The sequence below is a fragment of the Legionella impletisoli genome (assembly GCF_900639875.1).
Lineage (GTDB): Bacteria > Pseudomonadota > Gammaproteobacteria > Legionellales > Legionellaceae > Legionella_A > Legionella_A impletisoli.
The window spans coordinates 1-57,671 of sequence record NZ_CAAAIA010000009.1; the positions used below are offsets into that span (position 1 = coordinate 1).

A 57,671-nucleotide genomic window follows, 5' to 3' on the forward strand; every position below is an offset into this window, starting at 1 on the left:
CTCAGCAAGCCCATATTTTTCTAGGGAAGCCAATCAGTTTTTAATAAAATAAGCACGAAAACAGCTACAAACATGCAAATAGCATAAAAGATTTTTTTATTTCTTCTTTTTCTTTTTTCATGATCATTTAAACATTGTTGGCAAATTGGCTTAATTTCAAAAATTTCACCATCAGCATTATAACCTATACTAACTTCCTCTGAGCATACAGCATCAACATTGAAATGTTTGAAACATTTAGTCATTGATTAATGTCCTTCAAGCAGAAACTTTTTTGCTTTCTTTTTTATGATTTCGCCATTCTTTATCTTTAGAGAAGACAAGCGTTGCTGCTTCTTCAATAAAAAAACTTAAATCATTAATTCCTGCCCATTCCATATAGTTTTTAATTTCTTGACTGATTTCAGAATTAATCTCTATTTTAAAACGCTCTTTATTACTCTTTGATTGGCTATTTATTATCGGCATGATTAATTCCTTATTTTAAATAAATAATTATATAACAGATCCATACAATTTCATGTAAAAACCAACAACTTGATCTTTATGATTCTCGTCAGCAGCATTTATTCTTTCTGACGCTTCTTTATACGCTGAACTATAAATAAAAATTCCTGCAATAATATATAAAGAATAAATTATCAAAAACATATTAAAAAATCGGAACATTTATTTCCTTTAAAACGTAAAAAACATCAGAATAATATTTTACTAAAATTGAAAAACATATCAATCACAAACGCGCAATTGTCTGCGCTTCAAAACATTGTAAAAAATTAATATGAACACGATCCTTATAAATATTCTTGGTAAAAATAGAAGGTAATAGCACAGTTAGAGTTCTACACACACCACGCAACATTGATTGCATGGTGAAAAGCCTTATACATCAAGGCATATAGCTGATTTCTTCATTTATAAAAATGAGTTAAATTTTCCTGGTATTCAATATAGTTTACTAGAGTAAACATATATGACTTTTAAATAAAGGGATGCAGACATATGTATACTCTAGTTTACACAAGAAAACTAGAGTATACTAATTTAAGAAATGATAAAAGGAGAATAAATGTCTAATTTAGAAACAATATCAATCAAGGTTGGCGATAGAGAAAAAGAATTTCTTCATGATATCGCAGAACATTTTAAACTCTACAAAAGAAGCTCCACGGAGTTATCATACACAAAATCACTACAATTTTTAATCGAATTTTGTCTGCAACATGATATAAACCCAACAAAAAAAGAAGATAATAACATACAGGAAATTAGAAAAATGATAGAGCAAATTCATGCCTCAATCCCTCATGTTTTGTATCAAAATTCACTGCAAAGCACTATTCTTTTTAGTAATTGTAATGATGATACTGGCGAGGCTGCAAAACATAAATCAATTGATTATATAAACAATACTATTGCTGGTTTTCAGAATAATCATTACAAATATGTTAAAGCAAAATTAAATAAATTTGGTGCTAAAACCATACCTCTTGAAGAAGGAGAAAGCTTGTGGAGCTAACCGTTGATATTGGACAAGATGTTTATGACGATCTTGAAACCGCTGCCAAATTAGAAGGTAAAAATATAAAATCTATGGCATCAGCAATGCTTTCCTTGGGTGTTAAAGTTTTTTTAAACTCAAAAGAAGATAAGATCGATCCAACTACAAGTATTTTACTTAAAAACAGTGTTCGGTCGAATGAGATATTGATCGAATTACTGCATATCGTTTTTGATAAAGATAAAAGTAATCTTGGTGTTTATGATGCGGATACCGCTTTGGCATTGATAGAAAGGGTCGCTAACAAATTTATGGAAGGAGCTGAATAATTACAGCTCTCTTTCCATTTCCCTGTCTTTTTGTATCGTATTTTTCAAAGTTTTTTGAATCATTGATTCTGAATTGGAATGAATTTTTTGTGATTCTATCTTTAATTCTTTTATTAATTGGCTATGCGATATATCGTAATTATTTATATTTTTATTGGTATTAATATTCTTAAAGTTCGGTAATTTTTTTAGATTATAATCGGGAGATTCCAGTTTAGTTATTTGATTTTTTCTGTCGCATATTTCCTTGAACTCTTTTAGAGTTATTAGAGATTTTATTTCTTTTTTTAATCCATTTTTCCCATTTGAAATTAAAATATCATTTAAGTCTTGACCATTTTTTTTGGGTAATGAAATTAATACATCAAGCCCACTTTTATTAAGGCGTTCAACGGATTCAATGATATTATGTTTCCCGTCTTTTTTGTATTTATATGTCGCCTTTCCATCGTTATCAACACATAAAATAACTTTCTTGGTCGGTATTTTATCCAGTTTAATATTGCCAAAATTTTCTTTACCCAATACAGTAAAAACACGGGCTTTAGGATTTACCTCAAGAAGTGACAAGCCTGTTTCCACACCTTCCGTATAATAGGTTACATCCCCCTCGCCCCTATGATTTAAATTAACTGCAAAACCATTATTTGCACTATAAGTTTGCTTCACAACCTTGCACTTTTTTGTTTTGTTTGCTGTTTCTTGATCGAGCCTTGTGACTTGGACATGGTTTATTTGTCCTTCTTCATTTCTTGCAAAAGCAAGTAGTCCTGGAAGATATTCCACACCTTTATTTGTCTTCGTATAAATACCAGGGCAATAACGGATATCAGCTGAATCAAATTGGCTTATTCCCCTATGGATTAAAAGATATTTCTCTATAAGACTCCCTTTGATTGGCCTGGATTGTCGATAAAATTTAGCGGCTAAATTCTGCATTTTATCATTATGTTTAACTTCTGATTCTTTAATGGGTTTATTGATAACAGGTGCTAATCCAGGCGTGTAATTTGTAAAATTAACTGCAAAATCCAATACTTCTTTAAAATTTGAAAGTCCTTTTTCTAACTCAATTAAATGGAATAAATTTCCTTTATCTCCTGTTTCAAAGTTATACCATACCCCTTTAGTGAGGTTAACAGAGAGACTTCCTTTTGTACCATACCGATAGTTATTTGGTTTAGATAGACTATGATTAGGTTCTCCTAAAAGATGGGTGACCAGCTCACGAGAGCGTGAAATAAGAGTCGATAACACTGCTTCTTTATCTATTTTACCTTCTTTAAAATGAATCTTAGGTTTTGAATCTTGTGAAATATGAGATATCTTTTCAGGGTTATTATTTTGTTTTGTTACACTTAAATTCTGCGCAATATATTTCTGTCTTTCTGTTCTTTGTTCATATCTATCAATTTCCATGACAGCCGACTTTTTATCCGCATCTCGTTGTTTAACAGGATCTTCCATGCGCTCAAGCAACCCTTCCCTGTCATCAGTATAGATGGTTAAGTGATGCGATGGTCGAGTATTAATTATTTCATGAGATCGATGGGTGGTAACGACAACATTTCCTTTTAGCTCTAATCCTATACCGTATTTTGCGGTTGCTCCTTGTAAGGCATAAGCTGTATTTGTATAAGCATAATCCCAGTGTTGGCTTGATTTATCATTTAACAGTAATTTAAGTGCGTGTTCGCCATTTTCAATCAATACAAATTCAGGATTAATGGATTTAACTTGATATTCTTTATTTGCAACCAACCCTCTATTTTCATCACTGATCTTAAGACGAATACGATCGCCGCTCGCTAATTGTCCTTTGAATTCAGTATAAATACTTGCTTGTGCTTTAACTAAAACAGAAGGATTAATTGTATATTGTCCTTTATTTTCACCACTTAAATGAAGTTTGTTTTTATTTTTGTCAACTGCCTCGACTTTAAAGTATTCGCCCTTCTTGCCAATATGATAACTGCGGCCAAAGCGAATAATGTCACCCTTACTAAAAGTGTTCATGTCTATTAAATCAACTTTATCCTGTGACTTGGCAATAAGACGAGTAAATTCGTGCTCAATGTGTGATATTTCGGATTCTTTTTTTAGTCCTTCACGGATTAACACATCAATCTGCAACCGGTCTTTGTGTGCCGGAACCACTACCACGGTATTTTCCCGGCAACCTTTGGTTCGACTTAAGTAATCGTTAGCAATTGCCTCATAAATTGGATTTACTTTATCTATTGCCTCGTGACTATTATGTTGTATTTCAACTACAGACTGCCTATATTGACCAACAATCCCTTGTTTTCTTTCTATCCATTCACTTGGATTGATTTTATCCAGCTCGCCAAATGCTTTTCTAAGCTCACGATTAGAAGAATACTCCGCTGCTTTTTTTAAAGTGGGATTGGGGTTTTGCCTGACAATTTCATCCATATGAGCTGCATTTTGTGATTTTGTTTTTATAGTTAGCTCATGTGGGATACCGCTTGATAAAGACTGTAATTGAGTTATGTCTCCGGCAAAAAAAAGTCTGCTGTCTGATTCTTTTATGATTTTTTGCAGCTGATGATAGGAAAGATTATCAATCATCGATGCTTCGTCTGCGATGATAATCGTTTTTGAATCTATTGGTGTACTATTTGTTAGAAAGCTCTCTATCGTTTCTGACCCAATACCATTACTGATAAGCTCATCTTTTGCCTGATGTGTCGGCGCAACCCCTAATATTTTATAACCGTTTTGTGTGGCAATATTTAAAACTTCCTTCATCATGGTTGTTTTACCGACCCCAGCCAGCCCCTGGATGGAATTAAACCTATCGGTTGATGTGCAAATGAGTGTTACCGCATCTTTTTGCCCCTTGGTAAGATTTTTTGGTAATTCCAAAAGTTTATTTTTATCTTTTTCTATTGGTTCAATAACATTTTGTTCAGAAAAATTTAACTTTATGATTTCTTTTTCTAATTCAAGGGATTCTTTTGTAGTCCAGTAGGTATCCATATGGACAAGGCTTCCATCACGAAGACGTTCTTTTAATACAGGTGCAATATCATCAAAATCGATAGTGCCTAATGCATATTTCAAGGCGTGAGTCATTAGATCGCTATGTTTGAAAGCCGCATGTCTTTCGGCACATTTAGCAACCGCAAAGGATACGGCCAAGCGTGAAACTTCCTCTTTGTTTAAAGAGCTTTTGTTAAAATCCATGGCACTTATCAGGTTTACAAGGTCTTTTTCTATAATCTTATTGGCATAGGCTGCATTTCGATAAACCAGATCTGGTTTCTTCTCCGCAACTTCATGCGCACTCCATTTAATCTGTTCCTTGTCAAAAAAATTACGTGCTTTTATTTCATTAGCAGTAAAAAGTGTTATACGTTTTGCAGTTTCGCTCATCTCACCAATAATGTTTCTGTTTAATTGATAGGGTTTACTGCTTAGGATGATATTTTGATCATCCTTTTGGAGTTGATTGATTTTTTTTACATAAGCATGAGATAGATAACATTTTGAGAGCGTTTCATTATTCAGGATCAATGTGCGGTTTAAATTGTCTTTAAGCTCAATACCCTCTTTGGTGAGATCACTTACTTGAAAGACACTATCCTTGTCATATTTTTGCCTATTGATAAATAATGCCCTATCATTTCTAATTAAATCCCCTATAGCAAAAGATAATTTTTCTGCTTTAGATACCTGGAATTCGTCAACTTTATTCAGTTTAAAAGAACTTGTCTTGCCCTGTTCATTTTTTAATATTAACGATTCGCCTGCACGGTTTATTACTTCGTAGTGCTTTTGGTTAGCTGTAAATGCTTTAAAGGTAATCCTATCCCTTGGCGAATAATATTTAACATGCTTTTTCTGTGCATCTGTTAGACTATGGGTGCTCAAAACATTTGCTTCTTTTTCCTGTATCGATAAAAAACCTTTATTTTTGAGTTCCTCTCTAAGTTCTTTAGTCAATTCTTTTTTTTGCGAATTGTTTAAAGCAACAAGAGTAGTATTTTTCCCAGATACAATATTTCTTGCTTGTTCTGAAACAGCACTGGTATTAGCTGTTTTTGACACTGCAATTTCGACTTCAATATATTTTCTGGCACTTAAAACAGATGTTGATGAAACCCCATTCTCTTTGAGGGTTTTAAGAGGATTTCCTACAGAAAATCCATAAGTCGAATCTGTGTTGTTTAACAGTATTAATTTTCCACGATTTGAATCGGTAATTCCTTTTAATTGCTCAATATCGCTCAAAGACAGCTTTTGTGCATCGTGGACTATAATGACACTTTGTTTATTATTGGCATTAACCGTTTTACCATGATGATATTTAAAACCTGCTACTGTATGCACAATATCGTCTTTAAAAAGGTTTTTAAGCCATACAAAAAACCGTCCATGACTTTCTCTTTTAAGCTCATCGCTTAGCATTTGTGCATTATTTTTGCTTTGATGTAAAACATAAGCATTGATTTTATTATTCTCAGAAGTTTCTATAAATTCTTTGATTAAATCTTTTTGATTGCTAAGGCCATTAACCTCAAGAATTTCAATGGCGGTATTTTTTTTTAATAGTGTTGTTGAAAACCCTTTGCTTTCATCATTGATATCAAGTCTTGCGCTCTTTGTTTTAAGCACTGACTCAATAAATTCCCTTTCTCTTTGTATCATGCTCTCAGTTGTATAATATTCGAATGCTTTTCCTTGTAATCCCCCTTCTTTTAAACGATGAGATATTTCCTGCTCTATTTCTTCATGACTAATGGTTCCGATTGCAAAAGCAAAGGCTTGACGAACCAGGCTTGCATGCTTTACCTGAGTATTAAACTCCGTCAAATGTTCCAGTGCATCCGATACAGCCTCTTTAGCGCCTTGGCTAATGGCGATGCTTGCATAATCAATACTTGTTTTGCCAAAAGAATGACTTTTTGAAAGATTTCTCAGCGTTTCTAAATCAATTCCAAAAGCTGAAATATCGTCCTTCCATAACTGAATCAATGTTTGTGTATCAATATCTTCCTTCTTTTGCCTGGTTGCACCGTTAGATACTTCAGCAGCTTTTGCACTGGAATTTCCTTTCGATTCCATATCTTTAACGATTGCATCGCGTCTTTTTGATAGATGATCAATTAACTCTTGTGGAACGCCCTCTATTTCAAAATTTCCGTACATATCCTTAATGCGGATATCAAAGCCTAAATTTTTAATCTCCTTGGCCAAGGTTGACATATAAACCAAGCCTAGATAATGCTGATTTTGATATATAATTTCTCTAAACCCATGATCGAGGTTTTCCTTGTCTGTTTTGTCTCTGGAAGATAAAGCACGCCACATACCATCTAAGCGCTCGGTCATATTTAAAATGACCAGGTGAGTATGCAAATCAGGATCAAGTGCGCGTGAGGAAGTATGTAAAAAACTTGCTGCGGTTAAATTACCCGTTTTTTGAAAAGCTGTTTCGCGATTTATGGTAATTCTGGCTTCTGCTGCCATTTTCTCAATACGATCAAATACTTTTTGAACTGCTTTTTCATGTGCGCCAATTACTTTTTCATCCCCTAAGACCAGCCCTATTATTGATACAGACTTAGGGGCAGAAAGCGTAACGTCCGTACCCGAACGATGCTTCCTCTCACCATTCTTGCTAATTCCTAAAACCTCACCATTAGGTAACTCACCATTTAAAAGCTTTAAAAAAGGTGCCTGCTCAACCATGCCTTTTAAATCGAGTTTATCAGCCCCTTTCCCCATCCATCTGGAGCTTTCTTTTAAAGATTCTTTGTCTTTTAAATAGTAATTATCTTTAGCCGAATAATAATGAAGTGCATCTTGGGCATTACCCAATGGCTTAATTGTTAACATAGGCGTTCTCCTTAACAAGGCTGTCTTTTTTATTCAAAGTCTTTTATATGTACGGTAGGTGATTCATGTAATTCAATTTGATGTGCGGCATCTTCAATCTTGCGTTTTTGCTGCGATTCTTTTTCTAAAACCGTATTGGCTTGTTCTTCAAATTTTTGAATATTTTTAACTTCATCAACGATATTCGGATCGTTTTGAATTTGAAGAGCTGCTCGATTGATTTTTTCCAGCGCATCAAAATCAATAGGACGTTCTTTCAAGCTTTCACAAATTAAATTACGTTCAATATATTTGTTTTTTATCCGTGTAATAGGATGGTCGCCAACCATCCGCACATAACACTCTAAATCATCCAAAGTCATGATATGAGCAGCTTCAACAGTTTTCCGAATGGTTCTGTTAGTTCCGACAGTATTTCCATCCCGAACAGAATCAGGACCATAAGAACGCGATTCCTTTACCTCATTGATAATTTGTTCACCTAAATCTTCTGACACCCATTTGGCAACCTTAGCTTTAGGGCTTCTAAAATAAACTGAAGTATTTAATAAGTCGGCAATGGCTTCTGCTTCATGGTTGCCATATAAAAATTGCAGTTGTGAAATCGATTGAATGCCAATAGCTACACACCCACCAAATTTCCTGATATCAGCCATGGTATCAGAGAGCATTTCAAGGCGATGAAGACTTGCCAGCTCATCCATGACAATCCAGATTCTACGATTACTATCTTGCGTTAAGGATTGAACGCCCTGCATGACAAGCCCTAACCACAATGAGATTAATGGTTTGATTTCCTTATGGTATTTAGAACGTGAAGTGATGAATAACCATCCCTTGTTGTAACCTGGATGACAGGTGCCCTCAATCCACTGTTTAATGGAGAATTTTTCTTTATTCTTTTGATCAAGCCCTTCAAGAAACCTTAGTGCCTTGGTATAGGTTGCCAGTACAGATTTAATTGAAATTGCTGTTTTTTCAATTTCCTTGCTTACCAGGTTCTCAGATTCCGTACCTTTTAGAAGCCCTCGCATTTCATCAAGAGTTGTAGTGAGTAGTAGCTGCAATAACACAATAATGCTTTTATCCTCGCGCGGTTTTATCTTCCAGGCCATCGAGGTCAAAATGGTTCTGGCTGCATCTACCCAGAATGGATCACTGCCTTGCACAGATTTTGGAATAAGATAGGTCGCAACTGAACCAAGCTCCATAGGATTATCGCATTCTTCCCACAAATCCCAATTGGCACAAAGTTCAGATATGGGGTTTAATTCAACATCGATGTCTTTATTAAAAAAATAAGGCTTAATCGTACATTCTTTATCGTAGACGATAACCGGATCGCCAGATGCACGAAGTTGATCTAACAGCTGCATAATGGCTTGCGATTTACCTGCCCCAATAGAACCATGAAAGAAAACACCTTGTCTTTCAGAGCGCTTGGGCATAGGTAACTTACCTAATAACTTAATATCGGAAAGTCCTCTTTTTGATTTTTTTAATGAGCGAATAGTCTGCCTGGTATTTTTTGCAAGCCTTGTTCCAGAAATGTATTTGTCCTGACTTAAACGTTCACCCTTTTTCTTAAATAGAAAATAAAACAACCAAACGATAAAAAAATAAATTAAACCGCCAATAAGAACCACGCTTTTTAATCGAATCCAAACCATCAATTTAGCAAGGTCTACTGCCTTCATAATACTTTTTGAATGAATTAACATATCTGCGGTTAAGGCGTAGTCTTTTGAGTGCCATACAACCTTACTTCCTTTGCCAATCATTGCGAGCAAATGGCTTAAAGCATGAATGCTAATTAAATGGATTTCTTTAGCTGATGTGATATACAAAAGACTAAATACTAAAAAGGCAAAGCCAATGACAGCCCAGATAAAAATCTGCCCCATGACCTGAACCATCATGCGCATATTAAAATCAAATACTTTGCTTCCTCGTATAAAATGTAATCCCGATGCTTTCATCCCGTTAACTCCTGTCATTGTCATCTTGAGGCGGCAGAAATGAATCCTGTTTTCTCTTGTCATTGAGTTGGCTTATCAATTTTGTAATAACAGGCAGACCGACTCGCTGAGACTCAAGCGTGACAACTAAAACCATTAAAAGTGCTGTTATGACAAAGGTGGTGATCGAGGCTCCCATGATAGTGCCATTGATATCCCCCTCACTTTGCAGACACAGGGTATAAACTACGACATAAAGCCCGAAAAAGATTAACTCAAAGGTATTGATAACGCCCTGGATATAATCAAGCGACTTTATCTTTCCATGAGCTAAGGATTTAAACGCATAAAACTGACTCAATACCATAACGGCAACCAGTGCAAATAACGTATTTGGGATAAGGATATCGCGTGTTAAATGGGAAATATCTCGAAGGTATATAGCGCCGTTTAATGCGAGACCATAGACTACCACCAGGTTAATAAGACTTAATATAAAAAAATATTTACAAAAAACACCGATAAGCGGTTTATAAAAATCACTGACTCCTGAAGTATCTAGTTTTATGCTCTTTATATTAAGCAAATCCTCTTTAAGCTGTATTTGTAATTGTTGCGTTCTGTTTTTTCCGTTCATGGCTTCTCCCTAAAATAATTAGTCTTTATGTTCGCTTTGTTTCTTTTGGGTTGAATGTATTTCTGACAACCGGTCTTTCTGATGTGATACTGCATCTTTAGTCACCTGCTCCATATGTTTATAATCATCAAATGCTGAATGATGCTGATAACCATCGCGTAGCTCCTCAGCGTCAAACTGGGTTTTTACGTTTGGCTTTGCCAGTCCTTTAGCATGAACCTTTTGGTTAACAGAGGACACATTCTGCTGATGATTTCCTCCAATTTCGGTTTTTACATCGCTTGCAATCCTTTCTGCCTGAGCATGGTAGCTTCCAGAAATATGGCTTTTGGTTGACTGAATTTGAGACGTTACCTCTTGATTAACCAGGCTTTGGGCGGCGCTCGAATTCATAAATTCATCTGCATAAGTTTTTTGTGCAGCAATCGAGGCACTATCCGTACTAAGCATAGTTTCAATCCCTTGCGAACCATAATGTTCAGCCACATAATTATGAAATGCCTGGTTAAAGTTCGCATCAATACTGGACGCTTGCTCCTTGGCGTGATTACTTGCTGCCTGATAATTTAATCCCTGCGAATATTCACTACTTGCTTGAGACATTAAAGATGCCCCTTTAGAAATATTGGCGGCAATCTGTTCAGAACCACTTAAGCTATTGCTGTCAGATACATCGAGGTGCTGATTGTGCGCCGTTGTTCTCATATGGTTAAAAGCGCTTGAGAAAGAATTACCCTCACTGGAATTAAAGAAATCCTGCAAATTATTGCTAGAATGAGTGCCGTGACGCGCACTGCCACTGATTTCAACAGAAGCCCCTGTTGCAAGCTTTCCAGCCTTACCCCAAAGGGAACCGGAGGTATCTACTTTACCTGTAACCGCCTGATCAAATGAAACGTGCTTAGATGCATCATGATGGCTGTTATATTGCTGAACAGCGTCTTTCATATTGCGGATATCTTCATTATAGGAACTACTTGTTGTTTGACTAACCCCAGCACCCTGCCTGGTATCAAGTGAGGTCGAATCATTAAATTGGGATAATCCGGATAATGCCTGCTGTAAATGATGATCAGCTGCTGTTCGGTGAGATTGTGCGCTATGGAACGATTGCTGGGCACTCTGATTTAAACTATCAACCACCCTATCTGCCGCGTGTATTCCAACAGCAGCATTACTCATAGCCCCTTGAACATTACCAACGGTTGAACCATCGGACATCCTTGAAATCATGGCACCGTTTTCATGTTGAGCTGAAATCTTACCCTCGGCATAAGAACGGTTCGTATCAAATTTATGGGCACTGGTATTGTCATAATTCATGTTCCAACCGCTATAGCTCGCCATTGAAACATTACCCTGGGCAATACTTTGCGCCTCTCCGGTTGAAAGTGATTGGGCAATGCCACCAAAATGCTGCGCGGCATTACTTAAAACAGAGGCGATGCCTTTTGTAATGTAATAAGCTAAGACGGGAACGCTCGCAGCAAGTGCTCCAGCAGTATAGGCAAAAAAGCTATGGATATTAGCCAGTGAATCAATATTGGAAAAACTCACGCCACCGCTTTGCTGATTAAAAATATTCGTAGATTTACTTGATGCCATTGAAACGAAAAAATGAATGATGATAAAAAGCGGAGGCCACGACCACAAATAAGCCTGTGACTGAAGATAAACCTTATACACATTCTGAGTGGCTGGAAATAAGGATATTAAAAAGACCAACGGAAAAATCGATACCGTCAACATCCAAAAAACCGTCATGTAATAAGGCAAACGGTAACTGGCCAACCAAAAGCTATTAGCCTCTGCAATATGCATTTTATGCTGGCTTGCTGTATTGGTGTAATTCATTAAATCTGCATCAGCGCCATTAAAAGCAAAGGCATCACGAGCTGCATCTCTCGTTGCATTGATTAACATATTCTGAGTCATGATGTCGGCAGCTTTTTTAGATACACCCATATAATATTGATGTGCTGCACTCAAGGTATCTTCATATTTTTGCTTATTACCATTTGTCATTAATCGACTTAAACTTGCCAACTCATTATCTACAGAAGAGCTAATGCGCCCTCTTAGTTCGTTTGCAGCTTCACTACAACTTTTGTTTTCACCATCATGAAAAACGACTCTAAAAATAGGCGACTGTTTTGAGTTGTTTAAATACAAATCCTGTAGATTTTTAGAGTGGATTAATTCCTGAGCTGATATTTGATGGCTTCCCAATAGTTTTGCGGCAAATACACACTGACGGATAAACGCAGAAACATCACGGGATAATTCCGGCGCCCCGTTAAAATTAGCGCTTGTTGAGCTTAGCCAGGTACGTGAACCAAAAATCATTCCCGACTTATTATAATCCAAATCATCAGGCATTCTAAAAACATCTCCAAAGGTTAAGGTAATCGCTCGTCCAAACTGGCTTATAATTGAAGCAGGAAGCGCAATACCAATAGGAACATTATCAACTGTAAGCCCTTTCATTTCCTGTTGCATATCTACAATAGCTACAGATACATGAAGCCCTATCAGACAATAGAGCGCAAAAAACGTTGTTAAGAAATAACGAAGCAAGGCTTGCATTTTATTGCCAGTAATAAATTGAAATCCGGCCATACTTGCTGCCAATATCAAAATACAATCAATGGCACTGCTAAATGTATCGGTTCCCATAAGAGATACCATCGCATCCAATACTTCCTTGAAGTATTCCCCATTTTGTGGCGTATAAACTGTCAACAATGCGCTCATGATTGAATTCCTTCCTTGTAAGCTGATTGCAACATAGGGCTTAAGGCACTAAATGCCTGTTTTACATTTTGCTGAATCAATACGTTAGTTTGCATGCTCTGATTAAACCGCTCTCTCGACTCCCTGGAAAATTCATCTACAAATTGTTGCGCTTCACGAAGGTTTGCCAGCAACCGTTCTTCATTGCCAGCACCTGCATCCTTTCCTGCCAGTGAAGAACGAATAATAGAAAGTGAATTAGATAAATATTGCGATAACAAATCCGCTGCGACACTTTGTGCCAATACATAACTACCCTGAATGCCAATTCCTTGCTGTGCATTAGCAGCAATCAGCTTAAAAACATTATCATGGGTCATGTTAATCAAGCCTTTTTGCTCTTCACTTAAGGCAGTACCTGAACGAATATTGTCATAAATTCCCTGCATTAAATATTCAACTTTATTAACTATGCTGTCTTGGCTTTTAATGTCTTGATAAGTACTTGCTGAATAGGCCACATTCACACAGTCTTTTGTTTTTCCAGAATCCTGACACTGGTAGCTGGGAAGCTTGCCGCCGTAAAGCATGGATTTAATAAAATCGCGGTTGTTAACAAGTGATGGGTAAGTCGTTAATGCGCCTTTGTTATCAAATACCACTGTGCCAGAAATTGACATGTATGCTTCGGCCAGTTCCTTATTATTTCTTAAGAAAGCATTCTCCTGTAGCGCATCCCAGACTACATTTTTATTGTATAAGGCTCTATCTTTGTATTCAGGATCAGATTTTGCCTTTTCCAGTTGCGACTCGATTGCCCCACCCGTTGAGCATTCATGACGCGCTTTCGCCCAATCAGCAAATGCGCCTGATTTCATACCTAAGTCCTCACAAATTCTCTGGCTATTGGCTCGATTTTTTGGAAATAATGCACCGCCCATAGTCTCCCCTATCTCGCAGGAATTCATATTTGAACTGTTAATATCGTTTGCCAACTTCTGAATAAATTGCATGGAGTGGGCAATTTCAGGAAGCTCAGTCTCAAGCGCGAGATTCAAAGCATAGCCTGCACCGCTGGATAAGATCGATTGCATAAATTGAGTAATTTGATCCGTGCTAATGAAAGAAAAGCCACCGGCAATAATATCGATACTGCCACATCCTGAACGAAACCCAGGCACATCCACATGCGCGATTTGTATGTTTCTCACCTGATTTCTCATATATAAGCTTCCAGAGGAAACGTACCCTGCCGCCTGTGTTTGATAAACATGACTTCCTGTTACGTTAGAAGAAAAACCAAGATTATTAAAAAAATGATTTAACTCATTGCTTGTACTTGCAAAGCCACATTGCACGAACATAAGCAGCGTTATAGCTATACTTTTAAACCTCATCATTGAATTGCTCCTTAATATGCCCCATAAGCGTCTCAATCCGGCTTGCCAGCTGATAAGGTTCGGCTTCACCAAACAACACCGGATAGGCTTGATTTGTTTCTTGATTCAGTAAAAAAAGTGCTGGAACCATGGGTTTGAATCCACCAGAGAGGAAAAAAGTTCTAAAAAGTTCGGGGCTTAAGGGTTCACCTTTAAAAGGAGATAGGCTTCCTCCATCAACGCTATAAGCTTTGATTTTAATTTTGAAATGACGAGAGAAGTCATCCAGTATTGGGGCAAAATTATGACAATGCGGACAATCAGAGCGATAAATAAAAACAAGTGCATAGTGGCTTTGTAAATCGGCAAGCGCACTGCTGCCTTTTGTTGTCTTTAAGTTTGTTTGATAAGGGTTATCTAATATCGTATTAAGCTCGTCTAATGCTGGATTAGCATTTATCCCCTGCATGACCAATAACAACATTAAAACTGAAAATAATTTCATCCTGCTTCTCCTAATCCTTCATAACTAAATCGCTTAAAATCAGTTGCTACATCTAAAAATCGCGCTTTTAAATCCGTTAGAGCAACAAAGCCATAGGATAAAGGTGACATTTCTTGCGTTTTTAAATTAACCAGCATAACGGCTGGCAAAAAGCGTGCTTTAACAGGAATTTTTCGGCTTAATTGTTCAATTGAAACGTGTTTTGAATTAGGTAACTCCTGTAATACTTCGTCTGTTACTGAAACAGGAATCATCGAAAACTGGTATTCTTTTACAAAAGGTAAGAATACATTGGCAAAACGCCGAGACAATGAACTGTTTCCATGATAAATAAAAATTAAACCGAACTGTTTTTTGCTTGCTTGAAGTATTTCCTCGGTCAATAATTTTTGTTCATCATTTTTATTTGCAATCGCATTATTATCCGTTGGGAAATGCAAGCGATGATCTAATTCTGGATGGGTTAATAAAACACGCTGCCAATTTCTTACAAATGCCTGATGACGTTTGGCCATTTCTGTTTGTGCCTCAATATAGGATTGAGTGGATTCAACAGACGGGCGCAAAAGCGATTCAGCGAGTTTATTTAAGGTTTGCCGTCTTAGGCTCAACAACTCATCGTAAGGCTCCATGGTTGGCATTTGTTTTTGAACAGGCTTTTGAAGAACTGGCTCTTTTTCTTCAATCGAGGGGCTATACCAATGAAACCCTTTTGCGGTAACTGTATCCTGATGTGCAAGCGTTATGGCTGGCACCAATAATCCTAAAACCACTAAAAATCTCATGAGTTTGCCTCCATGCGCTCTTTGATACGCTGACTTGTCTTATTAACTAAATCACCGTCTTTTGGATTATTAACCGCCATATCATCTGCAATACCTGCTTTTTTATCCCTTATACCTGATTGGAAAGGGTATACAGGGGCGATGAAATCGATTTTTCCCATATCGATGCGTTGGAGTTCTTCTGGTGTTAATCCACCGCAATTAGGATATTTTGCCGTACCTAATGCCCCTTGGTTGATTTGCCTCAACCGTCCTTCTTCATGAATAATGCGTGCAAGTTTGCTGTTAAAAACACAATAAGTTCTTTTGTGCTCAATACAAATGCCAAGCTCTTTTTTACTGCAATACTTACCTAAGTAATGCACTTTATAGTCCAGCTTGGCACGCCCTAAAGCCTTATCCTCATCTCGACAATGGGCAAGATTTATCTTTTTCCCCCAGCCCTTATCAGAGCAACAATCGATCACATCCAAAGGCCAGATTTTGCACCTGGCAACAGAGCCAGCAAACAACGTTGGGTTTCCTTGTCTGTATTGGTTAGAAGCCTCGCCTACGGCTGCTATTGCTGAAACATCTTCGCCAAAATTTTTATTTTCTGTTGGCGTAGCTTTAGAACAATCACCATCTACACAATACAAATTCTTGGTGCAGGCTATAGGCAGACGGCAACTTTCTGTCTCGCAACTATAGGTTTGCTCATACAAATCGCAGGAATTATCGCCTATTCGGGCGCATTTCGAGCTAATTTGCATACACCCTTTTTGTTTGGGTATTTGACACTCATCAGCATGTGCTGAAACACATGAATAAGTGAGTGTTTTTTCCCAACATGGTCTTGTTACTTTCAAACCATCAATTACACGCGTTTTAATTGTATCAGTGCATTGTTCTTTCTTTATATGACAAAGACTGCCTTGCGCTTTGATATCCAAACAGCTATCTTCCCATTCATCTTTTGAAACGAACGGTTTGGATATTGCATCCACAGTGAGAGAAACCTGAACAGGATAATATCGTTTGAATTTCTTTGAGACATATAAATAAATGATGCCGCCATTAGAGCAACTGGGAAGCTGTGTGATCCCGACCCAATAGGCTGGTGCGCCGTTATTTAACACCGAGTGGACAGTAGTGCTCATCTGATCGCAAGGATGAGACAATTGAAGCGTTGAACTCACCTGCCCTCCTGCCCCACCAGAAATAGCGCCGGTCTTAAGATTAACCGCTATAGCACCCGTCCATTTCTTAGGGATAGTGACATAAAAATTAATCGTTTTATGTGTTTTCTCCTTGCTCACTGTGATTTTTCGTATCATTTTGCAGCTTTGATCTGGAAGCATTCTTGAGGTATAACAAGTCTCCTGTATTGTTTTTATTTCACATTGCTTTTTAGCTTCATCACAATTAATGCGTTCATTTGACTGCCCATGGACAATTGAGCTGCTTTCTTCCTCAATCAATTGTGCCTGTTTAATAGCTTCATTATTTTTATTGATTTCAAATTGATGTTTTCTAAAATTATCAATGATGGTCTGCCCAGCCTTATCATTTTTCAAAGCACTTTTAGCAGAAAGGGTTAAATCATTTTTTTCATTTTCTACACCCTGGTAGTATTTTTGGGTTTGGGGATTTGTTGTGTAATCTTCAAAGACTTTTTCTGGTTTAAAAGAACGTACATGATCCATTGGTTGATTGCCTAAAGATTTAGAAAAATCCTTAAAGCGCTTAAAGTCCTGTTCTGTTTGTCCTGCAAAAGCACTACTCAGCATAAAAACAAATAAAATAAATCCCTTATACATGGCCTTTCTCCAAAATATGAAACGCGACCTCCGATACTTGTTCACCACGTTCTGCTATAACAGCAAGGCTTTTTTTGATGGGTATGTTGCCTGATACTGCATCATACGGCTGATTCTCGCAGGCTTTTTGATATTTACACCAGGAAGGTCTTTTGGTAACAACAAGTGTAGGTACCGCAGTAATTTTAAACTGATCAAACCACACAGGATCAATTGAAATACCTGGAAATCTAATCCTGCGTTGTTTTGCTTCTTGAGTAATAGAAGCTATCTTTTCAAGAGTCTTTCTAAAATCCCCTTGAACTAACCCTTTAATCACAACAGGGATATTGAATCTATCTGCTTCCTGCGATAAAGCAAAAATGGTATCGGTTGGCATGGAAAACGAAACAAATAAAATAGCTCCATCAGCTGGTTTCCCACCTTTCCTCTCAGTATCCAGTTGATTTTGTTTTTTAACCAGCAATCCGTTGATCAGCGCTTGATATTTGGCAATGTCCGCAGCAGAACTATTTTTAATCTCAGTTTGACTTGCTTCAGATAATGATTTCTTGTTGATTTCCGATTGATTACCAATTGATTTCAATTGATCATTCATATTCGCATGAGCCAAAACTGTTGTAAGGAACAAAATTAAAGAAATTGTTGTTTTTATATTCATATCTATTCCCTTATAAAAAGCAGCAATTGCGCTTTCGCCAGATTAAAAAACCAAAGTTATCGCCATCATTGGGTAGGGTATGACCTGCTTCCCAAGTTGTGACAGACTTCCCAAAAGGATGGCACTGTTTCCCATCGGGGATGGTATTCACCATTTGATAGCGATAGCGCGTTTTTGGCAGAATGCTTGAGGTGTATGTTCGACATAAAGCAGGCGAGTCACGGCTTACAGAATCCCTGATTGCACCTAAACGGTGGAGCTTAAAGTCCACTCGCTCTGCCAATAGAAGGCTCGCTGAAATCGGACTGGTTTGATTGGCAATAAACCCTGTTAATGGATAGGTAGAACCCTGAGAACCCTGGCACCAAAACAAAGAATCGATAGCAGTGCTCTTTAAGGCTTTTGTCGCATCGGCCGCACAGGACGCTCTTGAAACAGTATTGGTAAATAGCGTTGCTTCTGGGTTTAAAATAAATGCAAGCTCTGAATCATTCCAGGTGGGATCAAGTTCACTTGGGTATAAAATATCAAAGCCATCATTTTGCATACATCCAAGCGATGCGATAACATTTAACCAATACATCAAAGGATATTTATACCAATGCACATAATAAAAAGCGCCGTAACCTTCTTCTATAGGTGATTGTGAACCGCCTAACCCTTTATGCCCCATATTCAGCGTGATACCACCTAGATTTACCATACAATAAGGCTTACGAGTTACATCAACTAGGGCAAAAGGCTCCCAAAAACCTATGGAAAGCCCGAAGCGAACACCAACATCACTATCACACGCGCAAACATATTTGGTGATTTTGGAATTATCCGTATCTGGGTAGCTTCCCTTAACTACTTTTGAGTGACCAATTGTTAATGGAAACAAGCAATCCCAACATACATCTGTAATAGGATTAACAAAATGCCCTTTACAAATAGAAGCCATACTTTGCATGGGAAGTATCAACAATATGGTTAAAAGCCACTTTTTCATGCAACTCTCCCTTCCATGATCTGCCATTGCAATCCCTTTTGCTCAACCACTGAAGGAACATGCTTGATATGAAGTTTTCGAGTCAAGGCACCCTGCCAGTCAAAATATACCCGTCCAAATAATTTAGAAGCCTCAAGGACACTGCCGCCCGTCAAAATAAACTTCACATGAGGATAGTTAGAATAATGTTCCTTAACCCAAACCACTTGTTTTTCATCGTCTGCATCAAAAAACATCAAGGCTTTTTTGAAACGAATTTTCTCAAAAGGATTAATGGCTGTACCTTTTTGCGCAATCAATACACCATCGGCATTATAAATATCGTGATTAACAGTAACCGTTGGTGATACATAATACGTTTTAGGATTTAATGTCGTGGATAAACCAAGCGGCTCAGGTCTTTCAATTTGTTCTTTGACATGATTGGATGCACGCTCTTGATAATTCATAAGCTCGCCGGACTTATCCATATCATTTAAGCGTTTAAAAATAACCTCTCTGATATCAATTTCTTCAACTGGATAAATGCCACCATATGAAGCAATGGTTCTGGCATTCACTAAACTTGAAGTGAATATGAAAATTAAGAAGATAAGGGATTTTCTAGGCATCTTCTCTCACCTTCTTTAGCGTAATGGCTACGATCTGATCGGTAATATCTTGTCCACCGTTGTTTGTCAGCAACTGACCGCTTACGATGGTGAGATTATTTGTTTTGCCATAGTCATGAATTACCGATGAAAGTCTGCTTGCGTATTGCTTCAATATCTTTTGTTGAGTCTTTTTTTCTAAAGATGTTTTAGAAAGCATGGAAGCAGGTCTAGATAACGCTCGTTGCAAGTCAATAAAAGCCACATTTGTTTTATGCGGTATCAAAACAAGCCAACCAATAACGATTATCATAACTGCAATGGACAAAGCTAAAATTTTATTAAGCATGACCGTCTCCATTGCTTTTTTCGGCCACTTTTTCTACCGCATCAATAAAAGACATTCCGCAAGAAACATAATGTTCAACGGAAGCATAATCATCACCATCCGAAGACAACATGACGCGTGTAAAAGGATCAACAAATAAACGATGAAAAGATGAAACTCCACCTGATTTAACTAGCACTTGAGAAAACCCTGCATCCTTAGCCTTTGGAAACGCTTTTAGCAATTTCATTTCATATTCACTAAACGTTTCATGGTGCTTGTTGTGTTCCGTGAGAGCTGCATTATCTTGTAAAAAAATAAACTTCAAGCTTGAGTTATCCCAAGCAGCCCGTGCTTCCTCAAATTTGTAATAGTCCTCGATGCCCTGGGTTATGGTAACAAAGGATGCTTTGTGTCTCCTTCCTGTACGAAATCCTTTGGTAATGAATTGTGTAGCAATGCTATCGCCAGTAAAAAACTTCCATGCCTCATCAATAATGCACATTTTTTGACGGGATCTATCAGAATTAAACATTCGGCGTTGAATCTGAGAAATAACCGAAAGTAAAACCGGAGAGCGAATAGCGGTATTGTCTTCAATCGATTTCAAATCAATCACAATAATGCGTGCATCAGGCGACAATCTTGACGGTTGATTAAATACCCTGCCATGCTCAGCACCCGTGCAATATCGTTTTAAGTTTTTAGCAAGAAGTCTACCTGTTGGGTAAGTATCTTTTTCGCTTGAAAAAAGGGCTAAAAGGCACTCTACCACATCATCAATGACAGCATTATTTCCCGATTTCTCAAATGCTTTGATAATTGCTTCCCGTAACGTTCCTCTGTCATCATCACTGGCTTGCGTTCTGGAGCAGGCTAAAAGCTCAAATAAATCTACTATGTCATCAATATCATCAAAAATATTTTTGACATGGGTAAACGGGTTCATCGCAAGATTTTCATATTCCAAATAGGTGCCACCTAATGCGTGGCATAATTTTTTGTAGGAACCTCCGATATCAATGACAAAAACATCCCCTCCATTAAACAAAACATTTAACAAAAGCATCTGTACAGCAAAGCTCTTACCGCCACCAGAAGTGCCGGTAATTGCCATGTTAAAATTTGTACCTAATGCATCATCGAAGGGGTTTAAGAGATTAAATTGATCGCGCATGGTTGGCATTAAAATCCCTTTGTTTAATCCCTGCCAATCGGATAACAATGGCATGTATTGAACAGCGTTCCAGCTTGATATCGGCCACATCATGCGTGGTAGTGAAAAATCTCTTTCAAGATGATTTGTAAACATAAAAGGCATAGAGGCCATAAAATATGGCAATACCATATTTTTCACCTTTGCAAGCTGAAGGTCGTTATATCGAAAAACAGAAATTGCCGATTCAACATCATGCTCTACCTCAGGAGGACGTGAAAACAGGAGCACGTTATATAGCATCTTTACGGCCTTGGTTTTGTGATCATCGAGTTCTTCACGAAATCTGCGCCAAGTTTTGGCTTGCTTTTCTGTACCGGCCACATTCACTGCATATGCGCTATTTGCCTTCTTATCCAAATCCCGTGTTTTTCGATTTGCTCGTGATAGTGCTTGTGCCTGATCATCAACTTTATAAGTCACAGAAATAATATGATTACACTGGATACTTTGGCCTTGTTCATACACATTGTTGGAATTATTAATGTTTTCCCATAAACGAAAACTGGCAGGAAGTTTTGACAGCGTTAAAACAGAAACATGAGAAGAAAAGGGCTTTCCCAAAGCATCTTGAGCGCTTATTTCTAAGCGGTCTTTTTTTTGCTCGCAATCAAAGCTCAAATCATTGGTTTGATAATGCAGCGGTTCACTCTGAATATATTCGCCCTGGTGGGGATAAATGCAATCAGGATTATTCGATAGGTAAAATTGAATTAATCTTAGAAAATCGCTAGCATTCCTTTGGAAAAATCCAATTTTGGCAGCCGTAAGTGATGCTTCAAACGCAACTTTAAACTGTGAAAATTTAGCTTTTAACGCTTCTTCTTTATCCTTGTTCGGACAATCTATAACAACAAAACACTCTGTATGTTTAAGACCTGCACGGCTTCTGGCGTGCGTTGAAAAACCATTGGTAGCAGCGCTATGATAAAATTTTTTGAGTTTGGAGCCTATGCGGTTTAAATGACCAAAGTCAGGATTATTAAATTGGTTTGCAAAATCATCAATTAAAAAGCCCACCTGATTATGCTTCACCCAAATAGCCTGTAGATTAAATTCATCTGTGACCTTGTTTCTTAAAATATCATCAAGCAATTCCGCTATGGTTTCATTTGCGCCGGTTAAGGGTACAATTTGATAGACAAGGCCGCAGCTGTTCTTATTAAAAAACAATCCAGATTCCTCATCATAATAACGATAAGTTAATAGCTCTGAGAACGATGGATAACAGGCTTCTTTTAAATTGTACTTTGTTTCTTGACGGCTGGTTAAAGGGGTTTGTACATCTTCAGCGCTCCATATTGTATTCCAAATATCAGCCACCCCGTTTTGCGCCTTTTTAATCCATTGCATATTCATAACGTCCTCCCTTTACTTATAAACTTCGGCTTGATTTGTTTGCTGGGATGAGTGGCGCGACCCTTTCGGTTTACACCTTAAGCATGCCTGCTGTACAAATAGCCCATCAGGAGTAAAACGGCGCTCGTCTACCATTTTATTAACCATCTCCATGCTTTGGCATCCGCCTCGGTCTATAAAAGGGCATCGTGCTTCATTATCTAAAATCGATTTTGTACATCCCTGCATTAATAAGACCATGACGCATGTCATTATCATTTTTTTGATCATTGCCGACCTCCTGGACTTGCTTCAGTAAACAGTGGTTGCAACCCTTTTTCTGCAAGAAATGCCTGCTCTGATTTTTGAGTTGAAACACCTTGCTGTTTTGCAATTTCATTTTGTACTTTTTGTCTTATGACATCATTGACAGGATTTGTATTGAAATCAGGCGCTGGTTGTACGCTTGTAATGGTTGTTCTTGTTGCTGAATCATCGTTTTGAGCCGCTTGATTATCAATTGCTTTGCCAGATTCAAATTTTTGATGAGCCTTATCAATCCAAAACCCTTTGATAAACATGACAGACACCCTTCTGCCAGCTCTTGCCACAACCAAGGGATGATAAATATCTGCTATCTTCATGATATAATCGGATACTTTATTGGCAGGATTGCTCACCGCCCCTCCTCCAGCAGACTGCAAAAGTGTCGATGCCTGGCCGTAAGTGGTAATGGTACCGGCTCCTGGGTTAATGGTTTGTGCGGTATTGAGATTTCTAAGCCCATCACCAATTCCCGCTAAAATTCCCGCAGCAGCACTGTATTCCAAAAGGGGTTTTGTTTTTAAAACAGGAGTTCCGCGTACATCCTGCATGGCATCTTGATCATAAACAGAACCATAGACCTTTAGCTCAAAATTCAAATCACTTCTGGCGCAAGAAAGTGTCTCAAGATGAATTACGACCGAATCACCAGAAAGATCACCAAAACTTGAACCTAAGACAAAACAATCTTTTAATCGAGAGCGTTTACCATTGGGCATCGTGCCATTTTCATCTAATCGAATAAGTACCGTTCCAGTATTTTTTGTTCCGTTAATGCCTGCATCACCCATAACACCTGTTAGCATAATTCCAGAGACAAATGTTCCTGCCCAAACATAATTAACAGGTGATCTCACATCTGTATGACGATTTGTTCTTTGAAACCGGACAGTTTCTAAGCCCGCATTGCGGTAGTATTCTCGTGCCCTTTGTGCTTTTGTCCTTAGCTTTGCTGCCTGTTCCTCACGTGTTGGCGGCCTAATGTTAAGGGATGCCTGCTCTGTTTTAAGCATTGCCACCTGTAATTTTTCATTGGTCTTCTTATTTTCTTCTTCCAAAGCGTTTAGTTTTTCGTTTAAAGCCTGGATAAGCCTTTTTGTATTCTCATCAGCTACAGGCTTTATATTCCCTTTATCTTTTTCACGCTTTGTTTCAGCATCGCGAAGGCGTTGGTTCAATGCGTCAATCTCTTTTTGCTGCTTTAATAAAACAGCCTCATCACTATTTTCACTGAAATGTGAATCAAAAACGCCGTCAAAAGCCAATTCTTCTGGCACGACTTTTTTTATTGTGTGCCGTTTGGTGGAAAACAGGTAAAACCCATAGGAGGCCAAACAAACACTTGCAATAACCAAGGCTACAATCATTTGATCTCGTTTGGCCTTTAAATTGGGGTTGTTCGACTTTTGTTTTATAAGTCCTTTGATTTTTTCGATCATCCCCTACTCCTTGACATGTCGTTATAAACCGCATAGAGATAAGCTTTTTCAGATGGGTTAAGTTCATTTTTTGAGAGGTGTATAGCTTTAGTATTTTTATTTTTACTAAACCATGCCTTGTCTAATTTAACTTTCGCTTTAGAAGTATTTTCTATTTCATAAACATAACTTTTAAGGCTATTTCCTTGATAAACTCTGATAGGTTTTGTTTTGATAATCTTTTGAAGAAAGAAAGATTGTCCATTAAATTTAACCTGCTCGAACCCTCTTGGTGTCTGCAAATTCTCCATATCCTGAAATATTTGATCAACCTCGCTCAAAACCTGTGGCTTTTCTTTTCTTATGAAGTCATTAGATTTATCTGCAACTCTTTTTACGTTCTTTATCAGAGATGCCGGAACCATTTCAAAGGTTTTACCTAAAGACTCATCGCTATTTGCCTGTATTGAGAAGTGGTGATGCTTATTCGTGGTGATAAATAAAGTTAATTTATCGTCAAAAGTCGGCTTCAAATAGATGGATTCAAGTCCCGAATCTATTTCATCTTTATTTGGTTTTTCAACAGTAAATGTTCCTTCAAGAAATCGAATTTCAGTAATTTTTTCTCCTTTAACATAAAGTCTGTTAAAGTTGATTTTTGAAAGGGTTAGCTGAATACTTTCTCCCTCTTTAAACACGATATCCTGGGGCATAGATGCTTGTGCATTCATCGATAAAATCCCCATAATTAAGGCGGTTTTAAGCTTTTTCATGTTTCACCTCAGTAATTGATAAAGGACTCAATTCGCCACCTTTAAATACAAACTTCAACTCATAAGTTTTGTATACAGGCTTTAATGCTAATCCGTGTGATGTCCGATGAAGGAAGCCGGAAATAAGCGCCATATGATGTTTGGTATCAACCGATACTTTGTCAGAATAAAAAACAGAACTGATGTTTTTCTTTTTTACTGCTTCTATTTCAAGAGACAGGCGTTTATTAACTTTCTCCTGATAAGAAGCTTGCGTTAAATGGATTAAGGTTGAGTAGCGCGCATCAATGGTTTCAGGATTATATGTCAGCCTTAAGTCTGCCACTTTTTTTGCCATCTCACGCAAATAAGCTGGTGAATATTCCGTTTCTCCGACCCAAAAATCACTTGTGGAGCATACGGGCAACCAATGCGTTTTCTGGTGCTTAAAGCCATAAAAATTGATAAGTGACAGAATTAATAATGACACCGTGCTTACAAGCGCCCAGATAAAAGTGATGCGCAAACTCAGTCGATATTTTGATATGGCATCATCTCTAAACTTAATATCCATAATCCGCTACCTTATATATAAACGATGTGCTGAATCAGGGGATTTATGGAACAACAAAACCGTTAAATACCTTGGTAAAGTCCAATATAAAATCCCCCAAAACTGTCGAATGGGAAGCCCGCCAAACTTATAGTGCATAAACAGACTAATACCCGAACCTAAGATAAAAAGCGGCAATGAATGACCAAATAGCAGCCCTATTACAGTAAGTAGAAGCACTGGTAAGCCTGTAGTGATAGGGATGCCAAGAATCTTTGGTTCATCTGACAAAACGAAAGTCTGGTAATCTTTCATAATCAGCTCAGCGCAAAATGAGTAAAAATCATCAATACTGGAACACCGGCTAAAACCATTAGATTTTTGGTTTTGATATAAGCCATCGCCCCGACAACGCCTTCCGCGAGAAGCAGAAAATAAGGAACATCTGAATTAGCCCCAAAAGTATCGGCAATATCTGATTTAAGTCCTGATAAATGATTTGTCGCATGGCTATCAGATGCATAAAACATCATGAAACCTAATAACACCATCATCATTAATAAGTTCCAATAAACACTCATGTTATTGGTTACACTGCTTTGTTTTTTCATCATTTCCTCTCCTGAAATTGACTAAAAATAATTAACTTACCTTTTTTTAGGGTACAAAAATCCCTTAAGCACAAAATGTGCTTTAAAAACATACAAACATCAGATGAAGTATATAAAGCGATTAAGCTTTATTTTTGGCTTGCTTTTCCATAAGAACTCTCTCTAAAAGTTGATTATTACGGCGGATTTCACCTATCAAAACATCCATCTTCTTTTCTAGCTGTGATGATTGGTTGAGATAAACAAGTAGATTTAAAACATCAAAGTAATCTTGGGTATTTCTACGAAGATTAACCAGGTAATTCATACTCTGAATTTTCCCAGAAATAGTACGGATAAAATCATCTCCGGCACTACCCATTGCTCGGTTATCTACATTGAGTCCTGTTGCTGAAAAAGATACCGATGATATTGTTATCAAGCTAATGGTTAAGATTGATTTTTTTATTCCAAACATAGTTATATCCCTTTATTTTTTATTTTAATAAACGGTGTTTTTCTCAATAAATATAGAATTATCTTTATCTCCATTCTTATTTGTTACTGTTTCCCCTTTTTCAGAGATAGATCGGAATCTCATTAAGTGATCCTCCAGTCTCAGGGTGGCCTCTTGTAATTTTTTTCTATGCGCCCTTTTACATGACTCGGTTAAAAGCTTATTCCCCTCAGCAGAGAGCTTAATTGTTACAAAAATATCCTTGTAATTTTTCTTATTATCAAATTCCAATTTTTACTCCTTAGTAAGCCCTTATAGTTTTTTTTATAAATAGATTTATCAAGAGCAATAAATTTATTTAAAATCATTTAAATAGACTATGATCTTGCTTGTATAGTAAATTTATATTTAACTATAATAATTACTATTTATTAAAATATACCCTTTATCGGGTACCCTGTAAAGGGTATAATTAAAATTTTTATATGAATATAATTTCTGAAGATCATTTAAAACGCACATTCTCATCTAATATGCGTCATCGTATGGCACAAAAGTCTATAAGTGAGAATGAGCTAAGAAAAATAACTGATATCAGCCAATCAGCTATTAATAGAATTAAAAATGGGCAAGTCTGCCCATCTTTATATCAGGCTATGATTATTGCTGAGGCTTTAGGGTGTTCTATTAAGGATTTAACTAGCGATTCATTTAATGATATCTTAGTTAAAGAGCATGATTACCTGCCAGTTATTCAAGCCAATTCTTTATTAGATAGAGATGAAACAAAAGTTTTAGGTTTTGTTGAAAATGATAATGACTGGCAGAGCAATACCGTCGGATTTAAAGTAGACCAGACTTTTAACTGCAAAATATTAAATAATGATAGTATTGTTATGTCATCTATTGATGATGAGCATATTAATGATGGCGATACAATTCTCTTTTGCTTTCATAAAAAATATATGATTGGAACAATGCAAAATAAATTTCTTAAACCGATTGATAACTTATCAATGACAATTGATATGAATAAAGCAAATATTATTGGAAAAGTTGTAAGTATTGAAACTAAATATATCAAAGACAAAACAACCGTTAATTCTATTTTGAGCAAGCTGAACATTAATACTTCTGAACTTATTGGTAAAATTAAGAGTTCACTAACTCCTCATTTAGCTTAGAAGAATAAACATTATTAGATTCATCGTAATCAATCTCCCATTTTATTGGGGAAAAGTCTGTATTCCAGTCAATAATATCACTTTTTTCTTCTTTCTTAATAAACTGTATTAATGGCTTTGTGATTATTGCATACACAAATATTTCATAGGATATTTTAGTAAAATATGAAACCAATATAAATTGCATCATATGTTTTAAAGGCCATATTGCATAAAAAGCCAGCAAACAAAATAATGCTGTATCTGATATTTCAGATATTAAAAGCGACTGGAAAACCCTTTTAAATAATGATCGTCCTTTATTCTTTATTTTTAATTTTTGAAAGATAAATGATGACAAAAAAAATGAGACTGTAAATGCTATAGTAGATGCAATATAGGTTCGCAACATACCTGAAAAAACCGCTTCAAATTCCTTTTGATGAGTCCAAAAAGGTGATGGTGGCAAAATAATTATCATATAGATACAAATATCAAACAAAACCAAAGAGCCGATACATGATAATAATATTCTCCTGGCATTTTGATAGCCATATATATCAGTAATAATATAATCAAATATATAACTAAATGGATAAACAAGCATTGCACCTGTTACAGTAAACCCATTAATACTAATCAATTTTGTTGATAACACATTGCTTAAGAGCATTGTTGTTACAAATAAAATTGATATTAAAACCAAATACTTATATCTTGATTGCGAGTTCGTTAATTTAAGTTTGTTTAGATTTTTAGAAGCAAAAATCGTTCCTATAAGATACCCATCCTTCCCTGAAAAATTATTCATGAAATCAGGATTTTCAGTAATTTCATCATACTCTAGTTTAGATGTTTTTTTGTGTCCTCCGTCCAGTGGAGTATAGAGGATATTATTATTAATAAAATCTATATTGAGCTTATATTTACTTCTATCCATTTTTTTTCAAAGCAATGTAATAATAAGGTGGGTGATTGGTTTCATCTTTATAATCTATAGGATCTTGTTCGGTTCCTAGTGGCATATGAGTGTCCACGTGAATAAAACCAATAGACTGTGCAACTTTTATAATAAAGTCGGCGCTCCAGTAATAATCTTCAACTTCACAGTCTATATTTAATAATTTTATTTTTGTAAGATCGCCATCTTTATCTGGCGGTGTACCTTGACCTTGCACACTTGTGTAATTTTTTGTATACAAGTTTTTGTTGCCATTAATAATAAATAAACAACCACCTTCTTCTAAAGAATTAAAACATTTGAGTAGCTCTGATTTTATTTCTTTTTCTGAAGATAAATGAAAAAACATTAGAATCGAAAAAATTGATTTATATATACCAAACTGATAATGAGTTTCATTATTGTTCAAAAAAAACCGAGAACTTGAGTTGTTTTTTCTTGCATTTTCTAAAGCATTTTCGTCTATATCACAACCATTTACTTCACCACAAAAATTTTTTAGAAAGTTTGTAGACCTTCCCGATCCACATCCAAGATCTAATACGTTGCTTAAGTCTGCTTTGTTTTTCCTGGCAAAAAATTCTATATCTCTAAAAGCCAAATAGCCTGTTCCAGTTATTGTGCTTTTCTTATATTTTTCTGTTTGCTCATTATTAAATTTTAACATTTTATTACTACACTATTCCGTTTCAATTAGGTATTCGCTTTTTAATTCCGGCCAAATATTTTCTTTAAAATACAATTTAAGTCTGGCTTCTTGCGGTGGTGTGAAAGTAGCATTAGTTTTTTTTGGTGCTACTTTTTCAATATCTTCTTTGCTTAAATTCTGTATCCATTCAGACTGAGCTAAGCTATATGATTCTTCTTCTAATTTCTTTTTTCTTTCAATTTCTAATTTTTTGTTTTCAAACAATTTCTGTTGAGCTATTTCCTGTGGAGAACGATAATTTTTTTCAAACCAAGGCTTTCCTTTTCTTAATCTTCCGATAAGTACATTTAATACATCATCATATTGTTTGTATTTTGATGGTTCATATTCAAGTCCATATGAAAAATGTAAAATTGATTCTTGAACCATTTGTGGATCTGCTAATCCAGTTTCATATATATCTAATAAATGATTTCTATTAAAACCATTATCCTCTAACGGCAAAATATTTATTGCTTCCCATTCATCAGGTAAATAAAGTTTATTTTGACTATCATTTGATTTCTTATTGATTTCCTTATGAGTACCAAAAGATTCCCCATTGATTTCTATATGATTATCAAGTGAAACCATCCTTTTGTATTCGATAGCGGCATTTCTAACCACCTCTATTATCCTAAAAGAATAAAAACCTCCCCTACCTGTTTTCCCTTTTTCCCTTATTATTAAATCCTTTCCTACCAATCTTTGAATTGAGGTTTTAACCATTTTTATAGTCGTATTAGTTATATCAACAAGGGTTTCTCCTTTTATCACACTTGTTGTTAACATTCCCCTGGACATGCATCGCTCAACAATAAAAAGAAATATTTTTTTTTGATGACCAGTCAAACGAAAAATTGTATCCAAAGCTGTTTCAGCGTCATAAAGGGTCTCGCTAGAGCCTTTTACTTTCGTTTCTTTTGTTTGTGTTGTTTCTAAAATAGCACCATTTGAATAGTTATCTCGTGATTCCCTTTTGATTTCCAATTGATTATCAGTTGATTTTTCTTTGGTACCTTTTTGATTGCCATTTGATTCCTTTTCAAATTCATCCATGTAATTCCATGGCCTATAATCGGATTTCTTGAATTTTCTTTTACTACTTTTATTACTTAATTCATCTATAGTTGGCATCCATATACCCTCTTAATCAAATTATGCACTTACAGCGCCAATATTTTTGGAATCAGCATTTAAAAGTGAACTTTCCTTGTTTTCTTTACATAGATTATTTGTACCCAAAAGTTCTCTAGTTAATAAATCAATATCTTCTCTAGCTGGACTTTTATTTAATGAGTCATAAATAGAATCACCTTTCGTTAAAACATTCTCAAATTCTTGGCTTTTTCTTACTACTGACTTGATTAAGCTATTTTCATAATTAGTCATAAGAAAATTCATTGTTTCATGTGATAACGATGTTCTTACATCAAACTCATTTAAAAGAGGGCTAAGTTTTATAGATGTATGAAAGTTCTTTTCAATATTTCTAATTTCTTGTTTAGTTATTTCCAATCCTTCTAAACTAAACTCAGAAGGAGTAACCGGAGCAATAACTTGATCGGAAGCTAAAGCAGCAGCTGTGACAGAACTACCTAGAGCTGGCGGGCAATCAATTAATATTAAATCGTATTGCTTCTTGAGTGGTGAAATCATATCTCGATAAATACGATCAAGAGGTAATCTTTTAAGCATCAGATTGCTATCAAGAAGAGCATTTTCTATTCTGCTAGGTAGAATATCCAGTCCTTCATAGACAGTTACAATTCCATCTTCAATGGGCATTTCTTGGTTTATTAGCTCAATCATTACTGGAATATCATGAGCATCGACTCTACATGCTTTAGTTAAATTTCCTTGCTGATCCAGATCGATTAAGAGGGTTTTTGCTCCATACAACGAAGCTCTAACGCCTGTTGCCAAGCATATTGAGGTTTTTCCTGTTCCCCCTTTTACAATTTGGAAAGTAATAATTTGGGGAGAAAACTTTAAGCCAAGAAGCTGTTTTGCTGTTTCATGGGAAAAGTAAACTCTATTCCTACTTTTACCATGAAACAAATTTTTCCTTTTAATTTGATTATGGAGAGCTTGTGCTGTGATACCTAATGCTTCAGATGCTTCACTGACTAACATTTTTGGTTCCATTATAAACTCTCCTTTTGTTTAAGTTCGTTGTTGTTATTAACATTTAATTTAAACCGAGCATTATTCCATGTCAACAAGTATTTTGATTTATTTTCTTTTTACTTAATTATGAAAATAAGTAGTATTTTTATTAATTACTATTACTTATATGTATACTTCAATGATTTCTGATTAGATTTCTTTATGATTTCTAATGTCTGAATCTTAAAATGCTCATGGTATCTATATGATTTCTAATGTGCGCTTTTATATGGGGTTATACTTTTCGGAATAACTATAAAATGAACTTAATGATTGGTTTATTTTCTGAGAGTCATTATTAGTTAATACGTCCTCTGATTTCCACTATGATTCCTATATGCTTGTTGATCGATTTTTATTTGATGTTCTTTTGATTTCGTTATGATATGGAATTGATGTTTATATGATTGCTATATGGTTTTTGTTTGATTGCTTATGTGATTTCTAATTGGTTGCTATATCTGGGTTGTTTTCTGTTTAAGATAGCAGGTGAGAAGAAGGTGTTTTTTTGTGAGCAAATCGATTACATATTATTAGACTGTAAATTCTGATCTTTTGTCGTGGTTGCTTAAATGATGTCTTTATGATTTTTATTTGATTTCTAATGTTATTGTTAGTTTTTTGTGTAATGTCCTATAGAAAGCGTGGTTTATAACGAAGCCCCAGGAACTACCAATGTTTTTTTGATTTCTAAATGATTGCTATATGAATTCCAATTTGATCTGTCTTTGTGTCGATTTTTTAAATAATTTATATTGGCGGAAACAATTGTTATTAATTACAAATGAATGAGACAATTCGGTTTTATCCACAAAATCTGTGGGCAAGTCTGTTAATATCGAGTAGAAATGTAGAGTTAACGAGGCTATTGTTCTTTGCTTAATGGCGTGCCAATTAGAGTAATGGACTGGACATTTGTTCAGTGGAATTTGAAAAAAGAGATAAAACTGAAAATGCGCGATCAGGAAGTTGCTTTCAAATGCTTTAAAACCGATGAGTATGGTAATATCAAAATTGGTGTTGATGCTCCCCGAAATATATCTATTGATAGGGAAGAAATATTTGTAATGAAGAAAAATAGTGGTTAGTTCTTCATTTTGTAATAGATCGAAAGAAGCATAGTGATAGTTGCTTTTTTCTATCAAATTAAAATGTAGATGAGGTAACAGGCCATTACAGCCCAAAATAAAATGATGAAAATAGCCATATACCAATTTTTAGGAAGTGGTTCAGTACGAGACCTGGCTTTTTGTTGCGCTTTATTCCATATGTTTTTAGGGATTAGTTTATAAGCGATGAAAATTAATATTGGCAAGATAATTAAGTCATCCAGATATCCTAAAATTGGAATAAAATCAGGAATAATATCAATAGGACTTAGGGCATAAGCGAGTGCCGCTATAACAATGATTTTGGCCAATAGGGGTGTGTCAGGGTTTTTACCTATCTCATAAAGGATTTCAATTTGTTCTTTTGCTCTTTTTGCTAATTGATGCAAGGTTTCTTTAAATTGCATGGGCATTACTCATACCAAACTAATAATCCTGTTAGTGATCTATGCTCCACTGTATCACAGCAATAATTTAAAATAAGGCTAAATTTGAGATGCGTTTTAATCTGTCAGGATTGGAGTCCACATAGCCAGCTGTTGTTGTAATGTTAGCATGGCCTGCCAGATGCGATACGGCTTTGATATCCGCACCTTGTTCAATCAGGCGAGTAATAAATGTTCTGCGTCCTGAATGGGAGCTGGCACTTTTGATCCCAGCCTTATCATAGAGTTTGCGAAACCATTTTTGTAACACATCTGGACTGAACCTTTGCTTGCGTTGGGTTTTAAACAACCAATCCTTATCATTGAAGATAGTGTCACTTTCTTTTCGCCAGGTGATATATTCTTTTAGTGCCGTGATGATTTTTTTGTTATTAATGTAAATGTGGCGCTGTTTTTCTCCTTTGGTCATGGATCGGGTTAAGTTCACCTCTTCTAAGATTTTTAATTGTTCATCGAAGATATCCGAAATTTTTAGAGATGCGATTTCCTTAGCTCGAAGTCCAAGGCCAAACGAGCAATAAATCATGGCCACATTTCGTTCAGGCATTTGTGCATCTTTGGCAATCACCAGCAGTCGTTTAAATTCGTCCTCGGTCAAAACCCTGGCCTTTCCTTCTTTCGGCATTTTTATCCTTAAGAGTTCTTAAAAAGTTATTTATATTCATATAATAAGACTTGTTTTTAAATGAGGCAAGAGAGGAGGGGGGTTTAACCCTTGAAAATACAGGGGAGGTCTAACTTTGTAGATAATAATATTTTACATTAAATCTTAACCATATCTTTGATTATGGCAGTAATTACAATTTAAACATTGAAATAGATTTAGGTCAGATTTTTAATATGTATGATATTTTTTTAATTTTAACTCAAAAAACCATCGAGAATGAATTAATGAATAGAAAAATTGGTTGAATAATCATCAATGACAGTTCAACGTCAATATGATAAGTTGATTAATTACGGATTATAATCAAGCAGATAAGGATATAAAAAGAATGGTTGTTGGTGTGGTGCGCTTTATGATTATTTTGGCGATTGGCCTAGCAGCCAATCTTGTACAGGCTGAGGGTGTCTTGCCTTTTCAAGAAGCACTAAGACTAACATACCAGAATAATCCCGAATTACAAGCTCAGATACAAGACGCAGAGCAAGCTCGAGGACAGGCTATCCAAGATGGGCTTTTGCTTAATCCTTCACTGAACCTGCAGGTAGAAAATTTGGGTGGAAATGGTGATGCTCAAGGTTTTGAAACCGCTGAAACAACGATGTCTGTCACTCAACCCCTTCCACTCGGTGGAAAAAGAGACTGGCTACAAAAAGCAAGTGTTGCTCGTTTTGAACAAATGCGAATGGCTATTCTTCGCAAAAAAGCTGAATTATATATAATCGTAGGTGAATCTTATGTGAATACTTACTATGCCACTCAGTGGCATAAGGTGACTAAAAAACTTGTTCGCTTAAATGAAGACATTGTAAACGACATTAAACGACGTCAAAAAGCAGGTGCCAGCGCTGAACTTGATTTGCGCCTGGCCGAAATATCTTTAGGAGAGGCACGTATCCAACAAAGCAAGGCTTATCGAGAAGTCAAAAAGCGAATTGCCAGGCTATCGCAGTTGCTTGGTAAAGATCTGTTACCCCCTCAAAAATTATTGGATAAAGGGTTGCCTCATCATGACATCAATTGGGAAGTCATCAAAACAACACGGGATAAGAGTATTTTTATTGGAGAAAAAACAGCCGAACTTTCAGCCAAACGTGTTGCCATCATATCTGTGAAGAAAGATGTTTGGCCTACGGCTCAACTTCAGCTGGGCGTGCGGCATTTTTCCCTTAACAATGATAATGCGCTTGTTGGTTCCATTAACTCTGTAATGCCAGTATTTGACCGCAACCAGGGTAAGATTTTATCTGCAGAGGCAGAGTACACCCAAGCCATGCAAAATTTAAGGGCAGCCCGACTTTCTCTGGATCAGAAGCTTACCGTTGCTTTCCTAGATCTACGCCAAAACAGCGAGGAAGCAAGACGAGTACAAAACAGCTTGCTACCTAGCGCCCAAAAAGCATCAAAGCTTGCAATACAAGGGTACCAAAAAGGCCTATACAGCTATGTCGAGCTATTAAATACCATGCGCATTTTATTTGAAGAAGAACGCCATTACCAGGAAGCGCATGCAAAACGGGATATTGCGATGATTAAAATTATAGGATTATTAAGTAAAGGGAGCGCCTAATGGTGATACGAAAAACTATACTGGCCATGATGTGTATTGGAATATCAATTGGGGTTTTTGCTGAAAGTAGCCATGAGAGTGAAGGGCATCACGACAAAGAAGTTGTGCGTTTATCTCAAGAAGTTATTAAGCGTTATAAGATTGAATTAGCCAAAGCAGGGCCACACTCGCTTGAAATAAGCCGTGAAGTTCTAGGAAAAATTGGGTCAAACGCCAATAAAACCGTCTACATCTATCCCAGATATGGTGGAATTATAAAAAAAATGACCAAGTTTTTAGGCGATAAGGTTCGTGACGGAGAGCTGCTCGCAAGCGTTGAAAGCAACCAGACTCTACAAATCTACGACATCAAGGCCCCTTTTTCAGGGTATATCGTAAAAAAAGAGGCCAATCCTGGGGAATTTATTAAAACCGGTAATCCCATTTATCAGTTGGCTGACTTATCTACAGTCTGGGTGCATTTGTTTATCTATCGTGAAAATAGCGAGTTGATAAAACAAGGGCAAAAGGTACTGGTTTACGATAAAAACAAACCAGGAAAGGTGGCTCAATCTCAAATTGATTATGTATCTCCTTTAGGCGTTGAACACAATCAAACAATGAGAGCGAGGACCGTATTAAATAATAATGAAAAAGGATTAACCTGGCTACCAGGATTATACGTTAATGCCAAGGTGATTATTGATGAGAAACAAGTGAGCATTGCCGTTAAAAATGAAGCCATTCAATCGATTGAAGGAAAAAAAGTGATTTTTGTTAAAACAAAAGAGGGTTTTGAACCGAAAGTCTGCCAGTTTGGTATCGAAGGTGACGATTATACGCAGGTTATAAAGGGGCTTAAAGCGGGAGACACCTATGTGGCTGAGAATAGCTTTATATTAAAGGCTGAGCTTGAAAAAGACAGTGCTTCACACAGCCATTAGGAGAAACTATGCTAAAAAGGATTTTGCAGTTTTCTATCAAACAGCGGTGGCTGATATTGGTTGCGGTTTTTATTGTGATTTGCCTGGGCATTTACAATTACACCCGTCTTCCTATTGATGCAGTACCCGATATTACCAACGTGCAGGTACAAATTAATACCGAAGCATCCGGCTATACTCCTTTAGAAGTTGAGCAACGCATTACTTATCCGATAGAAATCATTATGAGCGGCCTGCCAAAACTGGACTATACTCGCTCAATTTCCCGATATGGGCTCTCACAAGTCACTGTCATTTTTAAAGAAGGCACAGATATTTACTTTGCCAGACAACTTATCTCTCAGCGCTTACAGGCGGTTAAAAACACACTACCAGAAGGGATTAACCCAATGATGGGGCCTATTTCTACCGGTCTTGGGGAAATTTATATGTATAAGCTGACTACTTCTATGTCGGAGAAGTACACACCAACCAAACTTAGAACCATTCAGGATTGGATAATCCGACCGCAGCTGCGCAACGTGCCAGGGGTTGCGGAAGTGAATGCCATTGGCGGTTATACCAAACAATATCAGGTATCACCCGATTTAAAAAAACTGATTCAATTTAGCTTGACCTTAGAAGATATTGAAAAGGCCTTAAAGAAAAACAATGATAACGTTGGTGCAGGCTATATTGAAAAAAAAGGCCAGCAGTTTTTAATGCGCGCGCCTGGGCAGTTAAAGGCAACCGAAGATATCGAACAGGTTGTTGTTAAAACCATTGATGGAGTAGCCATTCATATATCAGATGTCGCAGATGTCCTCATTGGCCATGAGCTTCGCCAAGGAGCCGGCCTTGCCGATGGAAAAGAAACGGTTGTGGGTACGGTTTCTATGATTATTGGTGAAAACAGTCGCGTTGTATCAGAAAATATTCATAAAGCTTTACAAAAAGTAAATCAAACACTACCCGATGGGGTTAAAGCCGTTCCTGTATACAATCGCACAAATTTGGTGAATGCGACAATTAAAACAGTCACTAAAAATCTTACAGAAGGTGCTCTGCTTGTTATTGTGGTGCTGTTTTTGTTTTTAGGAAATTTCCGTGCAGCCCTTATTACAGCACTTGTAATCCCGATTACAATGTTGATGACCATGACCGGTATGGTGCAATATGAAATCAGTGCCAATCTGATGAGCCTTGGCGCACTTGATTTTGGACTCATTGTTGATGGTGCGGTCATTATTGTAGAGAACTGCATCAGAAAACTGGCATGGCAACAGCATAGCTTACAACGACCCCTAACTCTTAAAGAACGTCTCGATACAGTATTAGACAGTGCCAATGAAGTGATTCGCCCGAGTCTTTTTGGTGTGACAATTATTACTATCGTCTACTTCCCAATACTTACCTTAACAGGCGTTGAAGGTAAGATGTTTCGCCCCATGGCACAAACCGTCATCCTAGCCCTTATCTCATCGATAATCCTTTCAATGACTTTTGTGCCTGCCGCCATCTCGATAGGGCTTTCAGGGCGAATCAGTGAAAAAACCAATCGGATTGTTTTGTTTTTCAGAAATCTTTACAGACCTGGGTTATTATTTTGTTTTAAAAATCATCTTTGGGTTATTTGGGCATCAAGCCTACTTGTCATAGCCAGTCTTCTCTTGACAATACAAATGGGAGGTGAGTTTATTCCCAGTTTAGATGAAGGCGATATTGCTTTACACGCTTTACGAACGCCTTCAACAAGTCTGTCCCAATCAATCGAGATGCAAAAACATATTGAAAAAATTGTTGAAAAATTTCCTGAGGTGAAGCAGGTTTATTCTAAAATTGGAACTGCGGATGTGGCAACAGATCCCATGCCGCCAAACGTTGCAGATACGTTTGTTATTTTAAAGCCCAAAGACCAATGGTCAAACCCTAATAAGCCCAAAAATACGCTAATACAAGAAATACAAAAAGCCCTGGCCAATGAACCTGGAAATAAATATGAATTTACCCAACCGATACAAATGCGGTTTAACGAACTTATTTCGGGTATTCGTGCCGATGTGGCCATTAAAATTTATGGGGATGATTTGGATAAATTAAACTCACTTGCTACAGAGGTGTTTCAAGCTGTTAATCCAGTGAATGGAGCGGCTGATACAAGAATTGAGCAAACCAGTGGACTTCCAACGGTTACAATTCAAATTGACCGGAAAAAACTCGCACTATACGGTCTTAACATGCTCGATGTACAGGATGCGGTTGAAACTTCGTTAAGTGGCCGCGTTACAGGATTGGTGTATAAAGGTGATCAACGTTTTGATTTGGTTATTCGTTTAAAAGATACCGTTCGCAAAGACAAAAATATTTTATCCAAAATTTATATAAAGCTTCCTCCCAAAGCAGACGGCATTGAGCACTTTCTCCCTTTAAGTGAAGTGGCCTCTTTGGATGAGCGATTGGGTCCCAGCCAAATAAGCCGCGAAAATAGCAAACGACGGATTTTTGTATCAACCAATGTCCGAGACAGAGATTTACGCTCCTTCGTTGATGAAATTAAAACAAAAATTGCAAAAAAAGTAGACTTACCCACAGGGTATTGGATTGATTATGGTGGTGAGTTTGAGCAGATGACCTCGGCTGTTAACCGGTTAATGGTTGTGGTACCCATGACGTTATTATTGATTTTTGTGTTGTTATTTATGGCACTACAAAGCAAGCACGATACTCTTGTGGTTTTTAGTGGTATTCCACTTGCCTTGACCGGCGGTGTTTTTTCTTTATGGATACGAGGTATTCCGCTATCCATTTCTGCGGGCGTGGGTTTTATTGCTTTATCAGGTATTGCTGTATTAAATGGCCTTGTGATGATTACGTTCATTACTAATTTAAGAAAGCAGGGTAATTCTTTGGTTTATTCTATTATCCGAGGTGCGATGGCTCGATTAAGGCCCGTATTGATGACGGCCCTTGTGGCTTCCCTTGGTTTTGTCCCTATGGCTTTATCTACAGGCACAGGGGCGGAAGTACAAAGGCCGCTGGCCACCGTGGTGATAGGCGGCATACTCTCATCTACCTTCCTGACTTTACTTGTTCTGCCAGGACTTTATTGCTGGGTCCATAAGCCTCTTGAAAGAAAGCAAGGGAAAATCGAGGTTATGGAATAAATTAGAGAGCCGCCACATGAATCAAGCTGACAATCAGACAAGCGTTACAGCCTCAAAGCAGAAAAGATTATATTTTTCTGTTTTCGTCAATATGATGTTAACCCTTGCTCAGGTTGTAGGTGGCCTTGTCTCCGGAAGTTTGTCACTGATATCGGATGCGTTGCATAATTTCAGTGACGCCGCATCGCTCTTGATAGCACTTTTAGCTGTCAAAATTGGTCAGAAAAAGCCTGATTTGTCAAAAACATTTGGTTATCAAAGGGCAGAGACCATCGCAGCACTTATTAATTTTACGACTTTGATTCTTATTGGGTTGTATTTGGTTTATGAGGCAATCGTTCGATTTATTTCTCCACAACCCATTTCTGGCTGGGTGGTGGTAGTCATCGCCATCGTTGCTCTGGTAGTAGATACAATAACGGCCATACTCACCTATAAATTTTATAAAAAAAGCATGAATTTTACAGCGGCATTTTTACACAATCTAACGGACGCCTTAGCTTCTGTTGGTGTGATCGTTGCCGGTATATTTATCCTTTTGTATGATTGGTTATGGGTCGATACTGCGGTAACCATTACCATTGCTGCTTATGTGTTATGGCAGGGGCTTCGTGAAATCCCCAAAGCTATTCATTTATTAATGGAAGGAGCTCCTTATCATATCGATATTTCCGATATTATAACCGGCGTAGAGCAGTTAGAAGGTGTAAAAGAAATACACCATGTGCATGTTTGGCAAGTCAATGAACAGTTAAATGCACTTGAAGCACATGTTGTTGTTGAAAAAAATATTGATACCGAGTCATTAAAAAAAGAGATAAAAAATTTGCTCACTGATAGCTTTCAAATTAAGCATTCTACCTTGGAATTTGAAAAATCCACTAAATAGCCAGGAGCGCAACCCTGAATTGATTTTAGCTTGGTATATATCGACTAGATAAAAGCAATAATAGAATAATTCCAACGAAAATGGTTTGATTTTATATGGATGATTTTTATAAAAACCAACTTTGTCAACGCTCACTTGTTGAGCAATCATTAAACAATCATATATTCTGACTTATTGGCCTGGTGTTATTGTTGATGAAAATTATTTAATAAAAACCTAGTGTGGCATGAGAAAGTTTCATGCGATACAAAATGATGATTATTTTAGCATCACTTTCGGCAGGCTTCAGCGCATTCGCGACAAGCTTTAGCGCAAGCTTTGCATAACTCTTCATCGTGTTTTTCACACTCAACAGCACATGCATCGCAAATTTTAGCGCAAAGCTCGCAAATTTCTTTACAAAATGGCATATCTCCGCGCATACAAATTCTAGCGCATAGATTGCAGATATCAGCACAAGTGGTGCAAAGCTTAAAACATTCAAGGTGAGAATCGTTTCCAATACAGCATTGGTAAGCACAGGCCTCGCAGGCTTTTAGGCAGTCAAGACATGACTGTATACATTCTTTATGGTGCATTTTGACACTCCTTTGTTTTAAATTGAATGAACTTCATAAACCATAGTCTAGAAAAAATGGTTTATCAATAACAAGTTAAATATGGGAGAAATGGAATAGATTTATTCATCATCCAACTTAATTAGGCCAAGTACAGATATGGTATATAAATCTTGTTTAGGAAAAGCTGTTAATGAAGATTTAGCGGGTTCAAGATATCCATGGTTCACGCAATCATCAATTAATTGATGATTTGATGCGCATTCTTGTGTAGTTTTTGGATGTAATATCTCACAAACATCATTTATAGATAGATGAAAATTTTTGCGCAAGGTATTTTGTTTTAACATTTGCTCTTTAAATAATTGCAAAATGATTTTTTCATTCATATTCATATATAAAATATAGCCAAAAATCGTTTTTAATGGTCATATTAGATAGAAATAGTATACAAGCTAGATAATTTTATATAAATATCCCAACTACTAGCCAGGCAATAGCAACCATTGCAAAGAAAAACAATATTTTTTCAATTACCGAGCTGTTAGCCTTTTTTGTTTTAGTATTTGACATATACCAAACAGCAAAAACGATGCTTAATAAAATGAAAATGCAGTTAAGATAGAAACCATAGTTGATATCAAAATAACTTCTTTGGGATAAGCTTTGAACTTGACCTGGATTGGGTAACAAAGAAAACAAAGCAAAGCCGTAATGCAAGATTATCGATGTCAGTACTAAAATAGTGATAAAAACCGCCATGATATATAAAGCCATTTTCCAACCGTAGTATTTTGCCTGAATTCTCAATACGGGAAATACGATTAAATCACTGAATATGAATGCCATAATCCCAGCATAACTAACCCCATTACTGTATAAAACGGCAGCTAATGGAATATTACCCATCGAGCCAATGAAGGTAAAAAAAGCAGCAATTGGTCCAATGAGACTTTGAGTAAACACTTGCCAAAACGCAGGATTGGATACGGAAGAACCAACAAACAACGTTTCAAAAAAAGCCTTTGGAACAAAAACGGCAATAATACCTGCAACGCTAAAGCCTATGGTGAGGTCTTTCCAAACCATTTTCCATTCCATGGCATATTGGTTTGCTACCTGAGACCACCCTTGTTTACTTAAGATTAGCGCCTTCCAGTCATTGGATTCATTCTTTGTTTCGCTTTGATCAAGCTTTTGGGCATGTTTTCGAGCATTTTCCTCCATTTTTTTATTAAGGCTAATACGAACTAATCCCCACATCAAAAGAATGAGTAATAAGCCTCCAACATATTCGCCTACAACAAACTGCCAACTTAAAAAAACAGCTATCACAATTCCTAACTCAATCACTAAATTAGTAGAAGCTAATAAAAATGCTAATGAGGGGATTAATCCTGCCCCTTTGCTAAATAAAGAGCGGGTTGTTGCAAGGGCTGCAAAAGAGCATGAACTAGAGATGAAGCCAAAAAACGTACCTAACCCAATACTTTTAAACCCCGTATCACCCATAGTGTTTTGCATGCGCTCTTTGGTAACAAACACCTGAATCATGCTGCTGATAAGATACCCCAAGCCGAATGCCCAAAATGCCATCCAGAATAATCCTAGAGTTGTTATAGCTGATTGATGCCAAAGTTCTAATACCTGGTTCATTGCATATCTCTAATATTTAATTTGCTTTTGTTTCCATAATAAAAATATTGCAGGGATGACCACTAAAGTCAGGATGGTCGCACTTACCATGCCGCCAATCATAGGGGCAGCAATACGCCTCATCACTTCAGAACCCGTGCCTGCTGTTATCATGATGGGTAATAATCCACCTATGATAGCAGATACCGTCATGATGATTGGACGAACCCTTAATAATGCTCCTTTAACAACAGCATCTTTGATGTCTTTATCGCTAATTTTTTTGTTTAACTGTTTGCAGTTGTCGGTGGCTTGTTGCAACGCTTGATTTAAATACACCAGCATGACAACTCCTATTTCAACCGCAACACCACTCAGGGAAATAAATCCAACGCCTACAGCAACAGACAGATTGTAATTTAATACGTACAACAGCCATATGCCACCTGTCAAAGCCAAAGGTAAAGTTAATAATATCAATAGCACTTCGCCAACATGTCTAAAGTTTAGATATAACAATAACATGATGATTAAGAGCGTGACTGGGCCAACAAGCATCAGTCGTTCTTTTGCTCGCTGCATATATTCATATTGCCCTGAAAAACTTAAACTATAACCTGATTTAAGGTTTAAGTTTTGTTCTATCGCTTTTTTAGCGCGTTTAATATATGAACCAATGTCTGAATCATTTAAATCAACAAGCACCCAACTGGTTAAGCGCGCATCCTCACTTTTTATCATAGGCGCTCCATCATCAATGGATACGTCAGCTACCGCCATTAGAGGTATGTGAGCGCCCGATGGGGAAATGATGGGTAGTGATTTTATGTTTTCCACTGAATCCCGTTCAGATTGAGGATAACGAAGATTAACTGGGTATCTTTCGCGACCTTCAATTGTCTGGGTGACATTCATGCCGCCAATGGCTGTACTAACAACTTCTTGAATGTCTTTGATGTTTAATCCATAACGAGAAGCGGCTTTTCGGTTAATTTTAATGTTAACATACCGACCACCAGCAGCCCTATCAGCATAAACAGAAGCAGTACCAGGTACATTTTTTAGAATTTGCTCAAGATTTTCTCCAATTTTTTGCAGCTCATCCAATGAAGGGCCTGAAATTTTAATACCAACAGGCGTTTTAATGCCCGTTGCAAGCATATCAATGCGTGTTTTAATGGGCATGACCCAGGCATTAGTAAGACCTGGTAGTTGCACCAACCGATTAAGCTCTTCTTTTAACTTCTCTTTGGTTAACCCTTGCCGCCATTTATTTTTCGGTTTAAATTGAACCACCGTTTCAATCATAGTAAGTGGTGCTGGATCGGTAGCTGTTTGAGCACGACCAATTTTGCCATAAACCGTTTCAACTTCAGGAACGCTTTTAATTAATTTGTCTGTTTGTTGAAGGATTTGCCGTGCTTTTCCGATTGAAACACCAGGTAGTGTTGTTGGCATATACATCCAATCACCTTCATCTAATTCAGGCATAAACTCAGAGCCTAAATGAACCAGTGGCCAATAACTTACTAGAACTAAAAAGAGCGTGACACCAAGAATGGTTTTTGGAGCCTTTAATATGGCATTAATGATTGGGCGATAGGTTGCTATCAAAAAACGATTAATGGGGTTTTTGTCTTCTGGTAGAATTTTACCCCGGATAAAATAGCCCATAAGCACTGGAACCAATGTGATTGAAAGTCCAGCAGCAGCTGCCATAGCGTAAGTTTTTGTATACGCCAAAGGCGCAAATAAACGTCCTTCTTGTGCTTGCAGTGCAAACACGGGCAAAAAGCTTAAGGTGATAATAAGCAATGAAAAAAATAGCGGCGGACCAACTTCTAATGAGGCTTCTTGAATAATTTGCCAGCGGTTTTCTTTAGTTATTGGATTTTTTTCAATATGTTTGTGAACATTCTCAATCATAACAATAGTGGCATCAACCATTGCACCAATGGCTATGGCAATCCCACCTAAAGACATGATATTCGCATTAATCCCTTGCGCATACATAACGATAAAAGCACATAAGATACCAAGGGGTAGGCTTACCACAACGACTAGAGAAGATCGAAAATGAAAAAGGAATAAAAAACAGACCAATATCACAACTATGGTTTCTTCTATTAATTTTGATTTTAACGTATCAATGGCACGATAAATTAAGCTTGAGCGGTTATATGTTTCAACAATGGAAACGCCTTTAGGTAGGCTTGATTGCAAACTTGTTAGTTTATTTTTAACGGCTTTTATGGTTGTTAGCGCATTTTCTCCTTGACGCATAACAATTATCCCGCCAACAGCTTCACCCTGTCCATTAAGTTCACCTATTCCTCGGCGCATTTCAGGGCCTAAGGTTATTTGAGCTACATTGGATAATAAAATGGGTGTGCCATGCTCATTCATTCCAAGAGGAATGTTTTTTAATGCTTTGATACTTTGGATATAACCATCTGTACGTACCATATACTCAGCCTCGCCCATTTCAATGACTGAGCCGCCAATTTCACTGTTGGCATTTTTAATGGCGTTTTTTACTTTTTCTAAAGGAATACCATAGGCCCTTATTTTATCTGGCTCTAATACCACTTGGTATTGCTTTACCATACCGCCAACGGTGGCAACCTCGGAAACACCAGGAACGGTTTGTAATTCAAATTTCAACAACCAGTTTTGCAACGTTGTCAGTTCAGATAAATCATGTCTGCCACTTTTATCAATAAGCGCATATTGATAAACCCAACCAACCCCTGTTGCATCTGGGCCAAGCTGAGGTGTTGCTCCTGAAGGTAATTGTCCTGCAACCTGATTTAAATACTCTAAAACACGAGACCGGGCCCAGTATAAGTCAGTGCCATCTTTAAAAATGATATAGATATAGGAATCACCAAAATAAGAATAAGCTCTTACCGTTACCGCTCCTGGTACAGCAAGCATTGCTGTGGCCAGAGGATAGGTAACCTGATCTTCCACAACTTGGGGTGCTTGCCCTGGGTATGAGGTTTTAATAATGACCTGGACGTCCGATAAATCAGGAATAGCATCAACTGGTGTTTTTAGTAGCGAATAGATACCACTTGCTGCGATTAGTAATGTTATGATTAGGACTAAAAAACGATTTTTTATAGACCACTCAATGGTTTTTGCTATCATTTTTTATCCTTTCCATGTGACATATTATGCATGATGTGAAGTTTGGTGATCACAAAGCCTTTTTCATTTTTTATCATAATAAAGTGAATTGAATCGCCAACTTTGGCTGATGTTAATGAAACGTCTTTAGCTACGGGTATTGTCATCACCATTTCTCCCATATCTAATGAGGAAATGGGTTGATGAAAAATCGTAATTTGATGATTTTCTATATCAATCGCTTTAATACTACCCATACCAATGTGTTCGGTTTTAATGCTTTTAGGGTCCTTAGATTTGATATTTTTCTTGTCATCAATTCGGTTAATGGCTGCTTTCATATTTGATTCAGAGTCAATTAAAAATTGCGCGGAGGTAACGACTTCCTCATCTCCCTTAAGTCCAGATAATACTTGATAAAAATTTCCTGACTCGATACCAATGGCTACTGGCTGTGCTCTAAAACGTCCTTTACCTAGTGACACAATGACTCTATCATTGTCGCCCGTTCTTATCAGTGAAAGCTTAGGAATAACCAGGGTGTTTTCAATCGGGTTGCTAATAATTTTTACATTCGTATACATGTTTGGTTTAAGGGTGAAATCTGGATTTGGAAAAACCAGTCTTACCCTTAAGGTATGTGTTTTGGCATCAAGTCTTGGGTAAATATAATCAACAACACCTTGCCAAGTTTTTCCGGGTAGATAGGGAAGTGTTGCAATGGCTGCTTGATTTTGTTTTATCCAGTCAGATTGATATTCAAAAACTTCGGCGATTATCCATATTTTAGATAAGTCCTCAATGCTAAGTAATTCAGTGTCTGGCTTTACAAACTGACCTTCACGTACGTTTATTTTTGAAACAATGCCACTTTGACTGGCAAAAATTTTAACTTGCTCCATCAACTTTCGAGAAGTTATCAGTTGTTTTATTTGTGATTCGGCCATACCCAATGTAATTAGTTTCTTTTTGCCGGCCTCAATTAAGGCCCTGTTATTATTTTTAAGCGCTATTATCAATTCTTCTTGCGCATTATTTAGTGTTGGTGAGTATAGTGTCATCAATAGTTGACCTTGCTTGACTTGTTCACCGGTTGCTTTGACAAATTGTTCTTTAATCCAACCATCAGCAAAAGTATGAATATGTTCAATATTGTTTTCATCAACCGTGACATATCCAACAGTTTTTACTATGCGCGACAAATTTTGTTTGGAAACTTTTGCTGTTTTAACCCCTAGATTATTAACAACCGATGAGGAAATCTGAATGGTGTCTTTGTCTTGCGTGTTTTTATCCTCATAGACAGGAACCAAATCCATGCCCATCGGCGATTTGCCGGGTTTATCTCTTCGATAGTTTGAATCCATGGGCGCAACCCAATACAAAACTTTCCGCTCTGTTTTTGAATGGCTTGAAACTTTAGTTGATTGCCAAAAGTGGAAGAAAAACATGCCTGCTAAAAAAACGATAATTAAAACCAATACCTCAATGATTCTGCGCTTCATATTATTTTCCCTGTAAATATAGAAGGTTTATGCGAGCCGCATCCCTGTCAACCTTAACCTTTAATGCTTCTAATTCTGTGTTTAATTGACGAACGTAGGCCCTGGCCAGCGTTGGAAAATCGGTTTGAAAATTTTGATATGCCGTCATAGTGGCTTTAGCATATTGATTGGCTTGTGGAATCAATGAGCCTATAAATAATTGCGTGCTTTTTTGTTGTTGCTGCCAGATATTGTATTGAATATTGAGGTATTCTCTTAAGTTTCGATAGTGACTCATTCGGTCTTTTTCAGAAGCCAGTAAGTTATCTTGGCTTGATTTTAAGCTTTTATCCTGCCTATTTTGAGTAAATACAGGTAAATCCATATTAACAGTGGCTGTTAAAAAGTCCGGCCACTTTCGCCCATCAATTCCGCGCCCCTGTCGAAATCCATACCCGACATTGACATTAAAACCTGGTTTATATTGCTCAAGAGCCAAGTGCACTTTAGCTTGAAATGCAGAAATCGTTGCTGAATCAGTTTTTAATTCGGGATGCTGTTGTACGGCGTTCAATAATTTTTGCTTTGCTGGCAGTGAAGGCCATAGAGGCAGATTTGAGGCTTGTGCTTTATGCGCATTGGATTCACTTATCCAGCGTGCCAATTGAAACCTGGCTGTTTGAATTTGTTCATCGATTTGAATCAACCGATTGTCTAATTCAGAGAGTTCCAATTGTGCTCGAATCACATCCTTTTGTTGCGCTTTATTATTGGCCAGCATAGATTTGGCGACTTCAAGTAATTCTTTAAAAATAGCCTTTTCTTTTACTACAATGGTTCTTGCTTGTTGCCAGTAAAATAAGTGAAGCCAACTTAAGCGTACTTTTTGAAGAATATCTAAGCGCATGCTTTGCAACTTAAAAAATTCAGCCTTGGCCAAGCAACTTTTCTCTTGTGAGCCAAACTTTAGGCTTTTTCCTCTAGGAATATATTGACTAAGGCCTATTTGAATTTGCGTCATGGGTTCTTGGTTAAACTTAAAGGTATCAACAGGAACGTTTAGTGTTCCCCCGAAAAGGCTTGGGTCTGGGGATTGATTTGCAGCAATTGCAGCCTGGTATAAGGATTCATTTTTTGCTCTTAAAGATTGGAGTTCTGTTGAGTGCTCAATAGCAAGATTTTCCGCTTGCTTTAAACTCAAAGCGTTAGCAAATGAAGCGCTCCAGACTGATGTGAGCCCAATTACAAACAAAATTAATCTGTATTTATTTATCTTGTGCATCCTATGCATCAACTTTCCTATTCATTTTAAATTACACAGGGCAAAAGATTCAAAATTCTATGCCTGATTTTCTTTATTACGTAGATTTCTTTTTCTTACGTAGTTATTAAGCCCAATGTGATTGGTGTATCCTAAGAAATTAGCAATTTTTCTAACCGATAATCCTAAATTCAATAGTTCCTTTATTTTTTCAACATCCTTATCAAATTTACTTTTTTGTATTGTGCCTTTGGGTTTTCCAAGCCTTATGCCTTGCCTTTTTTTACTAGCCAGCGCTTCTTTTGTTCTTAAACTAATTAAATCTCTTTCAAGTTCAGAAAACAATGAGAATAATGTAATCATTACTTTTGAGGTCATGTCGTGTTGTTTAATATCCAGTTGTTGTTTGATGACAATAACACGCACCTTTTTTTTCAATAACTCATTTATAAGACCGATTACTTCCGCAGTGCTTCTTCCTAACCGACTTAACTCAGTTACTATTAATATATCAGCATTGTTTAAAGCGAACATCATCTCATCAATGCGTCTTTCTTTGCTTGTTTTTCTGCTCGATGCAGACATTTCAATAAAACTACTAATTTGAAATTGTTGTTTTTTTGCGTATTCAAAAATCTCCAGCTTTTGGTTGTTTAAATCTTGCTTATCTGTTGAGGTTCGAATATAGGCAATGATTTTGTTCATAAATTTACCAAAATTTAGCTTCGTTAATATATAACGTTATAATATATTTATAATTATACAGTTATGATAATAAAAATGAAGTGTTTTGAATTAACAAAATAAATGCGTATAAACGAGCGTTATTTGTTATACAAAAAAGCTGACCATCAAGAGCTAAAAACCGAATTACCTTGACAAGGTAATGCAGTTGCATTACTATATACAATATAATCTTATTTTGGAGTAGCTTATGAATAATTCCATTATAGTCAGCGAATCAACATTAACTGATCGTTATCAAACGACAGTTCCTGAACCCATTAGAAAAGCGCTGCATTTGAATAAACGAGCCAAAATTCGATATACCATTCAATCTGATGGGAGTGTTGTTTTATCCCGCGCTGAAAACAATGATACTGATCCTGTTCTTTCTGAGTTCTTACATTTCTTGGCTGAGGATATATCTAAGCACCCCGCTCATTTAAAGACTGTTAACAACGAATTGGTTTCTTATGTATCAACACTGGTTTCAGACATAGATGTTAATTTGGATGAACCATTATCTGATGAGGAAGACTAAGTTTGACATCAAGTAACACCATTACTGTAAATGGCTGGACTATATTCGTGCACCCGATGTTTATGGATGAATATGAAGGCTTAATAAACCAAGTCGAGAAACTTAAGAAAAAAGATCCAGTCAATTATAAGAATAAAAATGCCACCAAGCGATTAGCAGCAATTAATAAATTGGCTTTTGAAATAATTCCGCAAGATCCAACGCTACCAGAATATCGTCAAGGATCAACTTTGGGAAGGGAGCATAAGCACTGGTATAGGGCAAAATTTTTTCAACAATATCGTCTATTTTTCAGATATCACTCAGAGTCCAAGGTTATTGTATATGCTTGGGTGAATAATGAAAAAAATAAAAGGGCATATGATAGCAAAACAGATGCTTATAAAGTTTTTGAAAAAATGTTAAATAAAGGAAATCCTCCTGATGGTTGGGAAGCGCTTTTGAAAGAAGCGAAAAAAGCATCTTGTCATTTATCAAGAGTCATTGATTAAATCATTCTACTAACATTTTATCTTTATTTTATTTAATCCTCATCATTTAAATTCCAAGAGGTCTAACTTTGTAGATTGTTAGACCTCTTTTGAATGTGTAGCAGATGTAGCAATGTAGCAGTAACAAAAATTAAAATCGGATTTCAATAATTCTTGATCTGTAGTCACAATGAGACTACAATAATAATATATAGATTTTCGGAGAAATAACATGGCTAATGTAGATACTTATGTACGCGCCAGAATCGATTCAGAAACCAAAATGCGAGCAGCCGATGCATTAGAGGCCATGGGGTTGTCAGTATCCGATGCCATTCGTCTGTTGATGTTGCGTATTGCCGATGAAAAGCGCATGCCTTTTGAAGTCAGGGTTCCTAATAAGGCAACCCGTGATGCCATACGTGAACTTGAAGCGGGCAAGGGTAAAAAATTCAGCAGTATTGATTCCTTGATGGATGATCTGAATGCGGACGATTGAGCGCTCCACTAAATTTAAAAAAGACTATAAGCGAGAATTAAAAGGCAGGTATCGAGATGTCCTTGAGTCAGAATTAAAAATGGTTCTGGTTGTCTTAATGAAGGACGAAGCCTTGGATGTTCGTTATCGTGACCATGACTTAAGCGGCAATTGGGCTGGTTATAGAGAGTGTCATATTAAACCTGATTTGCTTTTGATTTACCGTAAACTAGATGGTGATATTTTAAGACTTGCTAGGCTTGGCTCTCATAGTGAGCTTTTCAGCTAATCAACCCCTACATGGCATAAGGGTTCAATTTAACCACCGTTTTCTGGTTTTGCTTATTAATTCGGATGTAATTGTGGTTTGCAAGTAATTCCAACGCCTCATCACGTGCTTGTTTATCCCGTATGGGGCTAAATTGCTGAATTTCTCTGGGCGTGGTTTGATGCTTATCATGGGTTATCAGCCAATCCAGCAAACGCTGGGCTTCCAGTATTTCTTCTTTTTCTGACTGAATGCTGAATATTCGTCTGGTTTCAAACAGGTGCCAGCTGATAATGGCAATAGCCTGCTCCATATGTTCTGAACGTATATCACCCTCACTTCCTGAATACAAATGAAACAAAGCTGCGAGTCTTGCTGCATTTTCAGGAGCTTTGGAGGCAAAGTCTTTGATGTTTGACCATTGACCGTGATCGGATACGCCACTTTCTGTTTCATTGAAAAAATGAATCCAGTGTTTTTTAGCATCAGCTCCCATATGCAGGGTAGGGAGGTTAATGCAACCTGCCTGAGTCAGTTGTTTGGAAACATTCAAGCAGTCTTGTAATCGATTTTCCAAGCTTTCAAGATAGCCAAAATCCTTGGGTGGCTCCTGGTAAAATCGATTACCCATCGAGCTTTTTGGATAAGCCATTAAGCACCGTGCCAGGAACCCACTTTGTCTGTGAATCCCTGTGGCTTGGGAGCTTAATTGTTGCAATAACAATGGCTGCATCATTAAATTTAATGTTAGCCTTCTGTTTTGAATCATAAAACTTTGGCTTGTTTTTCTGTGTGCTGTAAATGTCTTTCCATCCCACAAACGGTTTAAAAGTGCCACAAAACGGGTAGGGTTGGACTGCATACTGTGGCTTCCCAGAACAATCCCTGCTTCGTCCGACCAAAGAGAAGCACTCGGCCAGCCATTGGCAAGATGTACTGCTAGGGCTTCCTGGGTTGCATCCTCGAAATATAGCGTGGGTAAAAGCGGTATTTCAGGTTCCTGATCAACTAAGAAAGCAAGTTGAAACTTTAAGTGTTCAGCATCTTCACCAGAAAAAGAGCATCGTTTAATTTGAGATAATAAACCGTCACGTTCCATCTGCCAGGCATGATGTAAAGTCATGGCTGTTTTAACTTCGCTTTCTCGCTTTCGTCGAAATGATTTTTCCCAAGATCTGACTGGTTTTGAAAAAAGGTTGTCAATGGCTGATTTGCGCTCACCGGAGTTGGCCACCATTAGAAAGTATAAGGATACAGGGCTTTTTAAATATTTGTCTCTTGCTACATTGGCCATTGATTGGCAGGCTAGTGATATGTTGGCAAGTAAACTTCCAGCAATTAACGGAATAGGTTGTTTCCCGTATTGGTGGTATTTCGTAATAATGTCTTGCAAATTAGAGGGGAACGCTTCAATAGGGTAAGGGAGAGCGTTATTAATATCATCAACCAATGGTGTTGGATGCTCCCAATTGGCACATGTTTGATGGGTTTTTGGCTTAAAAGACGTATTGTACATTAAATTCATGAGAAAATGTAAATTGGTTATCTTAACTTAATAGTCATATATTGTCCTGTTATCTAAGATAATTGATAAAATTAAAATTGTAATTCCATCATAAATTTATTTTCACTAATAACCAAATATTAAGGATTAACAGCCATGTTCTTTTTATCAATATGGGGTGCGGTTACAGGTACGGTTGGCACTATTTTAGGGATAATTAGCATCACTTTAAAAATTAAAGAATTCAACAGGAATAAACCCAACTTAGTTTGTAAATCCCAGATTAAATATTCGACTATTAATAATTTGGATGTACGTATTTTTATAAGCTCAACAGGTCGAACCCCTATTCAAATAAATAAAATAAAAGTCTATGTTTTACCGAGAAAATTTTGGATGAGAATACTAAAGTCATATTACTATAAAAAAAGAAAAGCAATTTTAGAACTAAATGTACCTAAAACAACACTTAATGAGCAAGAAAAAATAGATTTTAAGTTAGCTATTCCTCAAGATCTTGAATATAGCGATATATATAAAATATCCATTATTGATGGAGTGGATAAAGAGTGGCCAGTAGATTGGCCTAGTGTTTCAACAGTAAAGAAAAAGACAAATCAAACAGTCTGTCATATTAACATCCTATCAAATAGGCTAAAGATTTTATTTAGAAGTTGAATATAAGATCCCCTTAAAAGGTAGTTACACTCCCGGGCGTTGGTTTAATAAAAAGAAAGAGCTTATGGAAATGATCGAGCATATTCATCTCAAAGCAAGAAAAAAAATTTATGAATGGTGAAATCGATAGAATAACTCTATCGTAGTAATGGTATCGCTATACATATTATTTGTTTCTACATTCTGGGCAGAAATTTTTGTTATTGGTTCGAGTTCTTGCCTTAATTGTGCTTTCATAATTATGACCATTTGGACAGAACCACCAAATTCTTTTGTTGCTACCTTTAGTAACATCATTAGGTGTTAGCTTCCCATTCTTGCTTGGATGCCATTCTTTAGCGATATCAGGATATAGGTATGCAAGACAGTTTTTTGGCGTTGCTTTGTTTCCAGAGCAATAAGGGCACTTTCTACCTGATACTCTTGAATAAACTTGTGCATAATACTCATGGCCCTCGGGACATAACCACCAAACTTTTTTGTTGCTGCCTTTTGTAATATCTGTAGGTTTTAGTTCATTGTTTTTTTCTGGGTGCCACTCTTTTGCTATTTTGGGGTATAAAGTTGCTAAGCTGTTATCCTTACATACTCGGTGATTCGAGCAATAAGGGCATGCTGAGCCATATGTTCTGCTTAAAATGGTTGCCTGGTAAACATGTTTTTCAGGACATATCCACCAAATTTTTTTTCCACTACCACAGGTGATTTTATCTGGTGTTAGATCCTTATTTTTGGATGGGTGCCATTCTTGAGCAATATTTGGATGCAAAGAGGCAAGAGAGTTCTGTTTACAAGCCTTACTCCCAAAGCAATACGGGCATCTACTCCCTTTAACTTTATTTTTAACAATGGCCTCATAGTCATGTCCATTCTGACATTTCCACCAAACTTTTAGATGGCTGCCTCTGGTTACATTTTCAGGAGTTAATGGATGGTTTTTTTTAGGATGCCATTCTGTTACAAGGGTAGGGTATAAATGTGCTAATGAATTTTCTTTACAGACTTTTCTTCCAGAGCAATAAGGGCACTTTCTACCGGCAAAGCGTCTAACAATAGTCGCTTCATATTCATGCTTGTTGGGGCATAACCACCATACTTTTCTATTACTACCGCTTGTAACATCTTTTGGGGTTAAGTTGCCATTTTTTGATGGGTGCCATTCTTCTGAAAGTTTCGAGGCTTGTGAAGCAAGGGAGGTTATTTTTGTCGTTTTCTTTCTTGCACAATAAGGGCAACCTCTTCCTCGGGAACGCTTTGTAATGCTGGCTTTATAAGAGTGCTTTGATGGACAAAGCCAGTATGCCTTGAACATGCTGCCATGAGAAAAACTTTCTGGGAGAAGTGGGAAATTTTTATTATAGTCCCATTCTTTGGCAAGGTGTGGTTTTTGAAATAGAAGTGAGTCTTTGGGATGAGGCGATGGATAATAACTTAGATATTCCCTATAAGCACTTTCATTTTGAAATTTTTCTTGGGCTATATAGTTTTTTATTTTTTCTAAAATATGATTTGGTAATTTTTTTAGTTTTTTTATCCTTAACAGCAGGGTATTAATATCCTTTTTATTTAATGATTTTTTAAGAGAAATATCATGCCTTGATATTTTCTTTAAAGGATGCTCTCTTATCCTAATTAACTCAATTCCTTTATTTGATAATATTTCATTTTTGTTTTGATCTTTTTGTAGCTTATCGCCTCTATGGTAATATGAACCATCGTATTCTATGCCTACTTTGTATTTTGGAATGTATACATCAACTTCTTGTTTATGGAGCTTTTGGCGAGACTCTATTTCTTTAAAAATATATGAAAGCTCTGTTAAAACTCTAATTTCTGCCCTTGATGTTTGATTGGAACAATATGGGCAAGAGCTAAGTTTTAGAGTCCTGCTTTTTATCAAGGAAAAATATTCATGACCTTTAGGACATAACCACCAAACTTTTTTACCGCTTCCTTTTGTGAAATCATCAGGAGTTAATTTACCATTTTTTGAGGGGTGCCATTCTTTTGCTATATCAGGGCATACTGTTGCCAGGGAATTATCTTCACATACTTTTTTCCCTGAACAGTAAGGACAATTTGTTGGATTTGGGCAAGTCCGCCTGTTTACAGACTTCTGATATGTATGTCCATTAGCACATAGCCACCATACTCTTTTACCACTGCCGATTGTTATAGTTTGAGGCGTTAGGGATTTATTTTTAGTTGGGTGCCATTCTTTAGCTAATTCTGGTCTTAAGGTCGCCAAACTATTACTGACGTCTACTTTGTGGCCTGAGCAGTATGGGCAACCTCTCCCTATTGCCCGACTATATACCCTTGCTTCATAGTCATGATTGTTTGGACATTTCCACCACACTATTAAAGAACTTTTTTTTGTAACGTTGTCAGGAGTTAATGGCTGATTATTTTTAGGGTGCCATTCTTTGGCAATATCTGGCAGCAATAATGCTAGAGAGTTATCTTTGCAGGTCTTATGGCCAGAGCAGTAAGGACACCCATTTCCTTTCGCTCTTTGATTTACGCCGCAAAAATAACTATGTCCATCTGGACACCTCCACCAGACTTCTTTTCCACTAGCTTTTGTAACATCATTTGGTGTCAATTTGCCATTTTTTGAAGGGTGCCATTCTCTGGCAATATCTGGATAAACCTGTTGTAAACAGTTATCTTGGCATAGCTTTCTCCCCGAACAATATGGGCAACCCCTACCTTGTGTTCTTTGAGCTACCGTAGATTGAAACGAGTGCTTCTTAGAGCAGCACCACCAGATTCTTTTAAAACTAGATTTAGTAACATCATTAGGAGTTAAAGAGCCGTTTTTTTCTTGATCCCACTCTTTTGCTATTTTGGGGTATAAAGTTGCTAAACAGTTATCATGACAAACTTTTCTCCCAGCGCAATAAGGACATTTTGAATTACTTAATGTTCTATATACAACTTTGGTTTGGTACTGGTGCCCTTTTGGACACACCCACCAAACTTTTTGATGTGACCCTTTTGTAACCTTATTTGGTGTCAATTTGCCATTTTTTGAAGGGTGCCATTCTCTGGCTATTTCAGGGTAAAGTGTTGCTATGCAGTTATCATAACAGGCAGTCTTTCCTGAACATTTTGGACAGTTATGTCCATAAGTTCTTTGAGCTATTGACGCTTGGTAAGAGTGGTTTTTAGGGCATAACCACCATACTTTTTTTGTACTTGCCTTTGTTACATCATTTGGAGTTAATTTGCCATTTTTATTTGAGTGCCATTCTTTGGCTATTTCAGGGTAAAGTGTTGATAAGCAATTATCATGATAGGCTCTTTTTCCAGCACAGTAAGGACATCCAGTTCCATTAGTTCTACTTAATATTTGAGCATTGTAGGAATGTTTTTTTGGACATAACCACCAAACTTTTTTATTGCTTCCCCTAGTGATGTCGCTAGGTTTTAACTCACCATTTTTTTTGTGATCCCATTCTTTGGCTATATCAGGACAAACAGTGGATAAGCAATTGTCTCGACAAACCTTTCTTCCAGAGCAATAAGGACAGCTAGAGGGGTATTTCTTTCTTGTTCGACTCTTAACACTTTGTTGATAAGAATGGCCTTTGGGACAAAGCCACCAATAAAGTATATTACTTCCTGATGATATTTTGTTTGAGATTTTATCTTTGTTTTTTGTTGGATGCCATTCTTGCGCTATTTCAGGATGCAAATGCATAAAGCTATTTGTTGTATTTTGATTCTCCCTGTTGTCCGCGGATGTCGTCATATTTTGCTAACCTTAATTATTACTACAATTATAGTTAATCTTTAAGCTTTACTTATATGAGCGGGGCAGGTTGACAAGTGGTTTCTTGTTTTCGCACGGTGATTGATAATGTCACCAATATCGAGTTTGATTTGTAATGTGCCATAACAACTGACTGATCTTGTTCGGAATTGAGAACATACATCAGTATTCGGGCGTTCCCATTATCCTTGATATCGTCTCAATTTCTCGCCTCGTATTCTCATGTTAGCATGTGCAATAAATTTGTCATGTAATTTTGGTTTTAAAGAATTGTAAGGTATTTCTTATAGTTAAAATTTTATCTTAAGGAATTTGCCTCCGCCCTCATAAGGGCTTGGAATTTGTGTTTTGCAATATTCAACTGCACCTTCAATTGAATTGGGGTACAAATTTAACTTTGATATTTGATGTTGTTTTTCAAGTGTGTCAAGGCTCTTCCGCGGATCATTTTTCTTGATATAAATCTTTCTAAAATAAGAGTGAGCATTTTTATCTTTAGAAATAATATCCTCAATCTTTTTATGCTGTTTTAGCCTGATGTAACAACCTTCTTGCTTTTTTTCTCTTTCATTTTGATGCGGTTGGTTATTGAAAAAAATTAAATTATCGCTTGTAATTCTTTCAAAATCCATGATGTAAAGGGCGTGCTGAGGAAACAAATTCGCCCTGTCTTCATAAGCAAAATACAATGCAATAAGTGGATTATAAGTCCAGTCTAATAACGGGGT

52 protein-coding genes (1 of these 52 running past the window's edge) are annotated in these 57,671 nt (G+C 36.9%); 13 read left to right on the top strand and 39 right to left on the bottom strand.

The genetic code is table 11. The annotated features are described in order from the left end of the window. Positions 1-20 precede the first annotated feature (20 nt). Both E1O41_RS09880 and E1O41_RS09885 read right to left on the bottom strand, forming a co-directional pair. The gene (locus tag E1O41_RS09880) at positions 21-245 is read right to left on the bottom strand and encodes a hypothetical protein (protein ID WP_131777170.1); all 225 of its coding nucleotides are present in this window, start codon (positions 243-245) and stop codon (positions 21-23) included. Between the two features lie 13 nt (positions 246-258). Beyond that, positions 259-468 (bottom strand): hypothetical protein, encoded by a 210-nt coding sequence (locus tag E1O41_RS09885; protein WP_131777171.1) that lies wholly within the window; start codon positions 466-468, stop codon positions 259-261. 601 nt (positions 469-1,069) lie between these two features. Here E1O41_RS09885 and E1O41_RS09890 point away from each other — a divergent pair. Together E1O41_RS09890 and E1O41_RS09895 are read left to right on the top strand one after the other, a co-directional pair. Further along, positions 1,070-1,519, top strand: a complete 450-nt coding sequence (locus E1O41_RS09890) for a hypothetical protein (protein WP_131777172.1) — start codon at positions 1,070-1,072, stop codon at positions 1,517-1,519. After that, positions 1,510-1,830: a hypothetical protein gene (locus tag E1O41_RS09895; protein ID WP_131777173.1), complete on the top strand. Its 321-nt coding sequence runs from the start codon at positions 1,510-1,512 to the stop codon at positions 1,828-1,830. The genes E1O41_RS09890 and E1O41_RS09895 overlap by 10 nt, the downstream gene beginning before the upstream one ends. On the opposite strand, the gene traI is transcribed toward E1O41_RS09895, so the two are convergent. The 21 genes from traI to E1O41_RS10000 form a co-directional block, all read right to left on the bottom strand. After that, a complete protein-coding gene (traI, locus tag E1O41_RS09900) occupies positions 1,831-7,695 on the bottom strand; it encodes a conjugative transfer relaxase/helicase TraI (RefSeq protein ID WP_131777174.1) in 5,865 nt (1,954 codons plus the stop codon). Positions 7,696-7,724: 29 nt separating this feature from the next. Continuing rightward, complete coding sequence (traD, locus tag E1O41_RS09905; RefSeq protein WP_131777175.1) at positions 7,725-9,674, bottom strand: type IV conjugative transfer system coupling protein TraD; 1,950 nt, start codon at positions 9,672-9,674, stop codon at positions 7,725-7,727. Between the two features lie 4 nt (positions 9,675-9,678). Then, a complete protein-coding gene (locus E1O41_RS09910; protein ID WP_131777176.1) occupies positions 9,679-10,290 on the bottom strand; it encodes a M48 family metalloprotease in 612 nt (203 codons plus the stop codon). A gap of 18 nt (positions 10,291-10,308) precedes the next feature. After that, on the bottom strand, positions 10,309-13,044 hold the full coding sequence (locus E1O41_RS09915) for a conjugal transfer protein TraG N-terminal domain-containing protein (RefSeq protein WP_131777177.1): 2,736 nt from the start codon (positions 13,042-13,044) through the stop codon (positions 10,309-10,311). After that, positions 13,041-14,423 (bottom strand): conjugal transfer protein TraH, encoded by a 1,383-nt coding sequence (locus tag E1O41_RS09920; RefSeq protein ID WP_131777178.1) that lies wholly within the window; start codon positions 14,421-14,423, stop codon positions 13,041-13,043. Before E1O41_RS09920 ends, E1O41_RS09915 begins: the two co-directional genes overlap by 4 nt. Next, positions 14,410-14,907, bottom strand: coding sequence for a conjugal transfer protein TraF (gene traF / locus E1O41_RS09925; RefSeq protein ID WP_131777179.1), 498 nt, complete (start codon positions 14,905-14,907; stop codon positions 14,410-14,412). The genes E1O41_RS09920 and traF (E1O41_RS09925) overlap by 14 nt, the downstream gene beginning before the upstream one ends. After that, positions 14,904-15,692: a type-F conjugative transfer system pilin assembly protein TraF gene (gene traF, locus E1O41_RS09930; protein ID WP_131777180.1), complete on the bottom strand. Its 789-nt coding sequence runs from the start codon at positions 15,690-15,692 to the stop codon at positions 14,904-14,906. Before traF (E1O41_RS09930) ends, traF (E1O41_RS09925) begins: the two co-directional genes overlap by 4 nt. Next, positions 15,689-17,491: a type-F conjugative transfer system mating-pair stabilization protein TraN gene (gene traN, locus E1O41_RS09935; protein WP_131777181.1), complete on the bottom strand. Its 1,803-nt coding sequence runs from the start codon at positions 17,489-17,491 to the stop codon at positions 15,689-15,691. The genes traF (E1O41_RS09930) and traN overlap by 4 nt, the downstream gene beginning before the upstream one ends. Beyond that, positions 17,484-18,152 (bottom strand): type-F conjugative transfer system pilin assembly protein TrbC, encoded by a 669-nt coding sequence (gene trbC, locus E1O41_RS09940; RefSeq protein ID WP_131777182.1) that lies wholly within the window; start codon positions 18,150-18,152, stop codon positions 17,484-17,486. The genes traN and trbC overlap by 8 nt, the downstream gene beginning before the upstream one ends. A gap of 10 nt (positions 18,153-18,162) precedes the next feature. Then, complete coding sequence (gene traU / locus E1O41_RS09945) at positions 18,163-19,143, bottom strand: conjugal transfer pilus assembly protein TraU (protein WP_131777183.1); 981 nt, start codon at positions 19,141-19,143, stop codon at positions 18,163-18,165. Continuing rightward, entirely contained in the window at positions 19,140-19,754 is a 615-nt protein-coding gene (traW, locus tag E1O41_RS09950) for a type-F conjugative transfer system protein TraW (RefSeq protein ID WP_131777184.1), read from the bottom strand. The genes traU and traW overlap by 4 nt, the downstream gene beginning before the upstream one ends. After that, positions 19,747-20,082, bottom strand: coding sequence for a hypothetical protein (locus tag E1O41_RS09955; protein ID WP_131777185.1), 336 nt, complete (start codon positions 20,080-20,082; stop codon positions 19,747-19,749). Before E1O41_RS09955 ends, traW begins: the two co-directional genes overlap by 8 nt. After that, entirely contained in the window at positions 20,075-22,636 is a 2,562-nt protein-coding gene (gene traC / locus E1O41_RS09960; RefSeq protein ID WP_229669381.1) for a type IV secretion system protein TraC, read from the bottom strand. The genes E1O41_RS09955 and traC overlap by 8 nt, the downstream gene beginning before the upstream one ends. Positions 22,637-22,648: 12 nt before the next feature. Further along, positions 22,649-22,906 carry a hypothetical protein gene (locus tag E1O41_RS09965; RefSeq protein WP_131777186.1) on the bottom strand — a complete coding sequence of 86 codons (258 nt, stop codon included), beginning with the start codon at positions 22,904-22,906 and terminating at the stop codon, positions 22,649-22,651. After that, entirely contained in the window at positions 22,903-24,378 is a 1,476-nt protein-coding gene (locus E1O41_RS09970) for a TraB/TrbI/VirB10 family type IV secretion system protein (RefSeq protein ID WP_131777187.1), read from the bottom strand. Before E1O41_RS09970 ends, E1O41_RS09965 begins: the two co-directional genes overlap by 4 nt. Continuing rightward, positions 24,375-25,130 carry a type-F conjugative transfer system secretin TraK gene (traK, locus tag E1O41_RS09975; protein WP_131777188.1) on the bottom strand — a complete coding sequence of 252 codons (756 nt, stop codon included), beginning with the start codon at positions 25,128-25,130 and terminating at the stop codon, positions 24,375-24,377. The genes E1O41_RS09970 and traK overlap by 4 nt, the downstream gene beginning before the upstream one ends. After that, entirely contained in the window at positions 25,117-25,683 is a 567-nt protein-coding gene (locus tag E1O41_RS09980; RefSeq protein WP_131777189.1) for a TraE/TraK family type IV conjugative transfer system protein, read from the bottom strand. The genes traK and E1O41_RS09980 overlap by 14 nt, the downstream gene beginning before the upstream one ends. Before the next feature lie 6 nt (positions 25,684-25,689). Continuing rightward, on the bottom strand, positions 25,690-25,977 hold the full coding sequence (gene traL, locus E1O41_RS09985; protein ID WP_229669380.1) for a type IV conjugative transfer system protein TraL: 288 nt from the start codon (positions 25,975-25,977) through the stop codon (positions 25,690-25,692). 2 nt (positions 25,978-25,979) lie between these two features. Then, positions 25,980-26,276 carry a type IV conjugative transfer system pilin TraA gene (locus tag E1O41_RS09990; RefSeq protein WP_131777190.1) on the bottom strand — a complete coding sequence of 99 codons (297 nt, stop codon included), beginning with the start codon at positions 26,274-26,276 and terminating at the stop codon, positions 25,980-25,982. A gap of 118 nt (positions 26,277-26,394) precedes the next feature. Next, positions 26,395-26,730 (bottom strand): hypothetical protein, encoded by a 336-nt coding sequence (locus tag E1O41_RS09995; RefSeq protein ID WP_131777191.1) that lies wholly within the window; start codon positions 26,728-26,730, stop codon positions 26,395-26,397. A gap of 24 nt (positions 26,731-26,754) precedes the next feature. Further along, positions 26,755-27,000: a TraY domain-containing protein gene (locus tag E1O41_RS10000; protein WP_131777192.1), complete on the bottom strand. Its 246-nt coding sequence runs from the start codon at positions 26,998-27,000 to the stop codon at positions 26,755-26,757. 194 nt (positions 27,001-27,194) lie between these two features. Here E1O41_RS10000 and E1O41_RS10005 point away from each other — a divergent pair, with 194 nt between their 5' ends. Then, positions 27,195-27,893, top strand: coding sequence for a helix-turn-helix domain-containing protein (locus tag E1O41_RS10005; protein ID WP_131777193.1), 699 nt, complete (start codon positions 27,195-27,197; stop codon positions 27,891-27,893). Here E1O41_RS10005 and E1O41_RS10010 read toward each other — a convergent pair. The 4 genes from E1O41_RS10010 to E1O41_RS10025 form a co-directional block, all read right to left on the bottom strand. Then, positions 27,862-28,812 (bottom strand): queuosine precursor transporter, encoded by a 951-nt coding sequence (locus E1O41_RS10010; RefSeq protein WP_131777194.1) that lies wholly within the window; start codon positions 28,810-28,812, stop codon positions 27,862-27,864. The two genes, E1O41_RS10005 and E1O41_RS10010, sit on opposite strands and share 32 nt — an antisense overlap. Further along, positions 28,805-29,500, bottom strand: coding sequence for a class I SAM-dependent methyltransferase (locus E1O41_RS10015; RefSeq protein WP_131777195.1), 696 nt, complete (start codon positions 29,498-29,500; stop codon positions 28,805-28,807). The genes E1O41_RS10010 and E1O41_RS10015 overlap by 8 nt, the downstream gene beginning before the upstream one ends. A gap of 12 nt (positions 29,501-29,512) precedes the next feature. After that, a complete protein-coding gene (locus tag E1O41_RS10020; RefSeq protein ID WP_131777196.1) occupies positions 29,513-30,580 on the bottom strand; it encodes a hypothetical protein in 1,068 nt (355 codons plus the stop codon). Between the two features lie 99 nt (positions 30,581-30,679). Beyond that, positions 30,680-31,669 (bottom strand): ParA family protein, encoded by a 990-nt coding sequence (locus E1O41_RS10025; RefSeq protein WP_131777197.1) that lies wholly within the window; start codon positions 31,667-31,669, stop codon positions 30,680-30,682. An 896-nt stretch (positions 31,670-32,565) separates the two neighbouring features. On the opposite strand from E1O41_RS10025, the gene E1O41_RS11920 reads away from it, so the two are divergent. Further along, complete coding sequence (locus tag E1O41_RS11920) at positions 32,566-32,778, top strand: carbon storage regulator (RefSeq protein WP_229669379.1); 213 nt, start codon at positions 32,566-32,568, stop codon at positions 32,776-32,778. A gap of 53 nt (positions 32,779-32,831) precedes the next feature. Here E1O41_RS11920 and E1O41_RS10035 read toward each other — a convergent pair whose 3' ends face one another. Both E1O41_RS10035 and E1O41_RS10040 read right to left on the bottom strand, forming a co-directional pair. Further along, positions 32,832-33,206 (bottom strand): DUF1232 domain-containing protein, encoded by a 375-nt coding sequence (locus E1O41_RS10035; protein WP_165481171.1) that lies wholly within the window; start codon positions 33,204-33,206, stop codon positions 32,832-32,834. A 67-nt stretch (positions 33,207-33,273) separates the two neighbouring features. After that, positions 33,274-33,870, bottom strand: a complete 597-nt coding sequence (locus tag E1O41_RS10040; protein ID WP_131777199.1) for a tyrosine-type recombinase/integrase — start codon at positions 33,868-33,870, stop codon at positions 33,274-33,276. A gap of 370 nt (positions 33,871-34,240) precedes the next feature. On the opposite strand from E1O41_RS10040, the gene E1O41_RS10045 reads away from it, so the two are divergent. Genes E1O41_RS10045 through E1O41_RS10060 form a run of 4 tightly spaced genes read left to right on the top strand, consistent with a single transcriptional unit; the run spans position 34,241 to position 40,434 of the window. After that, positions 34,241-35,479 carry a TolC family protein gene (locus tag E1O41_RS10045; RefSeq protein ID WP_229669378.1) on the top strand — a complete coding sequence of 413 codons (1,239 nt, stop codon included), beginning with the start codon at positions 34,241-34,243 and terminating at the stop codon, positions 35,477-35,479. After that, positions 35,479-36,402, top strand: a complete 924-nt coding sequence (locus E1O41_RS10050; RefSeq protein WP_131777200.1) for an efflux RND transporter periplasmic adaptor subunit — start codon at positions 35,479-35,481, stop codon at positions 36,400-36,402. Before E1O41_RS10045 ends, E1O41_RS10050 begins: the two co-directional genes overlap by 1 nt. Before the next feature lie 8 nt (positions 36,403-36,410). Beyond that, on the top strand, positions 36,411-39,545 hold the full coding sequence (locus E1O41_RS10055) for an efflux RND transporter permease subunit (RefSeq protein ID WP_131777201.1): 3,135 nt from the start codon (positions 36,411-36,413) through the stop codon (positions 39,543-39,545). A 16-nt stretch (positions 39,546-39,561) separates the two neighbouring features. Further along, positions 39,562-40,434: a cation diffusion facilitator family transporter gene (locus E1O41_RS10060; protein WP_131777202.1), complete on the top strand. Its 873-nt coding sequence runs from the start codon at positions 39,562-39,564 to the stop codon at positions 40,432-40,434. Positions 40,435-40,703: 269 nt separating this feature from the next. Here the strand turns inward: E1O41_RS10060 and E1O41_RS11995 are convergent, their stop codons facing one another. From E1O41_RS11995 to E1O41_RS10095, 7 genes are all read right to left on the bottom strand, one after another. Next, a complete protein-coding gene (locus E1O41_RS11995) occupies positions 40,704-41,012 on the bottom strand; it encodes a four-helix bundle copper-binding protein (RefSeq protein ID WP_131777203.1) in 309 nt (102 codons plus the stop codon). A 101-nt stretch (positions 41,013-41,113) separates the two neighbouring features. After that, complete coding sequence (locus E1O41_RS10070) at positions 41,114-41,380, bottom strand: hypothetical protein (RefSeq protein WP_131777204.1); 267 nt, start codon at positions 41,378-41,380, stop codon at positions 41,114-41,116. A gap of 76 nt (positions 41,381-41,456) precedes the next feature. Further along, entirely contained in the window at positions 41,457-42,647 is a 1,191-nt protein-coding gene (locus E1O41_RS10075) for a permease (protein ID WP_131777205.1), read from the bottom strand. 9 nt (positions 42,648-42,656) lie between these two features. Further along, a complete protein-coding gene (locus E1O41_RS10080) occupies positions 42,657-45,779 on the bottom strand; it encodes an efflux RND transporter permease subunit (protein WP_131777206.1) in 3,123 nt (1,040 codons plus the stop codon). After that, positions 45,776-47,263: an efflux RND transporter periplasmic adaptor subunit gene (locus E1O41_RS10085; protein ID WP_131777207.1), complete on the bottom strand. Its 1,488-nt coding sequence runs from the start codon at positions 47,261-47,263 to the stop codon at positions 45,776-45,778. Before E1O41_RS10085 ends, E1O41_RS10080 begins: the two co-directional genes overlap by 4 nt. A gap of 1 nt (position 47,264) precedes the next feature. Next, positions 47,265-48,524 (bottom strand): TolC family protein, encoded by a 1,260-nt coding sequence (locus tag E1O41_RS10090; protein WP_165481173.1) that lies wholly within the window; start codon positions 48,522-48,524, stop codon positions 47,265-47,267. 57 nt (positions 48,525-48,581) lie between these two features. Beyond that, entirely contained in the window at positions 48,582-49,208 is a 627-nt protein-coding gene (locus E1O41_RS10095; protein WP_131777209.1) for a recombinase family protein, read from the bottom strand. A gap of 229 nt (positions 49,209-49,437) precedes the next feature. Here E1O41_RS10095 and E1O41_RS10100 point away from each other — a divergent pair, with 229 nt between their 5' ends. The 4 genes from E1O41_RS10100 to E1O41_RS10115 all read left to right on the top strand — a co-directional run bounded on the left by E1O41_RS10100 (position 49,438) and on the right by E1O41_RS10115 (position 51,004). Beyond that, positions 49,438-49,767: a type II toxin-antitoxin system PrlF family antitoxin gene (locus E1O41_RS10100; protein WP_131777210.1), complete on the top strand. Its 330-nt coding sequence runs from the start codon at positions 49,438-49,440 to the stop codon at positions 49,765-49,767. A 47-nt stretch (positions 49,768-49,814) separates the two neighbouring features. After that, positions 49,815-50,258: a type II toxin-antitoxin system YhaV family toxin gene (locus E1O41_RS10105; RefSeq protein WP_268237679.1), complete on the top strand. Its 444-nt coding sequence runs from the start codon at positions 49,815-49,817 to the stop codon at positions 50,256-50,258. A 211-nt stretch (positions 50,259-50,469) separates the two neighbouring features. Then, on the top strand, positions 50,470-50,736 hold the full coding sequence (locus E1O41_RS10110; protein ID WP_131777212.1) for a type II toxin-antitoxin system RelB/DinJ family antitoxin: 267 nt from the start codon (positions 50,470-50,472) through the stop codon (positions 50,734-50,736). Continuing rightward, positions 50,723-51,004, top strand: a complete 282-nt coding sequence (locus E1O41_RS10115) for a type II toxin-antitoxin system YafQ family toxin (RefSeq protein WP_131777213.1) — start codon at positions 50,723-50,725, stop codon at positions 51,002-51,004. The genes E1O41_RS10110 and E1O41_RS10115 overlap by 14 nt, the downstream gene beginning before the upstream one ends. A gap of 7 nt (positions 51,005-51,011) precedes the next feature. Here E1O41_RS10115 and E1O41_RS10120 read toward each other — a convergent pair whose 3' ends face one another. Further along, positions 51,012-52,499 carry a YfjI family protein gene (locus E1O41_RS10120; RefSeq protein ID WP_242603906.1) on the bottom strand — a complete coding sequence of 496 codons (1,488 nt, stop codon included), beginning with the start codon at positions 52,497-52,499 and terminating at the stop codon, positions 51,012-51,014. A 144-nt stretch (positions 52,500-52,643) separates the two neighbouring features. On the opposite strand from E1O41_RS10120, the gene E1O41_RS10125 reads away from it, so the two are divergent. Continuing rightward, complete coding sequence (locus tag E1O41_RS10125) at positions 52,644-53,165, top strand: hypothetical protein (RefSeq protein WP_229669376.1); 522 nt, start codon at positions 52,644-52,646, stop codon at positions 53,163-53,165. 166 nt (positions 53,166-53,331) lie between these two features. Here E1O41_RS10125 and E1O41_RS10130 read toward each other — a convergent pair whose 3' ends face one another. Both E1O41_RS10130 and E1O41_RS11855 read right to left on the bottom strand, forming a co-directional pair. Further along, on the bottom strand, positions 53,332-56,922 hold the full coding sequence (locus tag E1O41_RS10130) for a zinc-ribbon domain-containing protein (protein WP_131777215.1): 3,591 nt from the start codon (positions 56,920-56,922) through the stop codon (positions 53,332-53,334). A gap of 311 nt (positions 56,923-57,233) precedes the next feature. Next, positions 57,234-57,671 carry the 3' portion of an FRG domain-containing protein gene (locus E1O41_RS11855; protein WP_188668247.1) on the bottom strand. It continues 399 nt past the right edge of the window, so 438 of the gene's 837 nt are visible here — the last part of the coding sequence; its start codon lies off the right edge, out of view; the stop codon is at positions 57,234-57,236.

Excerpts from the sequence above, each read along its gene's own strand:
- traU (WP_131777183.1), bottom strand. The coding sequence starts at position 19,143 with ATGAAAAAGTGGCTTTTAACCATATTGTTGATACTTCCCATGCAAAGT.
- E1O41_RS10015 (WP_131777195.1), bottom strand. The coding sequence starts at position 29,500 with ATGTTAAAATTTAATAATGAGCAAACAGAAAAATATAAGAAAAGCACA.
- E1O41_RS10080 (WP_131777206.1), bottom strand. The coding sequence starts at position 45,779 with ATGATAGCAAAAACCATTGAGTGGTCTATAAAAAATCGTTTTTTAGTC.
- E1O41_RS09890 (WP_131777172.1), top strand. The coding sequence starts at position 1,070 with ATGTCTAATTTAGAAACAATATCAATCAAGGTTGGCGATAGAGAAAAA.
- E1O41_RS10070 (WP_131777204.1), bottom strand. The coding sequence starts at position 41,380 with ATGAATGAAAAAATCATTTTGCAATTATTTAAAGAGCAAATGTTAAAA.
- traW (WP_131777184.1), bottom strand. The coding sequence starts at position 19,754 with ATGCCTAGAAAATCCCTTATCTTCTTAATTTTCATATTCACTTCAAGT.
- E1O41_RS10075 (WP_131777205.1), bottom strand. The coding sequence starts at position 42,647 with ATGAACCAGGTATTAGAACTTTGGCATCAATCAGCTATAACAACTCTA.
- E1O41_RS10130 (WP_131777215.1), bottom strand. The coding sequence starts at position 56,922 with ATGACGACATCCGCGGACAACAGGGAGAATCAAAATACAACAAATAGC.
- E1O41_RS10090 (WP_165481173.1), bottom strand. The coding sequence starts at position 48,524 with ATGCACAAGATAAATAAATACAGATTAATTTTGTTTGTAATTGGGCTC.
- E1O41_RS09955 (WP_131777185.1), bottom strand. The coding sequence starts at position 20,082 with ATGCTTAATAAAATTTTAGCTTTGTCCATTGCAGTTATGATAATCGTT.
- E1O41_RS09965 (WP_131777186.1), bottom strand. The coding sequence starts at position 22,906 with ATGATCAAAAAAATGATAATGACATGCGTCATGGTCTTATTAATGCAG.
- traI (WP_131777174.1), bottom strand. The coding sequence starts at position 7,695 with ATGTTAACAATTAAGCCATTGGGTAATGCCCAAGATGCACTTCATTAT.
- E1O41_RS10050 (WP_131777200.1), top strand. The coding sequence starts at position 35,479 with ATGGTGATACGAAAAACTATACTGGCCATGATGTGTATTGGAATATCA.
- traF (WP_131777180.1), bottom strand. The coding sequence starts at position 15,692 with ATGAGATTTTTAGTGGTTTTAGGATTATTGGTGCCAGCCATAACGCTT.
- E1O41_RS10025 (WP_131777197.1), bottom strand. The coding sequence starts at position 31,669 with ATGGAACCAAAAATGTTAGTCAGTGAAGCATCTGAAGCATTAGGTATC.
- E1O41_RS10125 (WP_229669376.1), top strand. The coding sequence starts at position 52,644 with ATGTTCTTTTTATCAATATGGGGTGCGGTTACAGGTACGGTTGGCACT.
- E1O41_RS10085 (WP_131777207.1), bottom strand. The coding sequence starts at position 47,263 with ATGAAGCGCAGAATCATTGAGGTATTGGTTTTAATTATCGTTTTTTTA.
- E1O41_RS10005 (WP_131777193.1), top strand. The coding sequence starts at position 27,195 with ATGAATATAATTTCTGAAGATCATTTAAAACGCACATTCTCATCTAAT.
- E1O41_RS09915 (WP_131777177.1), bottom strand. The coding sequence starts at position 13,044 with ATGAGCGCATTGTTGACAGTTTATACGCCACAAAATGGGGAATACTTC.
- traL (WP_229669380.1), bottom strand. The coding sequence starts at position 25,977 with ATGAAAGATTACCAGACTTTCGTTTTGTCAGATGAACCAAAGATTCTT.
- E1O41_RS10035 (WP_165481171.1), bottom strand. The coding sequence starts at position 33,206 with ATGCAATTTAAAGAAACCTTGCATCAATTAGCAAAAAGAGCAAAAGAA.
- E1O41_RS10095 (WP_131777209.1), bottom strand. The coding sequence starts at position 49,208 with ATGAACAAAATCATTGCCTATATTCGAACCTCAACAGATAAGCAAGAT.
- E1O41_RS10110 (WP_131777212.1), top strand. The coding sequence starts at position 50,470 with ATGGCTAATGTAGATACTTATGTACGCGCCAGAATCGATTCAGAAACC.
- E1O41_RS10115 (WP_131777213.1), top strand. The coding sequence starts at position 50,723 with ATGCGGACGATTGAGCGCTCCACTAAATTTAAAAAAGACTATAAGCGA.
- E1O41_RS10100 (WP_131777210.1), top strand. The coding sequence starts at position 49,438 with ATGAATAATTCCATTATAGTCAGCGAATCAACATTAACTGATCGTTAT.
- E1O41_RS10060 (WP_131777202.1), top strand. The coding sequence starts at position 39,562 with ATGAATCAAGCTGACAATCAGACAAGCGTTACAGCCTCAAAGCAGAAA.
- E1O41_RS10045 (WP_229669378.1), top strand. The coding sequence starts at position 34,241 with ATGGTTGTTGGTGTGGTGCGCTTTATGATTATTTTGGCGATTGGCCTA.
- E1O41_RS10010 (WP_131777194.1), bottom strand. The coding sequence starts at position 28,812 with ATGGATAGAAGTAAATATAAGCTCAATATAGATTTTATTAATAATAAT.
- traK (WP_131777188.1), bottom strand. The coding sequence starts at position 25,130 with ATGAAAAAGCTTAAAACCGCCTTAATTATGGGGATTTTATCGATGAAT.
- trbC (WP_131777182.1), bottom strand. The coding sequence starts at position 18,152 with ATGAATATAAAAACAACAATTTCTTTAATTTTGTTCCTTACAACAGTT.
- E1O41_RS10020 (WP_131777196.1), bottom strand. The coding sequence starts at position 30,580 with ATGGATGAATTTGAAAAGGAATCAAATGGCAATCAAAAAGGTACCAAA.
- E1O41_RS09970 (WP_131777187.1), bottom strand. The coding sequence starts at position 24,378 with ATGATCGAAAAAATCAAAGGACTTATAAAACAAAAGTCGAACAACCCC.
- E1O41_RS09880 (WP_131777170.1), bottom strand. The coding sequence starts at position 245 with ATGACTAAATGTTTCAAACATTTCAATGTTGATGCTGTATGCTCAGAG.
- E1O41_RS09910 (WP_131777176.1), bottom strand. The coding sequence starts at position 10,290 with ATGAACGGAAAAAACAGAACGCAACAATTACAAATACAGCTTAAAGAG.
- E1O41_RS10040 (WP_131777199.1), bottom strand. The coding sequence starts at position 33,870 with ATGCCGAAAGAAGGAAAGGCCAGGGTTTTGACCGAGGACGAATTTAAA.
- traF (WP_131777179.1), bottom strand. The coding sequence starts at position 14,907 with ATGAAATTATTTTCAGTTTTAATGTTGTTATTGGTCATGCAGGGGATA.
- E1O41_RS09920 (WP_131777178.1), bottom strand. The coding sequence starts at position 14,423 with ATGATGAGGTTTAAAAGTATAGCTATAACGCTGCTTATGTTCGTGCAA.
- E1O41_RS09980 (WP_131777189.1), bottom strand. The coding sequence starts at position 25,683 with ATGGATATTAAGTTTAGAGATGATGCCATATCAAAATATCGACTGAGT.
- E1O41_RS10120 (WP_242603906.1), bottom strand. The coding sequence starts at position 52,499 with ATGTACAATACGTCTTTTAAGCCAAAAACCCATCAAACATGTGCCAAT.
- traN (WP_131777181.1), bottom strand. The coding sequence starts at position 17,491 with ATGTATAAGGGATTTATTTTATTTGTTTTTATGCTGAGTAGTGCTTTT.
- traC (WP_229669381.1), bottom strand. The coding sequence starts at position 22,636 with ATGAATATGCAATGGATTAAAAAGGCGCAAAACGGGGTGGCTGATATT.
- E1O41_RS09995 (WP_131777191.1), bottom strand. The coding sequence starts at position 26,730 with ATGTTTGGAATAAAAAAATCAATCTTAACCATTAGCTTGATAACAATA.
- E1O41_RS09990 (WP_131777190.1), bottom strand. The coding sequence starts at position 26,276 with ATGATGAAAAAACAAAGCAGTGTAACCAATAACATGAGTGTTTATTGG.
- E1O41_RS10055 (WP_131777201.1), top strand. The coding sequence starts at position 36,411 with ATGCTAAAAAGGATTTTGCAGTTTTCTATCAAACAGCGGTGGCTGATA.
- E1O41_RS11995 (WP_131777203.1), bottom strand. The coding sequence starts at position 41,012 with ATGCACCATAAAGAATGTATACAGTCATGTCTTGACTGCCTAAAAGCC.
- E1O41_RS09885 (WP_131777171.1), bottom strand. The coding sequence starts at position 468 with ATGCCGATAATAAATAGCCAATCAAAGAGTAATAAAGAGCGTTTTAAA.
- traD (WP_131777175.1), bottom strand. The coding sequence starts at position 9,674 with ATGAAAGCATCGGGATTACATTTTATACGAGGAAGCAAAGTATTTGAT.